The following is a 55985-nucleotide window of genomic DNA, read 5'->3' on the forward strand; positions in this document are numbered from 1 at the left end:
CTTACCCGCCCAACTCACATCTTGGCAGGCGGCCTCAACCGTTCGGTTACCATCGGCGGCAAGCAAAAGCCATATGGAAAAATGTTCAAGGCCTTGCTGGACGGGAACCTGGAATATGCGCTCATGGGCGGAGTTCTGCTGACATCCCGCATACTCATCCGCCAGACCGATGCCGCCGCCCTCCTAGCCATGACAAACGGGGAGCGATTTTTCGTCGGATTTCCTGAGCCTACTGAATATACCCAGATGGACGCGTGCAATGTGCTGAACCTTCACACCCGCTCAAGGGATGCTGTTCTGGATATCCGGCACAGTGTGCGTGCAGGAAATGTCCGCATTCCGGTCGATGCCGTTCACGCCATCGGCCAGGCACGAGCATCGCTCGCCGAATTATCGGCACGGACGGGAGTCCACTGGAAGACGCTATCTCCGATTCTCGGGCCTCAGGATGATGTATTCGGCTGGGAACGAGAAAAGGCATGTGGTAAGCTGGGCCTGCCGCTGTTCGCCTAACGCATATGTACGAATAATCCGGAAGCTCACTCTTCGACAGAGATGAGTTATTCGGATTTTCTGGGGAATATCAGAGAAGAGTTAGTCGAACTCAACAAACTTCCATCGCGTTATTAATCGCTTATGCGGGTCAGTCCCTGCCGGAGCGGCGCTGTTTTCGCGTCGCTTCCAGTTGCGCAGCACCCCGGCGGCTTTCCTGGCTCCCCCGCCTTTCCATTGGCCCGATGCGACAGGGAAACACATGGAACAGGCGTCAGAAGGGCGATGGCGCGGGCTTCGGCGCGCTCAAATTTCGCCTCCAATGTTCCGCAACAGCCGCATCTACTCCATTCCCTCGGCCGCCCTTAACCCATAGCAATCTGGATTGTGCGCGTTGAGGTCCGGCAGAAATGTGGCCCGTGAAACGCCTGCTGCCTTCATCCCTGTCAGGGCCCGACGGATGTCAGCCTGGGAGATGGAGCGGCTATCTATTCCAAATCGTTCGCCGAAGCAGGATTTTGCCCTGCGCGCCCGCGCCGATCCGATGTGCGAAAGCTCCCAGATCGAAGCCGTCGCCTTGCAGGCTCGCTCCGTGCCGGTCTGGATGACCCGCGCTACTCCAGTGAAAGGTGAACTGCGATGAATGTCATGGCCGCGGCGCGCAGCAGGCGCATTTCGGAGTGTCCAACGGCGATATTGCGATCAACCGCTTGTAGAAGCTTGCCCAAGCCTCATGCACCGCGCGGATATTCGGACTGCCCGCATTTGATGCCAGGTCCTGATTATGTTGGGCCAGTTGCTCGAAGCGCGCCTGCTCATTTATGTTCATGGTTTACAGAAACTTCCCGTCTGCTTTGAAGCGCAGGAAAGTCGTGAGGCGCCGATAAGTTCAACGGAAAGAGGGTTAATGCGCGCGCTGCCCCGCTTTACGTGAACAGCATGGTTGAGCGCCTGACATCGAGCGAACCGGCACCGTTCGACCGGCTGTTCTGGAAAGCGATAGCTCACTTTTCGGCGGCGGTTCTGGTCGAGGGGCGGAGGCCGTTCAGCGGCCCCGCCCCCTTCCCGTCCGATCAACGGTCGGCCTTGTCCTTCGCCTGCCGCGCGGCGAGTTGACGGGCGGCCGTGGCGGCGGCATCCGTGGCGGTGACGATGCCGTTCCTGTCATCATCCTGCTCGGCAAAGGCACGGGCGCCCGATGCGTCATATTCCGCTTCTGTCATCTTGCTGTCCTTGTCCTTGTCGAGAACGCCGAAGCGGACATGGGCCTGGCGGATCTGGCGCTGCCGCTCCTCTTCCTTCTTCTCTTCGCTTTGGCCGGAGGCGGCGAGTTGCTGTTCGAGGCGGGCACGATATTCGCCGACATATTCCTCTTCGGAAACCCAGCCATCCTTGTTGGCGTCCGTCGCCTGGAAACGGGCGGCGCGGGCGGCGTCGAATTCGGCGCGGGTGACTTGTCCGTCATGGTCGGCGTCATAGTCATGGATGAAGGCGGACCCTTCATGCGGCGCGGCGATCGCCGATGCGGGAAGGGCCAGCAGGGCGGCGGTCAAGGGAAGCAGGATTTTCATAAGGTCTCCGTCAGATGGAAAAGGCGCGGCGCTCATGCCGCATCGAAGGCAAGGGTGTAGGTGTAGCTGCGATAGGGTGTTTCCGCCCCGGCGGGCGCGGCGGCGCGATGGCGGACGAGGATGAGGTAGGTCCCGGCATCCTCCGGCTTCAGGCTGAACCGGCCGTCCGCGCCGCTCCTGACCTGCGCCGCCACCTTGCGGCCGTCATACAGGCCAGCGCTGCGGAACAGGGTGATGCCGGTCTGCGCCAGCGGCTTGCCGTCGAACAGCAGCAGGAAAGCCGCGTCCGATCCCGCCGTGATGCCGTTGGGATGCGTGACCGGCTGTATTTCCAGGCCCCGGCCGGTGGGTTTCAGTGCGGCGGCGCTGGGCTGGCCGCGCGTCACATAGGCTTCGGCCAGCGTCATGCTCTGCACATCGACCTGTTCGGCATTGGCGGGCGGTTCGGCGCCCTCCCCGCGCATCTGCCATTTGCCGTCCAGCCTGAACATCTTGCCCTTGCGCCCGGCGCGCTGGCCGCTGGTCACGCGATAGGTGCCATCGGCCGGGATCGCCGCTTCGAAGACGGACAGGTCGCGCAGATGCGTGACCGGCCCGGCGGGCAGATCCTTTCCATCCGGCCCCACCAGATGGAAGGTCGCGCCGCGCATCGCGACTTCGGGCAGGAAGGCGTCCTCCGCGAAGGCGGACTGGACGGTGACATGGTCGCCTTTCCCCAGATCGAACTGTGTGGGCAGCACATAGGGCATGTGCGCCTGCGCGGCGGAAGCGCCGGTCAGGACGAGCAAAAGCCCGGCGGAACGAAGTGATAATGATGGCATGAGTACCCCCTTTCTGCGGCGCTGCTAACTCTAATGCGACTCACTTGCAATATCAATTCTATCTGCTAGGTGGCTGGCCTCGGGCGCATTCCTGTCCTGTCCATTGCTGCAAAGGGGGCCGCAAATATGATGAAGATGAAATCGATGCTGCTGTTGGGAAGCGCGCTGATCGCCGCGCCGGTAGCCGCCTGGGCGCAGGAGGAGAATGCGCCGGAAACGACGCGCATGACGCTGGACCGCATGGTCATTTCCGCTGGCACGGAAAAGGTCGCGATCGACACGCCGCAAGCGGTCAGCACGCTGGATCAGGACGATATCGACCAGGTGCAGGCGACCACTATCGGCGATCTGCTGGAAGGCATGCCGGGGGTCAATGTGCAGGGCGGCGTCGGCCAGCTTGGCCAGGGCTTCAACATTCGCGGCATGGGCACGGCGATCGGCGATTCGGACAACCGCATCCTGATGACCGTCGATGGCGTCACCAAATTCTACGAACAATATCGCATGGGCGCCTTTTTCAGCGAGCCGGAACTGTACAAGCGGGTGGAGGTGCTGCGCGGCCCCGCTTCATCGACCCTCTATGGTGCGGGCGCGCTGGCGGGCGTCATCAATTTCACGACCAAAGATGCGTCGGACTTCCTGAGCAGCGGCGATCCGCTGGCGGTGAGGCTGAAGGCGGCGACGGAAACCAATGCCGCCGCCCATACATTGTCGGGCATCGTCGCGGCGCAGCCGGTCGAGGGCGTCGAACTTCTGGGCAGCTATAATTACCGCCGCAGCGACGATTACAAGAGCGGCAATGGGCAGACCGTCGCGGCGTCCGCCACGGAATCCGACAGCTGGCTGGTCAAGGGCCGCGTATCGATCGGCGGCAACAGGAAGCATGCCATCTGGGCCAGCTATCAGGATTGGATCAGCGACGCGCCGCAGGTCTATGATCAGGTTTCCGCCGCCACCGGCAACAGCCTGATGCGCCGCCGCGTTCACGACAAGACCGCCGTGCTGGGCTATGTGAACGACTTCAACGGCAGCAAGCTGCTGAACATCGACGCGCAGATCGCCTATTCGCTGTCGAAGGTGCACCAGACCGAAACCAGCTTCCTCGGCCCGCTCGCCTATTCGGATTTCTCCTATGAAAGCTGGCAGGCGAAGGTCCAGAACACCAGCGAGTTCGACCTGGGCGGCGACTGGACGACGTTCCTGATCGTCGGCGGCCAGTGGAGCGAGCAGAAGCGGCGCAATCCGCGCGTTTCCACCAGCGGCACGGTGACGCCGGGCGCGGGCACTCATCCCGAAGGCGACATGACCCGTTATGGCCTGTTCGGCCAGTTGGAGATCATCTGGTCCGACAAGCTGACTATCATGCCGGGCGTGCGGGTCGACTGGAACGACCTGAAGCCCGGCGACACGGTGGTCGGCGGCACCGTCCTGACCAAAAAAGCGCGGGGCAGCGGCGTGTCGCCCAAGCTGGCCGCGCTTTATAACATCACTCCATGGTTCGGCCTGTTCGGATCGGTCGCGCGCACCGTGCGCATGCCCAATATCGACGAAATCTTCACCCGCTCCACGGCCCGGCCCAACAATCCCGATCTGCGCCCGGAGAAGTCGGACAATATCGAAGCCGGTTTCACCCTGTCGTTCGATGATGCGCTGGGCAAGGGCGACAGGTTCCGCGCCAAGACGACGCTGTTCCAGAATGACGTCAAGGACCTGATCGTCAATGTTTCGGCGCCCGCTGGCACGCCCTATTTCCAGAACATCAACCGTTCCCGCTTCAAGGGGCTGGAGATCGAGGCCGAATATGGCATTGGCGGCTTCTTCGCGCGCGGCAATGCGTCCTTCATCGACGGCAAGGACCGGCGGACCGGAGCTTATCTCAACACCATTCCCGCCAATGATTACCGGCTGACGCTGGGCTATGCCGACGCGGCGAGCGGCCTGTCGGGCGGATGGACCGGAGAGTTCGCGGAACGGCAGGACAAGGTCGCCACGGGGCCTTTCTCCTCCGCCGGATCGGGATTGCCGACGCCGGGATACAGCGTCCATAATCTCTTCTTCGCCTTCAAGCCGCAAAGCGGCCCGGCCAGGGGATTTGAATTCCGCATCGCGGCGGACAATATCTTCGACAAACAATATCGCCGCCACCTTTCCTCCCTCGCGGCGGAGGGGCAGAGCTTCAAATTCACCGTGGCCAGCACCTTCTGACGCCATGGCGGGTGCGGGGCATCCTTTCCGGGTGAGCGGGCCAGCGGCGGCATCGCTGCTGGTCAACGGGCTGCTGGTCGCGGCCCTGCTCAACCTGGGGATGGGGCATGCCGGCCGGCGCGCGGAATCTCCGGCGCTGACGGTCCTGTCCCTCGCCCTGCCCAAAGGCGCGGAGCAGGGGAAGGAAGAGGCGGAAGCGGACGCGCCCAGCGTTGCGGCAACTCCGCCCGCTTCCCCCGCCGATCCGCTGCCCGCGCAGCCCCCTGCCGCTGCCGCCATCGCCCCAGCGGCCGTGATGATCCCGTCCAGACTGGCCCTGCCCATGCCCGCTGCCCTCGCCGGAGCGGCGGTCAGCGCAGCGGCCGCGCCAGCGCAGCCGGTATCAGCGGCGGCGGCTTCCCCCTCTCCTCCCGCTGCCCCGGCGGCGCGGCGGGGCGCGGCTGACGGGCTGGACGCCAAGGCGCCCTCCGGCACGAGCCGCAGCTATGCCGCCAAGGTCCGCTCCTGGCTCTACGCCCATAAGATCTATCCCCGCCGCGCCCGGATGCGGCGGGAAGAAGGACGGGTTCAGGTCCGCTTCGTGATCGACCGCGCGGGCATGCTCCTGGAAGGCGCGGTGATCCGGGGATCGGGCGTCGCCGCGCTGGATGAAGAAGCCGAAGCGATGATGCGGCGCGCCTCCCCCTATCCGCGCGCGCCGAACGAACTGCCGGGCGAACGCATCGAATTCACCGTCCCGATCGAGTTCATCCTTCCGGTCTGAGGCCTATAACGGCCAAAAGGATCGGGCACGGATATGATGATGCCGGTCTTCAATTGCCCGGCTCCTACGCCCCCTGTCGCGGCAGCGCCGCCGCAGCAGCAGCGCTGGCCTCCCCATTGCCCCGCTTCCCAAGCGCAATAAGATAGGCGCAGAGCATGTCGGCCAGCGCATCGGCAAACACCTCGATCTCCGAAGCGGCGCGCGGCGTTTCGGAGAAATGCTTGCCCACCTCGCCCAAGGTCATCTTCAAAAGGTTCGCGGCCACATCCCGGCCGCTCGCCGGAAGGCCGGGCAGGGCTTCCGCCATGAAATGCTGCAAGGCGGCATCCACGCCGCCCTTCTTCTCCTTCGCGTCCGGCGCATCCCGATAGAGCGGCGCGGCATCGTTCAAGGCGCTGCGCACCGCCGCTTCCTCGCATTCCGACCGGACGAAGGCGCGCGTGAGGATGCGCACCCGTTCCATGGGCGGCTTTTCGCGGTCCTCCAGGATCGCCTGGAGCAGTTGGCTGGTTTCACGCCACTCGTCGCTCTGAAGGCGAAAGAGGATCGCGGCCTTGTTCGGGAAATATTGGTAGAGCGATCCCACGCTCACCCCGGCCCGCTTTGCAACTCGCGCCATGGTGAAACGCGCCGCGCCCTCCGTCACCAGAACCTGAACAGCGGCCTCCAGAACCGCTTCGACCAGTCCGGCCGAGCGGGCCTGCCTGGGCTGTTTCCGCAAGGAAAGCTGAACGTTCCGGGGACCGGCCAAGCATCGCCTCCGTAATGCGATTAGCGAATGCGACGAATTAGTCGTATTTTGCGGGCCGCACAAGAAAAGCTCATGTTCCACCGGAGTTGCTCATGTCCATTCTCACCACATCCCCGATCGCGCCGCTGCTCGACCACCTGTTCGACGAGGCGGAGGCGAACGCTCCATGGGCGAACCCGGCGTTCACCGGCATCCCGCAGGAAGAGATCATGCGCCTGATGCAGAGCCGCACCGAATATCTCCATTTCTACGGGGAAATGCGTGACTATGCCCTTCCCGTGTCGCGGGAGACGGGCAAGCTCCTCTACATGCTCGCCCGCAGCATGGGCGCGCGCGAGATTGTGGAGTTCGGAACATCCTTCGGCATATCGACCATCCATCTGGCGGCGGCGCTTCGTGAGAATGGCGGCGGCCGCCTGATCACCACCGAGTTCGAGCCGTCCAAACTGGCGCGGGCGCGAGACAATCTGGAAGCCGCCGGTCTGGCCGATCTGGTCGAGTTCCGCGCGGGCGACGCGCTGGAGACGCTGGGCGCCAACCTGCCGGACGCGGTGGACATGCTTCTGCTCGACGGCGCCAAGGCGCTCTATCCCGACGTCCTCGACCGGGTTGAACCGTGGCTGCGGCCGGGCGCGCTCATCATCGCCGACAATGCCGATCACTGCCCGGACTATCTGCAACGCGTGCGCGCGGCGGGAAGCGGCTATATGTCCGTGCCCTATGGCGATGACGTCGAACTGACGATGCGCCTGGGGTGAACATGAAAAAGGCGGCCTCGTGCCGCCTGCCGAATGCTCCCAGGCTCGAAACGAGCCGAGTGGCAATGGTGCCGCTTACGTGACTCGAACACGTGACCCTCGCATTACGAATGCGATGCTCTACCAACTGAGCTAAAGCGGCGTTGGTGGGGCAGATAACAGCGGTTGATGCGCAGGACAAGCGGGCAATGCAAATGGCCGCGTCATCTTCCGCGCCCGGCCGCTTAGCCGCGTCGCAGGACGCGCGCCTCCTCTTCACGGCATGTTTACCATCCGGTGGCAGTGTCGATTCTCAGGAGAAGCTTTTTCTGGGCTAAGGACGCACCCATGGACACTCTGCAAGGGTATGACATCGTCAGTGATCAGGACGATCTGGATCATGCCGGCGACGCAGCCATCGAAACGCCCGCGACCGTCGGGACGGACGAGCGGCGGATGCAGGTGCGTGCCTATAATTATTGGGCGTCGCTGCTGGGCGACCGGACGCTGCCGTCGATCGAGGATCTTTCGCCCGGCGAGCTGGAGGATTTCGGCCCCAACAGCGTGCTGCTGGATTTCAGCGCCGGGATCGAAAATCCCGCGATCGTCTATCTGGGCACCGGGTTGCGCCGGGAATGCGCCATCGAAGGACGCATAGAGCATATCAGCGACGTGCCGCCGCGGTCGCTGCTGTCGCGCCTTACCGACCATTATTTGCAGATCATCGCCAATGCCGCGCCGATCGGCTTCGAAGCGGGCTTCGTCAACCAGCGCGGGGCCGACATATTGTATCGCGGCATATTGATGCCCTTTTCCTCCGATGGCGAGACGATCGATTTCGTCTTCGGCGTGATCAGCTGGAAGGAATTGGCGAGCAACGACGTCAGCGAGGAAATCGGGCGCGAAGTCGACGCCGCGCTGCGTAGTTCCGCCATTGCCGGGGAGGTCACGCCGATCTGGGCGGATGGCCCCGCCGCCGATGAGGATGACGCAGGCACTCTGGACCTTGGCGGAATGGAGACGCTTGGGGAGGACGCGCCGCTCGCCGACTGGCTGGCGCTGGCCCGTGACGGGGTGGAGCAGGCCCGCACCAGCGAGGCGCGCAGCCATAACGCGCTGTATCGCGCCATCGGCCTTGCCTATGACTTTGCGCTGGCGTCCGAAGGCGCGCCCGGCGACTATGCCGAAATGCTGAGCGATGCGGGGATCAAGGTTCAGGCGCGCAGCCCGCTGACGGCAGTGGTCAAGCTGGTATTCGGCGCGACCTACGACAAGACCAGGCTGACCGAATATACGACGGCGCTGGAGCATGCGAAGGCCGCCGGAATGAAGATGGGGACCTTCGCCGATTATCTGGGCCGCTATGAAGGCGGGCTGAAGGCGCTTGTCCGTGACGCACGCACCCAGCGCCGCAGCAGCCTGCCCGCGCGTCCCGACCGCCGGGAAGCGGCGCGCAGCGCGATGAAGGCGGCGGCGCCCCTGGACCTGGGCACGATCACCACCGACCAGGACGGCCTGGCCGTGGTCGTGGCGCGGCGTGAGGCGGACGGGTCGCTGGCGATCGTGGGAGCGCTGCCCGGCGGGCTGGACCTTGGCCAGCGCGTGATCATGGCGGCGGCCGCCTGACCGGAAGCGCGGGCGCTCGCATCATTATTCTAGCTCAAGGCAACTTAATTACCAATCCGGGTTGAGCCCCGGTGATGGCTGACGCATATTGCCCCGATCCGAGGAGGCATGGCGGCCATCCGCGACCTCCTCCGTTACTGCACAGGCGGGACGAACCTGCCGGGAAGAGGTTGCAAATGACGTTACTGGCGGACTCGCAGTCCAAAGAGGTCGACCGTTCCATCCTTTCAGCATTGGAAGCGGCTCTGGCGAAGGGGAGCATCCCCGGCGAGAGCGAGGATTTCGACGATCAGGCCCTGTCCGCCGCCGCCACTTTCCTGGGACGCACCGCGCAGGTGCGCAAGCCTGGCCAGATCGCCATGGCGATCGAGACTTTGGGCGAGGGCGCGCACGGGCGCTATATGCGCATCGCGATCATCAATGACGACATGCCTTTCCTGGTGGATTCCATCGCTGGCACATTGGCGGCGGCGGATGTCACCATCTATCGCCTGCTTCACCCCGTCCTGTCGGTGAATCGCGACGGCAAGGATCAGTTGGCCGCCGTGCTGGACGATGACGAGCCGGGCGCGCGCCGCGAATCGGTGATCTATATCGAGGCGGACAGGGTCGATGCGAAGGGCCGCCGCGCGCTGGAAAAGCAGTTGCGCGAAACGCTGGCCGATGTCCGCGCCGCCGTCACCGACTGGCCCAGAATGCGCGAAGCGATGGCGCGCGATGCCGACACCGTGCCCGACAGCGAGGGCGCGGCGCTGCTGCGCTGGTTTCTGGCGCGGCATTTCACGCAGATCGGGCATGAACGGCGGATGCGCGATGGCACCGTGCAGGCGCCGCTGGGCGTATGCGCGCGGCAGGACACGCCCCTGCTGGCCGAAGCGACGCGCGAAGCCGCCTTTTCCTGGTTCGAGGAGGGCAAGCGCAACCCGCTGATCATCAAGTCGAACCATGTGTCGCGCGTGCACCGGCCCGTCCTGCTGGACCTGATCATCGTGCCCGTGCGCGAGGGCAAGCAGGTGGTGGCGCTGTCCATCCATGCGGGCATGTGGACCAGCGCGGCGCTGGCGGCGACGCCGGACAAGGTGCCGCTGCTGCGGTCGGCCCTGTCGGAACTGATGGAAAAGTTCGGCTTCGATCCGGCCGGTCATGCGGGCAAGGTGCTGGCCCATGCGCTGACGGCCCTGCCCCATGACATATTGATCGGGTTCGATCATGACACGCTGGAGCGGCTGGCGCTGACCTTCATGTCGCTGACCGACCGGCCGCGTCCCAAGCTGGCGCTGGGGACGAGCGCGCTGGCGCGGCACCTCTACGCCTTCGCCTGGCTGCCGCGTGAGGAGTTGACGACGGCGCGCCGCCTGGCGGTGCAGGACATGCTGGCGCAGGCGGCGAACGCGACGGTGCTCAGCTGGTCGATCGCGCTGGAGGAAAGCGGCCTTGCCTTGCTGCGCATCACGCTGGACCTGCGCGACGGCGGCGTGGTGCCCGACGAACAGCCGCTCGACCGGCAGTTGAAGCAGATGGTGCGGGGCTGGCTGCCCGCCGTCGAGGAAGCCCTGGCGGAGATGGAGGAGCCCGGCCGCGCCGCCGCCCTGGCGCAGCGTTTCGCCTCCGGCTTTCCGCTGGGCTACCGCAATGGCGCTGGCCCGGCCGAAGCGGCGATCGACATCCGCCTCCTGCACGGGCTTGCCGGATCTCACGACAAGTCGATCCGCATCTACCGCAACGGCGATGAAGGGGCGGAGCGGCTGCGGCTGAAACTCTACAGCCACGACGTCATCGCCCTTTCCGAAGTCGTGCCTGCCTTCGAGAATTTCGGCTTCCGCGTGATCGACGAGATGACGACCGCCGTTGACGGCGGCGCGCTGGGCCATGTGCAGCGGTTCGTGCTGGAACTGCCCGCTGGCAGCGACGCGGACGGGGTGATCGCCCGCGCGTCCATCGTCACCGAAGCGATCGCGCAGGTGCTGGAAGGCCGCGCCGAAAATGACCGCTTCAACGAACTGATCGTCACCGCGGGCTTGTCGCCGCAGGCGGTGGTCCTGTTCCGCGCGCTGTTCCGCTATCTGCGCCAGACGGGCATGGCCTATGGCCTCGCCACCTTCGCCGAAACGCTGCGGCGCGAGCAGGCGATCGCCCACAGCCTCGTCGCCCTGTTCGAAGCGCTGCACAATCCCGCCGCCACGGATGGAACGGAAAAGGCAGGCGCGGCGCAGGCCGCGATCGCCGCCGGGCTGGAGCAGGTGAAGGCGATCGACGAAGACCGGGTTCTGCGCCTGCTGCGCGCCGTGATCACCGCGACGCTGCGCACGAATTTCTTCAGCGACTTCGCTCAGGAAGCACTGGCGTTCAAGCTCGACAGCGCGCAGGTGCCGGGCCTGCCCGCGCCGCGCCCCTGGCGGGAGATCTGGGTCTATTCACCGCGCGTCGAGGGCATTCACCTGCGCGCCGGCCCGGTCGCGCGCGGCGGGCTGCGCTGGTCCGACCGGCGCGACGATTTCCGCACGGAGATATTGGGGCTGATGAAGGCGCAGCGGGTGAAGAACGCCGTGATCGTCCCGACCGGGGCGAAGGGCGGATTCTACCCCAAGCAGCTTCCCGACCCGCAGCGCGACCGCGAAGCATGGATGGCGGAGGGCACTGAAAGCTACCGCATCTTCATCCGCGCGCTGCTGTCGGTGACGGACAATATCGTGAGCGGGAAGGTCGAGCATCCGGCCAAGGTGCGCATCCTCGATGGCGACGACCCCTATTTCGTCGTCGCCGCCGACAAGGGCACGGCGACGTTCAGCGACGTCGCCAACGCCATCGCTTTGGAGCGCAATTTCTGGCTGGGCGACGCCTTCGCCAGCGGCGGATCGCATGGCTATGACCATAAGGCGATGGGCATCACCGCGCGCGGGGCGTGGATCAGCGTCAGGCGTCATTTCGCGGAACTGGGCATCGACGTGCAGAGCCAGCCCGTGAAGGTCATCGGCTGCGGCGATATGTCGGGCGACGTGTTCGGCAACGGAATGCTGCTGTCCAAGGCGATCAAGCTGGTCGCCGCCTTCGACCACCGCCACATCTTCCTGGACCCTGATCCCGATCCGGCGAAATCCTGGGAAGAACGGGCGCGTCTGTTCGCCCTGCCCCGGTCAAGCTGGGACGATTATGACAAGTCGCTGATCTCCAGGGGCGGCGGCGTGTTCCCGCGCTCGCTCAAGAGCATCAGGCTCACCCCTGAGGTGCAGGCCATGCTGGGCGTTGCCGATACGGAACTGGAGCCTGCCGCGCTGATTTCGGCTATCCTCAAAAGCCCCAACGACCTGCTGTGGTTCGGCGGCATCGGCACCTATGTGAAGGCGGCCGCGCAGAGCCAGGCGGATGTGGGCGACCCGGCCAATGACCGGCTGCGTGTCGATGCGGAGGAATTGCGCGTCAAGGTCGTCGGCGAAGGCGCGAACCTGGGTGTCACCCAGGCGGCGCGCATCGTCTTTTCCCTGCGCGGCGGGCGGATCAACACCGATTTCATCGACAACAGCGCCGGCGTCGACTGTTCGGATAATGAGGTGAATATCAAGATCGCGCTGAACAAGGAAATGGCCGAGGGCCGCCTTTCCTTCGACGCGCGCAACAAGCTGCTGGAAAGCATGACCGATGCGGTGGCGGACATCGTGCTGGAGGATAACCGCCTCCAGGCGCTGGGCCTTTCCATCGCCGAAGCGGGCGGCGCGGCGGAATTGGCCTCATATGTCCGGCTGATCGAGATGTTCGAGGAAAGCGGATGGCTCGACCGGCGGGTGGAAGGGCTCGCCCCCAATGACCAGTTGCTGCGGCGCGGGCAGGACGGGCTGGGCATGACGCGGCCGGAACTGGCGGTGCTGCTGTCCACCGCCAAGCTCGCCTTGCAGGAAGCGGTCGAACATGGCGGCCTGGACGCTGATCCCAGCATGGGCGCCGAACTCGCCGCAGCATTCCCGCCCGCCATGCAGAAGAAGGAAGCGGACGCGATCGCGGCCCATGCGCTGCGCAAGGAGATCATCGCGACGAAGGTCGCCAACCGCATCGTCAACCGGCTGGGCCTGATCCACCCCTTCGAACTGGCGGAGGAGGAAGGCTGTTCGCTTGGCGACCTGGCCAACGCCTTCCTGATCGCGGAGCGGCTCTACGACATTCGCCAGCTATGGGCGGACATCGACGGGGCGGAGATGGCCGAAGGCGCGCGCCTTGGCCTGTTCGCCGACGTCGCCAGCGGCATGCGCGCGCAGATCGCCGATATCCTGCGCGCCCTGCCGCCCGGCACGCTGCCCGGCGAAGGCCATGCGATGCTGGCCAAGGGCGTCGGCAAGCTCGCGTCCCAGGTGGATGAACTGCTGACCAGCGAAGCCATGCGCCGGGTCAATGCCGTGACCGATCACCTGCTGGGCCGGGGCGCGCCCGAAGCGCTGGTCCGGCGCACGGTGGGGCTGTTCAAGCTGGACGGGGCCGTGGGCATAGCGGCACTGGCGGACCGGCTGAAGGTGGATGAAGTCGACCTGACGCGCGCCTTCACGCATCTGGGCGAGGCGCTGGGCGTCGATTGGGTGCAGTCCACCGCCGCGCGAATGGCGCCGTCCGACCCGTGGGAACGGCTGCTGATATCCGGCGTCGCGCGGGACATGCAGCAGGTGCGGCTGGAGTTTCTGGCGCAGGCAGGCGGCAAGGATGTCGCCGGGCATGTGGAACGCTGGCTCACGGACAAGGCGGCGCGGGTGGCGCAGTTCAGGGGACTGGTGCAGCGCGCCCGTTCCGCCCCGCTGCCCAATGTCGCGATGCTGGCCGAAGTCGCGGGACAGGCGCGCGGGCTGCTGGGGCGGTGATGCTGCCGGGGCGGGCGGATTTTCGTTCGTCCGCCTGTTTGCAGCAGGCTACCCGCCCGCAAGGGGACAAGTATCAGCTACATTTTGATACAATTCCTCAGGCATGACAGGTTTGCAATTGCGAGTCGTTCGCGTTATGAAGCGGCCACTTTTCGTCAGGATCGCATCTCATTCCATGCACGCCCCCGTCAGCGCCGCACAGAAGAAAAAGAAAAGCCGTAAGGCCTTCTGGCTCAAGCAGCTGCACAGCTGGCATTGGATCAGCTCGGCCATCAGCCTGATCGGCCTGCTGCTGTTCGCCTTCACCGGCATCACCCTCAACCACGCCGCCGATGTGGAAGGCGCACCGCAGACGGTGGAAAAGTCTGCGAGCTTGCCGCCCGCGCTGTTGAAGCAGGTCGCGCCGGACGATGCGCCCGACGCCAAGAAGCCGTTGCCGCCCGGCATCGCGGCCTGGGTGCAAAAGGAAGTCGGGCAGCGCGGCGATGGCGAGGCCGAATGGTCGGCCGACGAAATCTACCTGCCCCTGCCCCGCCCCGGCGGCGACGGCTGGGTATCGATCGACCGGCATAGCGGCGCGGTGACGAGCGAGGCGACGAGCCGCGGCTGGATCAGCTACCTCAACGACCTGCACAAGGGGCGCAATACCGGCACGGTCTGGAAATGGTTCATCGACATTTTCGCCGTGGCCTGCTTCCTGTTCGCGCTGACCGGGCTGCTGCTGCTCCAGCTTCATGCGGCGAAGCGGCCGAGCACCTGGCCGCTGGTCGCGATCGGGCTCGCCATTCCGGCGATGCTCGCCATCATCTTCATTCATTAAGGGGACCCGACGTCATGCAGAGCGGCTACAAACTCATCCTTGGCGGCGGCGCTGCCCTTGGCGCGGCGGCGGCGGGCGGCACGGCGCAGGCGCAGACGATGAACGTCAGCGTCACCATCCCCCGCCTGACGGTCGCCGAATATCACCGGCCCTATGTCGCCATCTGGCTGGAAAAGGAAGGCGCTGCGCCCCGTACCCTGTCGGTCTGGTATGATGTGGACAAGGCGAAGGGCGAAGGTACGAAATGGCTGCGCGACATTCGCCAGTGGTGGCGCGTGTCGGGCCGGACGATGAGCTTCCCCGCCGATGGCGTGAGTGGAGCGACCCGCGCGCCGGGCGAACAGAAGATCGCCTTCACCGCTGGCAAGGGGCCGCTGCCCCGGCTTGGCGCGGGCAATTACACGCTGGTCGTGGAAGCGGCCCGCGAAGTGGGCGGGCGCGAACTCGTCCGCCTGCCGTTCAGCTGGCCGCCCAAAGCGGGCGCTGCCGTGCGGGCAAAGGGCAATAGCGAATTGGGCGCGGTCAGCGTCTCCTTCAGCAAATAAGGGGAAATGTCATGAAGGCCAGATATCTCATCGCGGGCGCGATCGGCGCGCTGCTTCTTTCGGGCGCGGCGCAGGCGCACCGCCAATGGATGCTGCCCTCCTCCACCAGCCTTTCGGGCAATGAAAGCTGGGTGACGGTGGATGCGGCCGTGTCCAACGACCTCTTCTATTTCGATCATGTTCCAATGCGGACCGACAATATCCAGGTGACGCAGCCTGACGGTACGGAGGGCAAGATCGAAAACAGCGCGACCGGCAAATACCGCTCGACCTTCGACGTGCACCTGACGAAGCCGGGCACCTATCGCATCGCCAGCGTTTCGACCGGCATCATGGGCGGCTATACGCTGGACGGCGAGCAGAAGCGCCTGCCGCGCGGCACCACCAAGGATAATCTGGCGGCGGCCATCCCGGCCGGAGCCACCAACGTCCAGACGATTGAGGCGTCCAACCGCAACGAGATTTACGTGACGCTGGGCGCGCCGACCTCCACCATCTTCAAGCCCACCGGCAACGGCATCGAACTGGTGCCGGTCACCCACCCCAATGATCTGGTGGCGGGCGAGGCGGCGACCTTCCAGTTCCTGCTCGACGGCAAGCCCGCCGCTGGCCTCAAGGTAACGGCGATTCCCGGCGGCAGCCGCTATCGTGACTCGTCCGGCCAGATCGATCTTGTCACCGGCGCCGACGGCAAGCTGACGATCACCTGGCCGCAGCCGGGCATGTATTGGCTGAACGCCAGCACCGGCGGCGGGCGTGAAGGCGGCGAAGGCATGGGCGCGCCGGGCGCCGGATCGCCTGCCCAGCAGCCGCAGCGTCCCGCCGGGCCGCCGCAGCGCCGCGCTTCCTATGTAACGACGCTGGAAGTGCTTGCGCCCTGACCGGCATCCGCATCGCCATCCCTGCCAACCTGCTGCCCGATCAACTGGCCGGGCGGCAGCGGCAAGGCCGCATTACCGATCTGTCGGGCCCCACCATGGGCACAAGCTGGTCGGCCCGCATCGTCGACGCGCCCTCCGGCTGCGGAGCGGCGATCGCGGACGTGCTCGCCAGCGTCATCGGCGAGATGAGCAATTGGGAAGCCGGGTCCGACATCAGCCGGTTCAACGGGTCTGCGATCGGGGCCTGGGTTCCCCTGCCGCCCGGCATGATGACGGTGTTGCAGGCGGGACTCGCCATGGCGCGGCTGTCGGGCGGAGCGTTCGATCCTGCGGTGGGCAGGCTGGTCGATAGCTGGGGGTTCGGCCCCTCGGGTGCTTCCGCGCCAGCCACGCGGCCGAACCATCCCTCCCCCTGGACGGCCATAGAAATTGAGCATGGGCGGGCGCGCCGCCTTGCCGATGTGACGCTTGATTTTTCCGGCATTGCCAAGGGATTCGCCGTCGACGCCCTTGCGCGGCGGCTGCGCGATCTGGGCGCGCGGCACTTCCTTGTCGAGATCGGCGGAGAGCTGCGCGGCGATGGCGTCAAGCCTGACGGCCAGCCCTGGTGGGTCGATGTGGAATCGCCGCCCGGCCTGGCTGTGCCGACGCTCCGCGTGGCGCTGTGCGGTCTTTCCGTCGCGACATCGGGGGATTATCGCCGCTTTCGCCTGGAGGGCGGCGCGCGCCTGTCGCACAGCATCGATCCCGCGAGCGGCATGCCGGTGGCCAATGACGTGGCGTCAGTGACCGTGCTGCATGACAGCGCCATGATGGCCGACGCCTGGGCGACCGCCATCACCGTGATGGGGCATGAACGCGGCATGGCGCTCGCCACCCGCCACGGCATTGCCGCGCGGCTGATCCGCAGGGAAGGCGGGGGCGGTCAGGAATATATGACCCCTGCGCTGGCGGCGATGCTCGACTGATCGCGCTGCTACGATCTCAAGCGGATGTGGTTTGAAGGACGAAGGGGATTTCGACCACGCCCTTCACCCGCACCGCTTGCCCCTGCTGCATCAGCGGCCGCCAGCGCCATTTGCGCACCGCATCCCGCGCCGCATCGTCCAGGCGGGAAAAGCCGCTGCTGCGGGCGATGGAGATTGCTTCCACGGTCCCGTCCGTTCCCACGGTCAGGGCGAGGACGACCGTTCCCTGCTCGCGCTTGCGGCGGCTCTCGATCGGGTAGCGGGGCGGCTTGCCCGAAACCATCTGCGCGCTGAGATCGCCTCCCTGGACCGTGCTGGGCGGCGAGGGAGCGGCGAAGACGGCTGGCGGCGCTGGCGCGTTCACGGCGGGCGCGTTGATCGCGACTGGCGGCGGAACGGGCGTGGTCGCGACCTGCGGCGCTGGCGCGGGCAGCTTGACGACAGGCGCGGGCGCCACGATCTGCGGCTTGGAAGGCGGCGGCGGAGGCGTGTCCTCGGCAGGTGGCGGGGGCGCGGGCGGCGTCAGGTTGACGACGGCAAGATGCGCTTCCTCGCGCCTCTGCACCTGATGCCGCACATGCATGATCGCCATGATCGCCACGGCATGGATGGCAAGAATGAACGCGATGACCGGCCAGTTGGGCGATCGGCTCTGACCATAGCGCGACGCCGGTGCGGAAGCTGTGGCCGGGGTCGGGGTAGATGTTGGGATGGGGGACGCAGGCGGCGGAGAGAGCAGGCCCTCTTCTTCCGCATCAATGACCCTGTTCGCTACACTCAACATGCACCGATCCCCTTTCTGGCAGCAGCCATGGCCGGACTCATGACGCAATTCATAATGAGATACAATTGCAATCTTTGGTTCACAGATGCGAACGCCGGAAAAAGGGTGGGCGAGCGGCAGCCCGAGGAGGAGGAAACACTGCCGCTCGCCCGTTCACCCCGGCATGGGACGAATGCCGGGGATCAGCGCATGAGATACGTCAGAATTTATAGCCCAGCGTGAGCGTCCAGGAACGCCCCTCGCCCGGATTGGCCCAGCCATTGTTGCGGATGCTGGTATAATATTTCTTGTTGGTAAAGTTCTGTACGTTGAGCTGAGCTGTCAGCTTTTCGAAGAAAGTATAGGACAGCATGGCCCGATGCACCGTGTAGGCATCCGACTTGTAAAATATGGTCGTCGGCGTTGTTTGCGCATTGTTCAGGTAAAAGCTGCCCTGATAGGTGACGCCGTAACCGACCTGTAGCCCGAAGGGCAGAGTGTAGGTGGTGAACAGGCTGCCCGAATGCTTGGGGGTGTTCGTCATCGGATTACCCGCCTGCGGATCATAAGCAGGGCAGGTAAGCGCTGTCGTCGTTCCCGGAGGCGTGAAGCTGCTATTCGGGTTGGCAAGGCAATAGTTGGAGATGGACTGCTTCACCAGGCTGTCGAGATAGGTGTAGTTGGCGAAGATGGTCCAGTCCTTGGTGATGTTGCCAGACGCGCCCAGCGTGATGCCGTCCACGCGGTTGCGGCCGTCGCCCACCGGCAGGTTACCCACGAACGGATCGTTGGAGGCGACGCGGTAGTTGGTGCGCTCGTTGCGGAACAAGGCGGCGGTCAACTGAAGACGGGCGTCGAACAGATCGATCTTGCCGCCGATTTCATAGTTGCGCGCTTCTTCCGGCGACAGGTCGCATGGATCGATATTCAGGTTCGCGGCCGCCGCCAGACCGCAGCCGGAACGCACAGTCGTCGAGGTCGGATTCTTGGAATTGCCATAAGCGATGTAAAGGCTGGCATTCTCCACCGGCTTGTAGACCAGGCCGACACGATAGGAGAATAGGTCATCGACGCCAACCTGACGGCCCCCGGTCAGATAACGGCTCGTCTGCCCAGCCGGAATGGGCAATGCGGGCGGGGTGATCGTATCGGACCGGAAGGTCGCCTTGTTGTGCTCGTAGCGGATGCCGCCATTCAGCTCCAGCCCCTCGACAATCTTCACGGCGGCAAAGGCATAAGCCGCAATGTTGAACGTATCGCTGCGCTGGCGGCTGATCGGCGTCACGTTGACCGGACCGGTATAGTCGGTGGGCACGCCAATGACGATCGGGTTCAGGGCGGGGTTCGGCGCGGCGCCGCCGGGATTGCGCAAGACATTACCGCTGGTGAGCTTATAATCTTCCTGCATCGCCGACGTGCCCAGCACCAATGTGTGGCCGCCGGGGATATTGAAGGTGAAGTCGAGCTGGTTATAGAGCGCCTGGTTTTCCGAAAAGCGGAAGTTGCCGCGCGGTCCACCCGGATAATAGACACCCGGCACCTGACCGGCCGCGCATGCCACGCCGGCCTGGGTCAGGCCGCTTGAAAGGCAATAAGTGCCGCCCTGCGGGGGATCGACCACCAGATCCTGCTCGACGCGCTGCCAGCGCGACAGATTGCGGACCGACAACAGATCGCTGAACTGATGTTCGAAGATGGCGGTCGCCTGATCGATGGTCTGATCCTGGCGGTCGATATTCTTGTAACCGAAATAGCCGCCGTAGGGCACGCCGGGCAGCAGGCCGTCATAAACGCCATTCTTGTAATAGGGCACGCCGTAGAGGGGGACGTTATTATCCTCCTGATGCACGTAGAGCAGCGTCAGCGACGTTGGGCCGCCTACGCCCAGCTTGACGGAAGGCGCAACACCCCAGCGCTTGTAATGATCGACCTGACGCGCAGGCACGTCATTTTCATGATACATGGCGTTGAGGCGCACTGCGATCTGGTCCGACAGGCGCATATTGCTGTCGATCGTCGCGCGGTAATAATCGGACGTGCCGACGCCCGCCTGGATCAGTGTTTCATCATCCGCCTTGGGCCGCTTGGTGACAAGATTGATATTGCCGCCGATCGCGCCCGATCCGCCAAAGACCGAATTGGCGCCGTTGGTGACTTCGATCTGTTCCAGGTTGAACGGATCGGTACGGCTATATTGCGCGCTATCGCGCACGCCATCGATCGAGATGTCCGTATTGGCGCTCTGCCCGCGCAGGTTGATGTTGTCGCCATATCCGCCGCCGCCTTCGCCCGCGCCGAAGGTGATGCCCGGCACGGTGGACAGCACGTCGCGCAGCGTCAGCAGATTCTGCTTCGAAATCGTCTGGTTGCCGATCACCGTGATCGTCTGCGGCGTGTCCAGCAGCGGGCGGACATATTTGGGCGACTCCGCGCGTTCGACCTTTACCTCCGACTCGTCGATCGCGGTGTCGGTTACTGTCATGCCGCCCAGCTTCGGGCTTTGCGCCGTTTCCTGACCGTGCGCGGCCGACGCGAAGGCGAGAGCGCCCACGCAGCTTAGCGCCAGAAATGACGGCGCGGACTTCATATTGGACATGAGCAGATTCCCCTTTCTGATTTAGTTGAGGGGTCTGCTATTGATAGTAGATCGCAGAGTCAACGCTATTGCGAACTATTCTTATCTTCTCCCAGGCTGAACAGCCAGCATCGCACCGCGCTGGCGAGGTTGGGCGGGTCCGGCGCGGCCAGACGCTCGACATCGATGCGGGCGATCAGCGCATTGATGGGCAAGCCCTCCAGCGCCGCGCGGGCGCGAAGCGCGTTCCAGAAAATCGGCTCAAGGCTGATCGCCGTCTGGTGGCCTGCAATCGTGATGCTGCGCTTGACCGGGGCCGCGAATGGCGGCGCTGGCGAAGGCGGGCCGCCGCCCCTGTCACCATTCGCGGCCATGGCGTCAGTACATATGCTGGCCGCCGTTGATCGACAGGGTGCTGCCGGTCACGAAGCCTGCATCCTCGCTGCACAGGAAGGCGACGCCCCGCGCGATTTCCTGTGCATGGCCAAGGCGGCCGACGGGGATTTTGGCGACGATCTTTTCCAGCACCTGCGCGGGCACGGCCGCCACCATGTCAGTGTCGATATAGCCGGGCGCGATGGCGTTGACGGTGATGCCATAGCGCGCGCCCTCCTGCGCTAACGCCTTGGTGAAGCCGTGAATCCCGGATTTGGCGGCGGCGTAGTTCACTTGCCCATATTGCCCGGCCTGGCCGTTGATCGACCCGATATTGACGATCCGCCCCCAGCCGCGCTCGCGCATGCCGCCGAAGGTCGCCTTGGCCATGTTGAAGCAGCCGCCAAGGTTGATGCGCATGACTTCATTCCAGTCATCGAAGCTCATCTTGGCCAGAACGCCGTCACGGGTGATGCCCGCATTGTTCACGACGATGTCCACCGGCCCCAGCTTTTCCGCCACCGCCGCGCAGCCGTCCAGGCACGCCTGATGATCGCCCACGTCCCACCGGAACGCCTCGATCCCGGTCCGGCCGGTAAAGGCGCGGGCCTTTTCCTCATTGCCCGCATAGTTGGCGGCCACGGTGCAGCCCATCTCCTTCAAGGCCAAACTGATCGCTTCACCAATGCCGCGCGTTCCGCCCGTGACGATTGCAACTTTGGTCATAACAGCCTCTCCTTGATTGAAACGGACAGAATCTACCTCCCCAGCCACCCGGCAAGTTCGCGATCGATCAGATGGCGATACAGGACCATGGCATCCGGCGAAGCGTTCAGACAGCTTAAATGAGCGAAATGATTACCGCCTGATGACAGGAAGTCCTCCGCCCCGCGCATGGCGATTTCTTCGAGCGTTTCCAGGCAGTCGGCGGAAAATCCGGGCGTCAGCACCGCGACGTCCCTGATGCCCTCCCCCGGCAGGGAGCGCAGCACTTCGTCGGTCGCTGGGCCAAGCCACTTGGCCGCCCCGAAACGCGACTGGAATGTCACGCGCACCTCCCGGCCCAGGGCCTGCGCCAGCAGGTCCGCTGTGACGAGGCATTGGGCATGGTAAGGATCGCCCAGTTCCCGCGTCCGCTCCGGCATGCCGTGGAAGCTGGCGAGCAGCAGGGCAGGCGTGAAATCCAGCGCCGCCAGCTGCCGCTCGGTCGAAGCGCGCAGCGCCTCGATATAGGCGGGGTCGGCATAATAAGGCGGCAAGGTGCGGATCGCTGGCTGCGACCGCAATTTGGCGAGCGCGGCATAGGCGGCGTCGAGAGCGGTCGCGGTCGTCGCCGCGCAATATTGGGGATAGAGCGGGGCGAGCAGGATGCGCCCGCAGCCCTGCGCGATCATGGCGCGCAGCCTGGTCTCGATCGACGGATTGCCATAGCGCATCGCCCAGTCGACCAGCACGTCTCCGCCCACTTCGCCCTGAAGCCGCACCGCCGTTTCGCGTGTGTAGACGGCGAGCGGAGACCCCTCCTCCATCCACACTTCCTTATAGGCGCGGGCCGATTTGCGCGGGCGCGTCAGCAGCACGGGGCCGCGCAATATCGGCTGCCACAGCAGCTTCGGCAGTTCCACCACGCGCCGGTCGGACAGGAATTCGCCAAGATAGCGCCGCACCGAAGCCGGGTCCGGCGCATCCGGCGTGCCGAGATTGATGAGGAGAACCCCGATCCTGTCCACGAGCGTCGTCATGTCCTTGGCAAGAGCGGCAGCTTGCGGAAACGCTGGCCGGTCACGGTGAAAAGAGCGTTGGCGATCGCCGGAGCCACCAGCGGCGCGCCGGCTTCGGTGAGTTCGGCTGGCGGCGCGCTGCTGCGCACCAGTTCGACGGAGATTTCGCCTATATCGGCAAGGCGGGGCAATCCCATGCGTCCCATGATCGCGCGGCGCGGCATGGCTTTCGCATAGGGCACGGACGCGCCCATGGCGAGCGCCAGCCCGTAGACGAGGCCGCTTTCCACCTGCTGCCGGGCGATGTCGGGGTTGATCTGGTCGCCGCCGTCGACGGCCGCTATGATGCGGCTGACGCTCAGCTTGCCGCCGCTGATCGCCGCATCGACCATGACCGCCGCGTAGGCGCCGTCCATCTGGTGCGCGGCCAGCCCCTGCCCGCTGCCTTCGATCCCGCCCTGCCAGCCGCCCATCGCCCCTACGGTGGTGAGGCAATGGGCAAGGCGGGGATTGCCGCCCAGCATCTGGATGCGGAAGGAAACGGGTTCGATCCCCGCCTGATGCGCCAGTTCATCGACAAAGCTTTCGGTGAAGAAAGCGCCGTGCAGCCGCGCATTGGCGGGCGCGAAGCCGATCGGCAGGCCGGGGTCCACCGGAAAATGATCGACCGCCCAATTGGGCAGAGCATAGGGCAGTTCCATCCCCGCCACGGCCAGACGCGTGGAGCTTTCGGCGCTCTCGCGCGCCGCTTCGTGCGGCGGCTTGCGACGGGCGATTCTGTCCCAGGTCTGGCTCATGCCGCAGGGGGCCGCGACCTTCGCCAGCCAGCCGTCGATCATGCCGTTGCGGCCCAGCTTTGCCGCCATGCGCGCATGGGCGGGTGCGCTGGGGCGGTCCTGAATCACATCTTCCAGCCGCGACCAGAGCAGTTGCACCGGCCGTCCCATGTCCCTTGCGATCAGCGCCGCCTGAACCCCCGCCTCTACATCCATGCGCCGCCCGAAGGAGCCGCCCGCATGCAGCGGATAGACGGTCACCGCACTCTCCCCCAAGCCCAGCGCATCGGCGATCGCCGCGCGGGCAAGGCCCGGCGCCTGCGTCGCCATCCATATCTCCGCCGCGTCGTCTGTCACCCGCGCGGTCGCGCACATGGGCTCCAACGCAAGGTGCAGGCCCGGATCGACGCTGAATTCGCTGGCGACGATGGTCGCATTGTCGAACAGCGGCGCAAGGTCGCCCTGCGAATAGAGCCGCTGGCCCGACGAACTGGAAAAGCCCTGCTCCAGCGCCGCTTCGATCCTTTCGCTGCTCAGCTGCGCGCCGCTGAGTTCGAACAGCGGGTCGGCGAGATCAAGCGCCTTGTTCGCCGCCCACCAGTTGGCCGCCACCGCCGCGACCCAGCGGTCGTTGCGCACCAGTCTCAGAAATCCCGTGACGCGGCGCGCGGCGGCTTCATCGGCGCTCTTGAACACCGCATCGCCGACCGGCCCCTGACGGATCGAGGCGAAGACCATGTCGGGCAGGCGGATATCGGCGGCGAAATTATGGCTGCCGTCGATCTTGGACGGGGTATCCAGACGGGGAAGGTCCTGCCCGGCGAGCCGATCGGCCTGACCCTGACGGAAGGGCAGGATTTCCGGCAGGCCGAAGGCGGCGGCTTCCTCCGCCACCTCGCCGATCCTGAGCTTTCTCTGGCCGCCATCGGAAATGATGCCGTTCTGGATGTCGCAGCTTTCCCAGGCCACGTCCCAGCGGGCGGCGGCGGCCTGGCACAGCAGCACGCGCGCGGCCGCGCCCGCCTCCCGGTAGCTTTTGTGGAACATCGGCACCGACGTGCCCCCGCCCGTCAGCATCAGCGCCTTGCGGGTCGCATATTGATCGATCGCCCAATCGCCCGCGTCCCCGGCGATGCGGGTCCAGTCATTGGCCAGCCACTGCCGCGCGAGCAGGCTGTTGGCGTAAAGCGGGCTGACGGGCGCGCTTTGCACCCCGACCGTCCGCCAGTCCGCGCCCAGTTCATCGGCCAAAATCTGGGGCAGCAATGTGGTGATCCCCTGCCCCATTTCCGTCTGCGGCACGATGACGACGATCTGCCCCGAACGGTCGATTTTCAGAAAGGCGTTGAAGACCGTCTCGCCGGCTGCGGCATTCAGGTTCGGGCGATAGCTGCGCGGCCAGGCCGCCCAGGCGAGCAGCAGTCCCGCCGATGCCCCGGCGCCCACCAGCAACGTGCGCCGGTCGATGCCCCTGCTCTGGTCCTTCCGCTGTGCAGCTTTCCGCGGTGCGCGCCCCATGAGGCTGGTGATAGAGAGGCTTGGAACGGCTGGAAAGCACTAATCTGCGCTGACCGGGGCAATGTTGAAGCGGCGGATGTCGATCGCCGGGCACCGGTCCATCACGACTTTCAGGCCAGCGGCCTCGGCGCGGGCGGCGGCGGCTTCGTTGATCACGCCCAGCTGCATCCATACCGACTTCGCGCCTGCCGCGATCGCTTCATCCACCGCCTCGCCAGCCGCTTCGCTGCGGCGGAAGATATCGACCATGTCGATGGGCACGCCGATATCGGCCAGCCGCGCCCAGACGAATTCGCCATGCACATGCTCGCCCGCTATCTGCGGATTGACCGGCAGCACGCGATAGCCATGGTCCTGGAGCACCTTCATCACGCCATAGCTTGGGCGGTCCGGCCGGTCGGAAATGCCGACCAGCGCGATGGTGCGTGTTTCGTTCAACAGATCGGTGATCTGCCGGGCGTCGTTCAAGGGCATGCGCTGTTCCTTCCTGCCTGCACCGGGAAAGACGCGGCAGGCGGCCGATCCGTTCCCTTGCCCTGCCGCCCCCTTGCTCCGCCATCGCTGCCCGCCGCCGGTCAGGCGCGCAGCCAGTCCGCGACCTTCTGCGCGACGGCGTGGAAAGCCTGCCCGGCGGCCCCTTCGCCAGCGGCAGGCGGGTCGCCCGCGTCGGACCGCACGCGAATGTCGATGGCCAGCGGAATGCGGCCAAGGAAATCCATGCCAAGCTGCGCGGCCGCCGCCTCCGCGCCGCCAGCGCCGAAGGGATCGGAAATCCCGCCGCAATGCGGGCAGCTGTAACCGGCCATATTCTCCACCAGGCCGATCAGCTGCACCTGCGTCTGTTCGAACAGGCTGACGGCGCGGCGGGCATCGATCAGCGCCAGGTCCTGCGGCGTCGACACGATCACGGCCCCCGCGGGCTTGTGCTTCTGCACCATCGACAACTGGATGTCGCCGGTGCCGGGGGGCATGTCGACGATCAGCACTTCCGCGCTGCCCCATTCGGCATCGATCAGTTGCGACAGGGCATTGCCCGCCATCGGCCCGCGCCAGGCGAGCGCCTTGCCCGGATCGACCAGATGCGCCATCGACAGCATGGGAATGCCCAGCGGGCTGTCCACGGGGATCAGGCGCTTGTCCCTGGCTTCGGGCTTCCTGTCCTCGCTGTTCATCAGCCGCGCCTGCGACGGCCCGTAGATATCCGCATCGACCAGCCCGACGGAAAAGCCCATCCGCTTCAAGGCGACGGCAAGGTTCGCCGACAAGGTGGACTTGCCCACCCCGCCCTTGCCGGACGCGACGGCGATGATCCGCATCGCCTTGCGCTCCGCCGTCATCGCGATGCGGACATCGGTGACGCCGGGGACCGTCAGCCCGCCCTCCCGGATCGCGGCCGCCACCGCATCGCGCTGCCCGGCGGAAAGGCCGCCGACGTCAAGCGCCAGGGTCATCACGCCATCCTTGACGCGCGGGGTGCTGGCGCGTCCGTCCGACAGCGTCTTCAAGCGGGCGGCGAAACTCTCAAGATCGGTCATGACTGCGCCCTCTAGGCAATATTCGTTGCGAAGGGCACTGTTTTTCACCAGCCAGCCTTCCTATAGAGACGGAATGAGAAGATTTTTCGGGTGGATGCCGGGCATCAGGAGCGCCATGGCCCAGGGTCCCTGGGGCAACAAGGGCGGGGGTTCGGATGGAAATGACGGACCGGGCAAGGGCAATGACGGCGGTCCGCGCAATCCCTGGACGCAACCGGGACGGCCTTCGGGGCCGAAGGGGCCTTCCGCGATCGAGGAGCTTCTGCGCCGCAGCCGGGAAAGCTTCGGCCAGGGCGGCGGCGGCTTCGGCAACATGCCGCCCCGGCCCAGCGGCAGGGCATTGTGGCCCGCGGCGGTCGGCATACTCGTCCTGCTGTGGCTGGTCCTGACCTGTTTCCACCGCGTCGGCCCGCAGGAGCGCGGCGTCGTCACGCTGCTGGGCAAATATAGCCGCACGCTCTCGCCGGGGATCAGCCTCACTTTGCCCGCGCCGCTGGAAAATGTGACCACCGTCGATGTGGAGGAAATCCGCGCGATCGACATCGGGTCGGCCAGCGCGCAGAGCGAAAATCTGGTGCTGACGGGCGATCAGAACATCATCGACCTCGCCTATTCGGTGCGCTGGAACATCCGCAACCCGGAACTCTACCTGTTCCAGTTGTCCGATCCCGACGCCACCGTGCGGGAAGTCGCCGAAAGCGCCATGCGCTCTGTCGTCGCCAGCGTCAGCCTGGACGATGCGCTGGGCGCCGGCCGCACGGAGATAGAGCAGCAGGTCGAGCAGCGGATGCAGGAGATACTCGACAGCTACAGGTCGGGCATCCGCGTGCAGGGCGTCGCCATCAAGCAGGCCGACCCGCCGACCGCCGTCAACGACGCGTTCAAGGCCGTGTCCGCCGCGCAGCAGACCGCGCAGACCTATCTCAACGAAGCCCGCGCCGCCGCGCAGCAGGTGACGGCCAAGGCGCAGGGCGAGGCCGCTGCGTTCGACAAGGTCTATGAACAATATAGGCTGTCGCCGGACGTCACGCGCCGCCGCATGTATTATGAAACCATGGAGGGCGTCCTGTCCAACGTCGACAAGACGATCGTCGAAAGCGGCAATGTCACGCCGTTCCTGCCGCTTCCCGAATTGAAGCGCCGGGCGCAGCAGGCCGCGCCCAATGCCGCCGCCGCAGCCGGGGAGGAACAATAATGCCCGCCCTGTTGCGTCACCCGGTCGCGCTTGCCCTGTCCGCCATCGCCCTGCTGCTGCTGATCGGCAGCACCGTGGCGATCGTGCCTGAAACCAAGCAGGGCGTGATCGTCCGCTTCGGCGATCCCAAGAAGATCATCAACCGCTACCGCCCGAACGAGGATTTCGGCAAGACGGGCGCGGGCGTCATCCTGCGCTGGCCGTTCATCGACCAGATCGTCTGGATCGACAAGCGCGTGCTGTCGGTGGAGATGGAACGGCAGCAGGTGCTCTCCACCGATCAGCTGCGGCTCCAGGTGGACGCCTTCGCCCGCTACCGCATCGTCGATCCGCTGCGCATGTATATCGCGGCGGGCAACGAGGATCGCGTGTCCGACGCGCTGCGCCCGATCCTGGGCTCGGCCCTGCGCAACGAGCTGGGCAAGCGGCCCTTCGCCGCGCTGCTCTCGCCCGAACGCGGGCAGGTCATGGACAATATCGAGGCCGGGCTGAACCGCGTCGCTCGCCAATATGGCGCGCAGATCGTTGACGTGCGGATCAAGCGCGCCGACCTTCCCGATGGCGCGCCGCTGGAAAGCGCGTTCACCCGCATGCGCACCGCGCGCGAGCAGGAGGCCCTGACCATCCGGGCGCAGGGCGCGAAGCAGGCGCAGATCATCCGGGCGGAAGCGGACGCCAACGCCGCGCGCATCTATGCCGAAAGCTTTGGCAAGGACCCGCAATTCTATGATTTCTACCGCGCGATGCAGGCCTATCGCTACACCTTCGCCACGGACCGGCAGGGGTCGACAAGCATGGTGCTTTCACGCGACAATGAGTTCCTGAAACAGTTTCAGGGCCGCTAGAATCATTACGGAACCAGCGTCATTCAATGAGGGTTAAGGCAGGGCGGCGCATCCCCATTCTCGCGGAGTCCGCCCTTCCTTCCGCAAGTTCATGAGAGGACCGTTACGAGTGCGTTACGCTTATGCCATCACCGGCGCCCTGCTGCTCGGCGGCACCGCCATCGCCGTAACCTCCAGCCCGAATGTCGGCGCGCAGACCGCGCAGAATGAAGGCATGCAGGCCGCCGCGCCAGCAGGCGCGCCCGCCAGCCTCGCCGACATGGTGGAAAAGCTGCAACCGGCCGTCGTCAACATTTCGACCAAGCAGCGCGTGCAAGTGCAGAACCCCTTCGCAGGCACGCCCTTTGGCGAACTGTTCGGCATGGGCGGCAACCAGCCGCAGACGCGGCAGGCGCAGTCGCTGGGTTCGGGCTTCATCATCTCGTCTGACGGATATATCGTCACCAACAACCATGTCGTGTCCGCGGGCGCGGAGGGCGCGTCGGTCGATTCCATCACGGTGACGCTCACCAATCGCGAGGAATATAGCGCGCGGCTGGTGGGGCGCGACCCGGCGACCGACATCGCCGTGCTCAAGATCGATGCGAAGAAGCCCCTGCCCTTCGTCAAGTTCGGCGACAGCACCAAGGCGCGCGTGGGCGACTGGGTCATCGCCATCGGCAACCCCTTCGCCCTGTCGGGCACGGTGACGGCGGGCATCATTTCGGCGGTGCATCGCGGCACCGGCGGCACCTACGACAAGTTCATCCAGACCGACGCGTCGATCAACCAGGGCAATAGCGGCGGCCCGATGTTCGACATGCGCGGCAATGTGATCGGCATCAACAGCCAGATCCTGTCCCCTTCCGGCGGCAATGTCGGCATCGGCTTCGCCATCCCGTCCGAACAGGCCGCTCCGATCGTGGAGACGCTGCGCAAGGGGCAGAGCGTCAAGCGCGGCTATCTGGGCATCCAGATCAGCCCGCTGGGCGAAGACTTGGCGGATTCGCTGGGCCTTGCCAAGAACCGGGGCGAATTCGTGCAGGGCGTCGAGCCGGGCAAGGGCGCGGATCGTGCGGGCATCAAGGCGGGCGACGTGATCGTCAGCGTCGCTGGCCAGGAAGTGACGCCGGACCAGAATCTCTCGTCCATCGTTGCCAACCAGCCGATCGGCGCGCGCGTGCCGATCGTCATCATCCGCAACGGCCAGCGCCAGACCGTCACCGCCGTGGTGGGCGAGCGGCCTTCGGAAGACGAGCTGAACAGCTTCGTGCAACAGCAGGATGACGATTTCAGCCAGCAGCAGCCGCCTTCCTCCAGCCCGCAGGCGAGCCAGCAGTCGCTCGGCATCTCCGCCATCCCGCTGACGCCCGGCATCACGCGCCAGCTTGGCATCGCGGCCGACACGCGCGGCATCGTGATCACCGCCGTGGACGGATCGACCGACGCGGGCGCCAAGGGGCTGCGCCGGGGCGACGTGATCATCACGGCGAACAACCGCCCGGTCGCCAGCCAGGCGGACCTCGACGCCCAGGTCAAGCAGGTGGCGGCGCAGGGCCGCAACGCCATCCTGTTGCAGGTGCTGCGGCGCGGCCAGCCGCCCGTGTTCCTGCCGGTGCGCCTGCGCGACAAATAAGGACTGCTTGACGCCAGACGGATCATGACGAGCCGCGCTTGCCGCGATGACGCGCTTCCCTATAGTGTGGAAGCCGTCACCGGCAGGCGCGGCTCGAACCACATGAGGGGGACGAGGGGGAAATGAGCGAGGGCATCTTCATCGGTCTTGGCGCGCCGGAAAAGGACGGCGGCGTCCCGCAGATACTGAACCTGCGCCGCGCCAACCGGCACGGGCTGATCACCGGCGCGACCGGCACGGGCAAGACCGTCACCTTGCAGGGCATCGCCGAAAGCTTCTCCGCGCGCGGCGTCCCTGTGTTCCTGGCCGATGTGAAGGGCGACCTGTCGGGCATCGCCATGGCGGGATCGCCGACCGCGAAGAATGCGGACAAGCTGGTCGCCCGCGCGCAGGAAATCGGCATCGAAAATTACAGCTATGCCGATAATCCCGCCATCTTCTGGGACCTTTATGGCGAGCAGGGCCATCCGATCCGCACCACCGTCAGCGAAATGGGGCCGCTGCTGCTGTCCCGGCTGATGGGCCTTAACGAAACGCAGGAAGGCGTGCTGTCGATCGCCTTCAAATATGCCGACGAGGAAGGCCTGCTGCTGCTCGACCTGGGCGATCTTCAGGCGATGCTCGCTTATTGCGCGGAGAATGCCGACACATTGTCCGCCCGGTACGGCAATGTCACCAAGGCCAGCGTCGGCGCGATCCAGCGGCAGTTGTTGCAGCTTGAAAGCCAGGGCGGCGATCATTTTTTCGGCGAACCCGCGCTCGACATCCATGATTTCCTGAAAGTGGACGATCAGGGCCGCGGCTATGTGAACATCCTCGCGGCCGACAAGCTGATGCAGAGCCCCAGGCTCTACGCCACCTTCCTGCTGTGGCTGCTGTCCGAACTGTTCGAAACGCTGCCCGAAGCTGGCGACCCGGACAAGCCGGTGCTCGTCTTCTTCTTCGATGAAGCCCATCTGCTGTTCGACGACGCGCCCAAGGCGCTGACCGACAAGATCGAGCAGGTGGTCCGCCTGATCCGGTCGAAGGGCGTGGGCGTCTATTTCGTGACGCAGAACCCGATCGACATTCCCCAGGAGGTGGCGGGCCAGCTTGGCAACCGCATCCAGCATGCCCTGCGCGCCTTCACCCCCCGCGACCAGCGGGCGATCAAGGCGGCGGCGGAAACATTCCGGATCAATCCGGATCTGGACGTCGCGACCGCGATCACCGAACTCAAGGTCGGCGAGGCGCTGGTCTCGCTGCTACAGGAGGATGGCTCGCCCGGCATCGTGCAGCGGACGCTGATCGCCCCGCCACGATCGCGCCTGGGGCCGGTGGACGCCAAGGAACGGGCCATCATCCAGTCCATCTCTCCCTGCGCGGACAAATATGACGCGGCGGTCGATCGCGAATCGGCCGAGGAGATATTGGCGGCACGGGGCGAGGCGGCCGCCGCAGCGGCGCAGGCCGCCAAGGCGCAGGCGGAGAGCGAAAAGGCCGCCGCCGCGCAAGCCAGGGTCGAGGCGAAGCAGCGCGCCGCCGAACTCAAGGAGCAGGCGCGCCGCGACGCCGCCGCCGCGCGGGAAGCCGCCAAGCCGTCGGCATTCGACAAGGCGGTCCAGTCCGCCACCCGCTCCGCCGCATCGTCGGTCGGACGGCAGGTCGCGAACGAGATCGGCCGCGCCGTATTCGGCGGATCGTCGCGGCGCTCGTCATCATCGGGCGGTCTGGCCGGACGGCTGGTTCGCGGCATATTGGGCGGGCTGTTCCGCTAAGGCATGTCTAAAATGGGGGAGAAGACCGATGCGCATGACGATGATGATGGCGGGCGGCGTGGTGATGCTGGGCTTTGCCCTGCCCGCCATGGCTCAGTCGGGCCGCGAACTGCGCCGCGCCGCGGACGCCGCGATCGTCAGCGAGATCGCGAGGGACCGTCAGGCGGAGCGCGACGCGAAGAGGCAGCCTTACGCCTCCCCCGGCTATGGCCCGATCGGCACGGCCGGGGCGGCGAGCAGCGCCTGCGCCGCCAAGGCGCGCGAGCAGGCCGGACCGGGGGCCGCCATTCTGGGCAAGCCAAGGGCCAGTTCCATGTCGACCGGATGGGAGGTCGAGGGCGAGGTCGGCCCCTATGGCGGCTTGCGTTCCGTGCCTTTCATCTGCTCGGTCCGCAATGGATCGGTGAGCGGCATCCTGGTCGACCCGGAAAGATGAGCGGGCGCGAAGCAGCGCCTTCCCTTTGAAAAGAAACGCTGCGCGCCTTCTCTACCAGGCGAGTTGCTTATCGGGTGGAGCAAGGGCAAAGGATAGCGCATGACGGCTCACGCCCATCCGCGCCATCCGCTGCGCTTCGGCAATTTCCGCGCTTATCTGCTCAGCCGCTTTGCTGCCGTGCTGGCGCAATATGCGATGATGATCATCCTGGGCTGGCAGGCCTATAATATCGCGCGCGGCACGATGAGCACATCGGGCGCCGCCGCGCAGCTTGGCCTCATCGGCCTCGCGCAGTTCCTTCCGCTCTTTTTCCTGACGCCGCTGACCGGCTGGGTCGCGGATCATTTCGACAGGCGCTATATTTCGCGCATCACCCTGCTCGTCCTGATCGCGGCGTCAGGCGTGCTGGCGATCGCCACCTATGAAGGGTGGGTCAGCCTGCCGCTGATCTTCGGCATCGCCGCTATCGTTGGCATCACCCGCGCGTTCAACGGGCCAGCCTATTCCGCGCTCGCCCCCAATCTCGTGCCGCGCGAAGTGCTGCCCAACGCCATAGCGATTTCCAGCGTGGCGTGGCAGACCGGCATGATCGCCGGCCCTGCCCTGGGCGGCTATGCCTATGCGATAGAGCCGTGGGGCGCTTATGCCGTCGCATCGGGGCTGTTCGTTCTGGCCCTGAGCGGCATGATGCTGATCGGCCCGGTGCCGCAGCCGCCGCGCGACACCAGCCGCCATCCCATCCGGCAGATGATAGACGGCTTCGCCTATGTCCGCTCCAACCGGCTGGTGCTCGCCACCATCACCCTGGATCTGTTCGCGGTGCTGCTGGCAGGGGCGACGGCGCTGCTGCCCGTCTATGCGCGCGACATCCTGCATGTGGGGTCCAGGGGTCTTGGCCATCTCGCCGCATCCCCCGCCATCGGCGCGGGGGTGACGGCGCTGTTCTTCTCCATCCGGCCCATGCAGCGGGAGGTCGGCCTGAAAATGCTGGCGGCCGTGGTCATCTTCGGCCTGTCCACCATCCTGTTCGGCTGCACCGCCTTCATGCCGTCCAGCATTTCCATGGAGGTCGGCATCGCCGCGCTGGTGATGCTGGGCGCGGCGGACATGGTATCGGTCTATGTGCGCCAGTCGCTGATCCAGCTTCATACGCCCGACGCCATGCGCGGCCGCGTGTCCAGCCTGTCGCAGCTCACCATATCGGCCTCCAACGAACTGGGGGAAGCGGAATCGGGCTTCCTCGCCGCGCTGGTCGGCCCCATCGCCGCAGTGATCGGCGGGGGCGTTGGCGCTATCATCATCACGCTCTTATGGGCGCGACTCTTTCCAGAGCTGCGCCTTGCACGTACCTTCGACCCACCCGACATGAGGGAGGCCGACATCAGCCAGGAGAAGGCCACATGAAAGCTGCCAACATTCTCGAAACCATCGGCAACACGCCGCATATCCGCGTAAGCCGCCTGTTCGGCGATGCGCCGGACGGCACCGAAGTCTGGATCAAGTCGGAACGCTCCAATCCGGGCGGGTCGATCAAGGACCGCATCGCCCTGTCCATGATCGAAGCGGCCGAAGCATCGGGCGACCTGAAGCCCGGCGGCACCATCATCGAACCCACGTCCGGCAATACCGGCGTCGGTCTGGCCATGGTCGCGGCGGTCAAGGGGTACAAGCTGGTGCTGGTCATGCCCGAAAGCATGTCGGTCGAACGCCGCCGCCTGATGCTGGCCTATGGCGCGACCTTCGACCTGACGCCGCGCGAAAAGGGGATGAAGGGCGCGATCGAACGGGCGCTGGAACTGGTGGAGCAGACGCCCGGTTCCTGGATGCCGCAACAGTTTGAAAATGCCGCCAATATCGACGTGCATGTCCGCACCACGGCGCAGGAGATCGCGGCCGACTTCGCCGACAGCCCGATCGACGTGCTGATCACCGGCGTCGGCACCGGCGGCCACATCACCGGCGTGGCGGAAGTGCTCAAGAAGCTGTGGCCGAACGTCAAGGTCTATGCGGTGGAGCCGACCCTGTCCCCCGTCATCAGCGGCGGGCAGCCGGGGCCGCACCCCATACAGGGCATCGGCGCCGGCTTCATTCCGGCGAACCTGCATACCCAGCTTCTGGACGGCGTCATTCAGGTCGATCCGGCCGACGCCAAGGAATATGCGCGCCGCGCCGCCCGCGAAGAAGGCATGCTGGTGGGCATATCGTCCGGCGCGACGCTGGCGGCGATCGCGCAGAAGCTCAAGGAACTGCCCGCGGGCAGCCGCGTTCTGGGCTTCAACTATGATACCGGCGAACGCTATTTGTCGGTGCCTGACTTCCTGCCCGAATAGGATCGCGCCGGAGCGGGCATGATCGACGCTTCACCCATGGCCCGGCCGCATCCCGCGATGTGGCTGATATGGTTCATGCTGTTCGCCGGTCTGCCCCTTGCGGTCGCCGGGTGGGAGGCGCGCAGCCCTGCCGTCCGCGCCTCCGGCCTGACCCTGGTGGAAAAGGTGCGGGTCCGCCGTCCGGCAACACCGCCGCCTGCGGTGCAGCCCGTCGAGCTTTACGAGTTGAACCGCGATCAGGCCCGCGCCTTCAACGCCGCCATCCCCTTTTCCCGCCTGCCCAACCCTGCGGCGCGGCCCTTCATCTTTTCCGGAACGCCGGTGGATCAGGCGCGCGCGGTCGATTGTCTGGCGGCGGCGCAGCTTTATGAAGCCGGTGACGACGCCATCGGCGAGCGCGCCGTCGCTCAGGTGGTGCTGAACCGGGTGCGGCATCCGGCCTTTCCGAAAACCGTGTGCGGCGTGGTGTTCCAGGGTCAGGAAAGGTCCACCGGCTGCCAGTTCACCTTCACCTGCGACGGCGCGCTGGCCCGCTCGCCCAGCCAGGCGGCATGGGACCGCGCGCGGGAGATTGCGCGGGCGGCGCTGGCGGGCAAGGTGTTCAAGCCGGTCGGCTATGCCACCCATTATCATACCGACTGGGTCGTTCCCTATTGGAGCAGCAGCCTGGACAAGATCACGGCGGTCGGCACCCATCTCTTCTTCCGCTGGCGCGGCTGGTGGGGAACCCCGCCCGCCTTCCGTCTGGGCAAGGCGGCGGGCGAGCCGGTCATCCCCCGCATCGCCCGCTTCTCCTCCGCGCATCAGGCCGATGGCGTGATGATCGCTGGCCTGCCGCCTACGCTGCTGCCGGGCGGAGGCTTGGCCGAACTGGCGGCCAAGCCCCAGCAGGCGATCGGCGCGGACTCAGTCGGGCGGATGATGGCGGGCGCGCGGCTGATCACGATCGCGCCGGGGGCGAAAAGCTTTCTGGTCGAACTGAGCCGCGACAGCCTGCCCGCCAACTGGCCTGCCATGGCGCAGACCTTCTGCGCCGGGCGACCCGAATGCCGGATCATGGCATGGCGTGCGGGCGGCGCGCCCTCCGGCCTTCCGCTGACCGGCGACCAGATGGAAAGCATGACCTTCGCCTATATCCACAATGCCGCCACCGGATTGCAACGCGCGCTATGGAACTGCACGCAAACCCCGCGCGAGAACAAGGCGGAATGCATGCGCCAGCGGGTGCCGGTGGAACAGGCAACCGCCCCGCCCCCGCTCACCGGCGTAAGGCGCAAGGAGCGGTTCGAAACCGTGACGATCGTTCCGCCGATGGTGGGACTGGCTGGAAAAACCAGCGAGTGAATTGGACGCGGATGTTGACTTACGGCTCACACGGGCTTCGATAGGCTCAACCCGGCCATGGCAGGTGCAGGCTGTAATGACTTCCAGGACTGACCGGCATGGAGTTCTGGGCGGCCTGCAAATGGCGATTCTTCGCTTACGGTGCCCGCATATCCTGAGCGCGCTGCGCGCCGGGTCACGAAAACCCGATTTTAGCTACGCTTGCCTTCGACTCGTCACATCATCTCCTGAATGCCGATCGATCCCAGGCATTCATGGGTTTGTTTCTGATTTCACCTCTGGCCTTTGGAGGCTGTCGGGGAAAGCGAGCCGCTTCTGGAGCAGGTCTTTGCCAAGCTAAAGCTGCTCCTGCGCAAGGCCGCGGAACGCACGGTCGAGGCCAATTGGCAGCGCGTCGGCCAACTGCTCGATGCTTTCCCCCCTCGACGAATCCGCAAACTACCTCAGGAACAGCGGCTATGCCTCAATCCGATCAAGACAGACTCCAGATGATCGATTGGAGCGGCTTTGCGAGTTTGTACCCAGCGGCCGCATGGGCAAGGGCAGCCTACGCACCACAGCCCCGCAATTCGCCTTGATCAGATCACAACCAACTGCTCCTGCGAAGCATTAGAATAAAACAAGCGGATCTTGATAAGCTGGTCAAGCTGCGAAACCGGGCTCTTGTCCCTGCCGGAAAGGGCTTAGCCTGACGGGACAGGCTCTCCTTGAAAAACCCGCTTCAAAGCTTCTACTTCACTCAATAAAAAAGGGGCCGCCGGGCAGGCGACCCCTTCTATCCTCTCCGCGAAAGCGGGCGGGTGGTTTATCAGTCGGCCTTCGACTGGAGATTGACGGCCGCATATTTGCCGCGGCGGTCGACTTCCAGTTCGAAGTCCAGGCGATCGCCTTCATTGAGGGCGGACATGCCTGCGCGTTCGACGGCGCTGATGTGGACGAATGCGTCGGGCTGTCCATCGTCGCGCTGGATGAAGCCGAAGCCCTTCATGGCGTTGAAGAACTTGACCGTGCCGCTGGCGCGCTCGCCGGTCAGCTGGCGCTGCGGGGCGCGATCGCCGCCGCCGAAGCCGCCACGATCACCGCCAAAGCCGCCTGCTCGGGGCTCGCGCGGGGCGCGTTCCTGAACGGGGAGCGGCTCGCCTTCGATCTTGAGGTCGGTCGCCGACACCTTGCCGCCGCGATCCACCAGGGTGAAGCCCAGCGGCTGGCCTTCCGCCAGACCCGTCAGGCCAGCCTGTTCGACAGCGCTGATGTGAACGAACACGTCTTCGCCGCCATCGTCACGGACGATGAAGCCAAAGCCTTTTTGACCATTGAAGAATTTGACAACGCCGGTGCCTTCGCCAACGACTTGGGCCGGCATGCCGCCGCCACGGCCGCCGCCGAAGCCGCCGCCACCACCGCCGAAGCCGCCACCGCCGCTGCGGAAGCCGCCTCCGCCGCCACCGCCGCCGAAGCCACCGCGGTCGCCGCCACCGAACCCGCCACGATCACCGCCGAAACCGCCGCGATCGAAACCACCACCGAAACCGCCGCGATCGCCGCCATAGAAATTGTCGTCGCCGAAACCGTCGCGCTTGTCCTTGCCGCGCCCGCCGCGGCGACCTCTATCAAAACTCATGCCCTGTTGGTCACTTTCGCTTCGCCCAAGACTAAATCGGACAAACATGCCGGGCGAAATGACATGCAGAATCCACCGCAAGGATGCGGGTTTGAGAATCACTATATCAACTTTTCTCCGGGGCGCGAATGATTTTAGCCCGATTGCCGCCACAATTGCGTGGGCGGCGGGCGCGTTACAGTTTCACTCGCGATCAAAAGGGTTGATTGAGTTGCAGCGGCTTTGGCCATAGAGGGGGTCCATGACCGTTCACTTTCATGAAGAGGACCTGCCCGAAGGCGTCCTCGCCCCCGGCCCCGTCGCCGTCGATACCGAAACCATGGGCCTTATCACCCCGCGCGACCGGCTATGCCTGGTGCAGATCAGCGACGGGCACGGTGACGAGCATCTGGTGCGCTTTGGCCCCGGCAGCGATTATGCCGCCCCCAATCTGCGCGCCGTGCTTGGCGATCCCGGCAGGCTGAAACTCTATCATTTCGGCCGCTTCGACATCGCTGCCATCCGCCATTATCTGGGCGTGGTGGCGGCGCCCGTCTATTGCACGAAGATCGCATCGCGCCTGATCCGCACCTATACCGACCGCCATGGCCTTAAGGAGCTGGTGCGCGAACTGCTGGGGCAGGAAATCAGCAAGCAGCAGCAGTCGAGCGATTGGGGCGCACCCGCCTTGTCGGACGCGCAGAAGGATTATGCGGCGTCGGACGTGCGCTACCTTCACCAGTTGAAGGCGGAACTGGACAAGCGGCTGATCCGCGAGGGCCGCATGGAACTGGCGCAGGCCTGTTTCGATTTCCTCCCTCACAGGGCCGAACTGGACCTGGCGGGCTGGCCGGAGATCGACATCTTCGCCCATATGTAAAAGGCAGGAAGCAAGCGCTCCATGTCCATCCAGGCGGAAAAGCAACGTCATGCGCGGCGGCATTGGGCCCTGCCGGGGGGTAGCCATGACCGGCTGGTGGGCATGCTCAAAAACTGGCTGCCGATCGCGGTCGGGGTGCTGGCCGCGCTGCTGGCGACCGCGCCGTTCCTGGGCGGCGACAAGGTGAGCTTCGTGCTCGACAAGAACAAGGTGGAGGTGGCGCAGGAACGCATGCGCGTCACCGAAGCGCTCTACCGGGGCGAGGACAGCAAGGGCCAGCCCTTCTCGCTGCGCGCCGGATCGGCGGTGCAGAAAAGCTCGCGCGAGCCTGTGGTCGACCTGAACGATATGTCCGCGCGCATCCTCCTGCCGGAAGGCCCCGCCGTGCTGAACGCGCGCAAGGGCCGTTACGACATGGACAGCGAACGCGTGGCGGTGGACGGCCCGGTGCAGTTCCAGGCAGCGGGCGGATACCGGCTGACAACGCGGGACGTTGGGATAGACCTCAAGACGCGGAAGATGCGCAGCGCGGGACGCGTCGATGGCCGCATCCCCATCGGCACGTTCAGCGGCGACCATCTGGAGGCCGACCTCAATGCGCGCACCGTGACGCTACAGGGCAGGGCGAGCTTGCGCATCGAACAAAATGGCCTCAAAGGGCGGTAGTGATGAAGAGATCGCTGATCCTGCTGTCGGCTGGCGCGCTGGGTGCGGCCGTTTTCTATGCTGGCGCGGGCGCGCAGGTGCTCAAGAATCACGACAGCAACGCCCCGGTAAACTTCACCGCCGACCGGATCGAGGTGCAGGATCGCGCCGATCGCGTCGTGGTTTCGGGCAATGTCGAAGTCACGCAGGCGGGCATGCGGCTCAATGCGGCGCGCATGACGGTGGCGTACCGGAACAATGGATCGAACGGCAGCGGGGTGGAGGTCGATCGGATTGACGCGACGGGCAATGTCGTCGTGACGAAGGGCAATGAAACCGCGCGCGGCAATGTCGCCATTTACGACCTCAACCGGCGGCTGATCACCATGATCGGCAATGTGAGCCTGACGCAGGGAGCGAACCGGCTGACCGGCGGGCGGCTGGTGATCGACCTGACCAGCGGGCGTTCGACCGTGGACGGACGCTCATCGGGCGGCTCGCCGGGCGTGTCGAGCGGATCGGGCGGGCGCGTGTCCGGCACCTTCACCGTGCCTCAGCGTAGCAACTAAGCGCATTCGCGCGCCGCTGCTGCTTGCGGCGACGTGGCGTTAAGGACGTTCGTCCCAGCGAATCAGCCGCACCTTGCCATCTGGCTCCGCCGCAAGCTCGCCAAAGGCCCCGGTGCGCAGCTTGAGCGAGGCGGAAGGCAAGCCCAGAGCGAGCAGGGCGAAGCGCGCCGCGCCGTTGCTGGTCACCAGCAGCTCCATGCCGTCACCGTCCTTCTCAAACCACCTCTTCCAGGCGGCAATCCGGGCAGGAGCATCCACGACCCAGCCATCAGGCGCGATGCCGCGCTCATCCCAATCGGCGAGCGCCTCCCGCCCAATCCGGGCAAGCACCTGCGCTTCGGACAGCCCTTCGTCGGGACCATGGTTGATTTCATTGAGCCATGGCAGCGCGCCGTCCAGCGCATGGCCTGTCGCCGACGCGATCCGGGCGGCCGTTTCCGTTGCCCGTTGAAGCGGGCCGCTATGGATGCAGCGGATGGGTAACTGCCGCGCCGCGAACCAGGACCCAAGACGATCCGCCTGCGCGCGTCCGCTTTCGACCAGCGGAATGTCCGTAAGCGCGCCGATCCGGCGGGCTTCGGCGCTGCTGTCGAACGTGTTGCCATGGCGGATGATGAAGATGCGCCGCGTCATGGCAGCGGCGGGGTGGGGTCGCCATGGATGGCTATCAACGCCTCTACCCGGTCGATATCGGCGGGCGTATCGATGCCGGAACTGTCGAACAGCGGCGGGTCGACGGGTACGGTCGTGATGGGAATGCCAAGTTCCAGCAGGCGAAGCTGCTCCAGCCCTTCCAGTGTTTCCAGCGCGGTCGCCGGAGCATTTTCAAAGCGCGTCAGGGCGTCAAGCGTGTAGCCATAAAGGCCGACATGCCGCCAGACCGGCGACATGGTATCGCTGGTGCGCAGGGCCTCCTCCCCCCGAATAGCGGGGATGATGGCCTTGGAAAACCACAGCGCACGGCCATCAACGGCGCGGGCGCAGGTCGTCCCGCTGAAGGGCGAGCGGCGTTTGTGGTCGCGCAAGGCGTCGAGCGCTGCCCAATCCAGCGCGATCACCGGCGTTGCCACTTCCGCGCCGGATTTCAGGGCCGCGATGACCGATCGCAGGGCGGCTTGCGGCTGAAAGGGGGAATCGCCCTGAAGGTTTACGACGAAGCGCGGCGGAACGGGCCTTTGCAGCGCCGCCGCCAGCGCCCGCCCGGAGCCAGTGGCGATGGCGCTTTCCGTCATCACCGCATCGCAGCCAGCGGCGCGTGCATGGTCCGCAATCTCCCGGTCGTCCGTTGCGACCAGCAATTCCGCATCTTCCAGACCGCCGATCGCGGCGCGCGCCATGGCGATGGTCCGGTGCAGCAGCGTGCGGCCCGCGATCAGTCGCAGGGGCTTGCGGGGAAGACGCGAGGAGCCTGCCCGCGCCGGAATGACGACGATGATGCTCAGGCTACCCCGGCGTTCAGCAGGTCGTGCATGTGGATCGCGCCGACCAATTGCCCGCCTTCGCAGACGAACAGCAGGGTGATGTTGTGCAAATGCATGAGCCGCAGCGCTTCGGACGCGAGTTCTTCCGGCCCGACGCTCAAGGGCGTGGGCGTCATGTAGCGGCCCACCGCCTCGGTCAGATGCTGCGTGCCGGTTACGGTGCGGCGCAGGTCGCCGTCAGTGAACGCGCCGATCAGTTCGCCGCTCTGATCAACCACAGCCGTGCCGCCCAGCCGTCCACGCGTCATTTCGATTGTGGCGTCCAGCAGCGACGCGTCTTCGCGCACACGAGGCACACCCTCCCCTTTCGTCATCAGTTCCCGCACCTTGAGGAGCTGCGCGCCAAGGCTGCCATTGGGGTGGAATTTATAGAAGTCGTCCGCCGAAAAGCCCCGCATCTCCATGAGAGCAATCGCCAGGGCATCGCCGAAGGCCATCTGCACCGTTGTCGACGTGGTCGGCGCCAGTTCATTGGGGCAGGCTTCGCGGACGGCGGGAAGGAGCACGCACACATCAGACGCCGTAGCCACCGTGCTTCCCGCCCGCGCCGTCAGGCCGAGCAGCGGAATGCCGAAGCGCTTGCAATAGTGAATGATGGGTCCAAGCTCGTTCGACTCGCCCGAATGGGACAGCATCAGCACGACATCGTCCGGCGTCACCATGCCCAGATCGCCATGTCCCGCATCGGCCGGATGCATGAAGATGGCGGGCGTCCCGGTCGACGTCAATGTCGCCGTCATCTTGCGGGCGACGATGCCGCTCTTGCCCATGCCGGTCACGATCACGCGGCCGCGCACATTCATGATCACGCCGACCAGCCGAAGGAAGATCGCCGCAAAATCGCGATCGGAAAATTTCGCTTCCAGCGCGTTGATGCCCTGGGACGCAGTGGACAAGGTCCGGCTGGCGGTTTCAACGATCCGGCTGCCGGAGCCAAAAGGCACGATCTTAGATACTGTAGACACGCAAACGCCCTTTTTTCCCCGCAACGCCGCCGGTTATCCTGCTGACGCTACGTGGCGGCGGATCGCCCATCGGCAAACCGCCCTTACCTCATATTCCGCGACCGTCCCGGCTCTAAGCCGGCACCTTGAAGCGGGAATAGGACTGTTCGGACGGTGATGGCAATTCAATTTGTAAACAGGGCGAAAAATTGCGCGGCTAAACTGTCACACATTTAACAAAGAAGCAGATAGCGGGCCGTCGCCGGAACTTTCTGGAATGAACGGCGTAGTGCCGCGCTTTTGGCAGTCACTCGCGATGATAATCGCGATACCACGCCACGAAGCGGGGCACGCCTGTTTCAATTGCGGTGGCGGGTGCGAAGCCGATGTCCTGAGCAATGGCGCTGATGTCGGCGAAGGTCGCCGGGACATCGCCCGGCTGCATCGGCTGGAAATCGATTTCCGCCTTGCGGCCGCACGCATCCTCCAGGACGGAGATGAGGTGCATCAACTCTTCCGGGCGATTATTGCCGATATTGTAAAGCCGGTGGGGTGAACGGCTGCCGCCCGCCTTGATCGATCCGTCATCGGCCGGGGCATGATCGAGACAGCCGATCACGCCGCTGACGATATCGTCGATATAGGTGAAGTCGCGCTGCATCCGGCCGTGGTTGAAAACCGGAATGGGATCACCCGCCAATATCTTCCTGGTGAAGATCCACATCGCCATGTCGGGCCGCCCCCATGGGCCGTAGACCGTGAAGAAGCGCAGGCCTGTCATCGGGATTCGGAAAAGATGCGCATAGGTTTCGCTCATCAGCTCGTCGGACCGCTTGGTCGCGGCATAGAGCGAGACGGGATGGTCGGCGCGGTCCTCCACCCGGAAAGGCAGGCTGTCATTGCCGCCATAAACCGAGGAGGATGAGGCGTAGACGAGGTGGCGCACCCGCCGCTCCCGCGCCAGTTCCAGCATATTGACGTGCCCGGCCAAATTCGACCGCACATAGGCGTGGGGATTGATGAGCGAATAGCGGACGCCCGCCTGCGCGCCCAGATGGATGATGGCCTCCACCGTCTGGCCCGCCAGCGCCGCCTGTAGCGCATCCATATCGGCAAAGTCAGCCTCGGCGAAGGTAAAGAGCTTTCCATGCCGCTCGGCCAGCGTGGCGATGCGGTCGCGCTTGAGCGAGACGGCATAATAGTCGTTCATATTGTCGATGCCGGTCACCGCCCGCCCTGCGGCGAGCAGCCGGTCAGCAACCGCCATGCCGATGAACCCGGCCGCGCCTGTCACGAGGATAGTCATGCGGCAGCCCGCTTGAAGGGCAGGATGGAAGTCTTCACCGTCAAAATTCCCTTTCCATCAGGCGTCATGGCCGTTCACAAACAATCCTGCGGCCGATGTAAAGGCCTTTCCCCAAAAGCGCTGTGCGATTGGCCGATTTAGACAATTTAGTCTTTCCCTAAGCATTGCCGCCTAAGGGAGGAGCCATGGATATGGCTTCGCATCCGGTTCCGATCAGCGGCCGCGCTCACGGCCCGGCGCAACGCGCGCGCTGGGCGTCGCTGGCCAATGACGCGGCGGAGGCGAACGCTTTCTATGCGCCGGACATGCTGTGCGCGGCGCTTGATCATCTGGCGCAGGTCCCGGCCGTGCGCCTGATCGAATCGTGCAACGGCAGCGACCTTATCGGGCTGCTTCCGGTGGTCGTTCTGCCGAGTCATGGCCGCCTGCCCCTGCCCTGCGCCGCCAACTGGATGCACGATCATTGCTTCTTCGGCGCGCCGCTGATTCGCAAGGGACAGGAGATGGCGGCGTGGCGCGGCCTTCTGGCGCAACTGGACGCGGCGGAATGGGCTCCGGGCTTCCTGCATCTGCAAGGGCTGGACGCAGCGGGAGCCAATGCCGCCGCGCTCGAAGCGCTGTGCGTGGAGCAGCGGCGCGGCCGCCGTGAAGTGCACCGCTATGACCGGGCGATGCTGCGATCCGAACTGGATGCGGAGCGCTATTGGGAAACCCATGTGCGCGCGAAGAAGCGCAAGGAAATCCGCCGCCTGCAAAAGCGGCTGGCAGACATGGGCGCGGTCGAGCAACGGATGCTGACGGATCGGGCCGAACTGCCGCACTGGTGCGCGGACTTTCTGGCGCTGGAAGCGTCGGGCTGGAAGGGACGCGAGGGCACCGCTCTGGCATGCCGGGCAGGCGACGCCGCCTTCTTCCGCGCCGCCTGCGCCGCCGCCTTCGACGCAGGGCGGCTGCACATGCTGCGCATCGACCTTGACGGACGGGCGATCGCCATGCTGGCCAATTTCCGCCACGGCAGCGGGGCGTTTTCTTTCAAGATCGCCTTTGATGAAGAGTTGGGCCGCTTTTCGCCCGGCGTCCTCATCGAACTCGCCAACCTCCACGCCGTTCAGGGCGACCCGGCCATCGAGTGGATGGACAGTTGCGCCGCCGCCGATCACCCGATGATCGACAGCCTGTGGGGCGAACGGCGGACCATCGTCCAATATCGAATCGCGTTGCACGGGCGAGGCCTCGCCCGGCTGGGCCGGGGCCTTGCCTTCGCGCTGGCCAATGGCGCGGAAGCCCTTGCCGCCCGAATGAAGGGACAATCATGACCGCCTACAAGCCGATTACCGCCGCCCGGACATTTCCCGGCAGCGCCCGTGACGATTTCGCGCGCGCCTATCCCGATCAGCCCGCAAAGCTGCATCACGCACTGACAGGGCATGAACTGCTGACGATCCCGGCGATTGCCGAACTGGCGGAGAGAATGCCTGCGTCCAGGGTCGAATATAATCTGGGCAAGCTGCCACTGGGCATCCGCGCCGAAGACACGCCGTCGAACGGCCTGACACTGGACGAGACGATCCGCACGATCGAAACCAATGGCAGCTGGGCGGTGCTGAAGAATGTAGAGCGCGATCCCGCCTATGGCGCGCTGCTGGACCAGGCGCTGGAAGAACTGGCCCCGCTGGTCGCGCGCGCGACCGGGCCGATGCTGAACCGGGAAGCCTTCCTGTTCCTTACGTCGCCGGGCAGCGTCACGCCGTTCCACATGGACCCGGAGCATAATATCCTGCTCCAGATCATGGGGGAGAAGGTGATGAACGTCTTCCCTGCCGGAGACGAGGAACTGGTGCCCGCGATCAAGAGCGAGTCCTTCCACGCTGGCGGGCACCGCAACCTTGAATGGCGCGAGCATTTCAGGGGCCGTGGAACAGCCTTCACCCTGAGGCCGGGCGAAGCCATCCATGTGCCGGTGAAAGCCCCGCATTTCGTCGAAAACGGGCCTGCGGTGTCGATCAGCCTGTCGGTGACATGGCGGTCCGAGCGCAGCGTAGCCGAGAGTGAACTACATGGCTTGAACGCGTTGTTGCGGCGGCGCGGGCTGCCGGTCACGCGGATCGGTACGCAACCGGAACGACAGCGGGCGCGGCGGCTGGCCTATCGCGTCATGCGGAAGCTGGGCGCCTGAACAGACGCCGCAGCAGCGCTTCACCCTCAAGCCGCGGCGAAAAGCGTTCGATCACCCACCATTCCAGCGCTTCTTCACGCGTGGCGAGGCTCTGCTTGTAACGGTCCTTGCCCGCGAGCAGGGAATAGAGGGAGAGGCCCTGCCCGGCATAATGCGCCACCGCCGCGGCGTGACAGAGCAGCCCCGGCTTGTCCCTGGACGAGCGGGGCGCCGCGAAGGCGGACTGGTAATTCATGGCCTGCCCGCGATAGACGAAGTTGACGAGCAGCCCCACCGTGCCGCCATCCGCAGCGGTGAAGCGCAGCAGTTCGACTTCCCCATTGTCGCGGCCACGATCGGCCAGCAGGGCGACGAAACGGCGGAAGGCCGGATCGGCCCAGGCATTGTCGCTGTGCCGCCCTTCGTTCAGGACGCGCATCTCCTCTATCCATGCGGCGGATTGCGCGGCGGAGGATGCAAGGGTGATGGAGGGCAGCGCGCCGCCATGATCCTTGATCGCGCGGCGGATCTGGCTGCGCGTATTGGAACTGAGCAGCGAGAGATAATCGCCCGAAGCATCGCGGACGGCGTCCAGATCGACCTGATAGACGGGCGAGCGGTCCAGGCGCAGAGAACGGCGGGCAGGCATCCCCAACAAGGGCGATGCGGGCACGATGCCACTCAGGCGAAGGGCGCGCCAGTCCATCCTGCGGGCAAGGGCGTCGTGAAAGGCGCTGACGGCTGCGCACTCATTGGGCTTCGCCACGAGCAGGCCATTATATTCGACATAGGGCCGGTCCGAGGCGGGATCGCCCGACTGGTTGAGCGACAATGTGGCGCAGCGGCCCAGCAGACGCGGCATCATCGCATGGCCGAGCAGCGCGAGGGCGACATCCCCGCCCTCCTGATCCGCGACGGTCAGCAGTTCGGGACGGACGCCATAGCTTTCCAGCCAGCAGCCGGTCCATGTCCAGCCAAGGAAGAAGCTGCTGGCGGACGCCGCCTCCAGCGCGCGCCAGCGGGTTTCCAGACTGACAAGGTCAGGGAGGGACGAAAATCGGGCGGTAAGGACCATCGCCCCCTTGTGGCAGAGCCGCGCACGGGGTCAAGCGACAGGGATGACCCTTGCCAGCGCCGCGCTAACGCGGCTGCTTGGCCGGATCGATCGACCCATCGGGGCGCACCCCCGCGATCGCAAGTTCATGCTTCATCCGCCCGGTGACGAATCGATACCACATGCGGAGGTCCGCGCGCAGGGACCAGAGCGGATGGCGGAAGGTCGCGGGCCGGTTGCGTTCGATCAGGCTGTGACTGATCCAGGCGAAGCCATAGCCCGCAAGGGGCAGCGCCGGGATCATCCACCAGCGCCCGGCCAGCGGAAGCATGCCCGCCAGCAACAGCGCCAGGCTGGTTCCGGCATAGTGCATCGCCCGCGTGCCCGGCCGCGCATGTTCCCGTAGATAATGAGGCCAGAAATCGCTGAAATCCGTATGTCCGCGCACCTTCTCTCTCCCGAAGAGAAGGCTATCGGCGATCGTCCCCGCGCCTAAGCGCAATGCGTCAGGACGTGCGGCTTTCGGGAGCGAAGAGGAAATAGTCATAGGCCGCCCGCGCGACTTCGGCCATGATCCGGTCGCGCAGCACATGGCCGCGATGATCCTTCATCACGAACACGGAAATGGCGAAGGTCCGGCCATCGGGCAGGGCGATGAGGCCAGCATCATTGCCAAGGCCGTTCAACGTGCCGGTTTTATGCGCGATCTGCGTGCCCGGCGGCAGCATGCCGGTTAGCCGCGCCTTGCCCGTCTTGCACCGGGCCATGATGGCGAGCAGCGCAGCGCTGCTGCCGGGCTTGAGCGCCTTGCCATGATGGATCGCGGCCAGCAGGTCGTTCATCGCGCGCGGCGTCGACGTGTCGCGCGGATCGGCGGCGAAGGCCATGTTGGGCAGGTCACGCGCGTCGCGCTGCTGGGGGGAAAGGCCCGCCTCCATCACGGCTTCGTCCCCGCCCGTCGACGCGGCCGCCTTGGCCCGCTCCAGAAGCTGGGCCGTGTTGCTGTCCACCCGCTGGCCATGAATGCCGATCGACTGGAGCCAGCTATTGATCGCCTGCGGGCCGCCCGCGCGCGCCACCAGCACATCGGTCGCCTCATTATCGCTGCGGGTGAGCATCAGTTCCAGCAGCGCGGTGACAGGCAGCGGCGTGCCAAGGCGCGGCAGCCGCTCGTCAAGGTTGAGCGCGCCAGCGTCGGCCATCGAGAAGATCTTGCCCGCGACCGCGACCTTGTAGGTGCTGGCCATCGGGAACAGCGTGTCATTGTTGATGCCGATCGACTGGCCGCTGTGCAGGTCGCTCACGGCGATGCCGACCGTTCCGTCCGTCAGCGCCGCGAAACGTTCGAATTCGCCCAGCAGGCGCGCCTCCGCCGTGCGCTGAACGATATTGGGCGTGGGGCCGAAAGCGTCGGCGGCGGGCAGCGGGGCGAGGAACAGGCCGAAAGCCGTCAGCAGGGCAGCAAGGGAGGAAGGGCGCGGCATGGCCCGATATTCTCCCATTTGCACCGCCGGGGCAAGCGCCAAGCGTTGTTGACAGGGCTTTGCCAGCGGGTTCATCAGCACTGGCCATGACCAGTACGATCAAGCTCGACGAAAGCTGGCGCACGCCGCTGAGCCAGGAGTTCCAGCAGCCCTATATGCAGGGGCTGAAACAGTTTCTGGAAAGCGAGAAGGCGCAGGGCAAGCGCATCTTCCCCAAGGGTTCGGAATATTTCCGCGCGCTCGACCTGACGCCGCTCGACACGGTGAAGGCCGTCATTCTTGGGCAGGACCCCTATCATGGCGAAGGACAGGCGCATGGCCTGTGCTTCAGCGTCCGGCCGGGGGTGCGCACGCCCCCTTCGCTGGTCAACATCTACAAGGAACTGAAAACCGACCTTGGCATCGATCCGCCACGCCACGGCTTTCTGGAACATTGGGCGCGTCAGGGCGTGCTGCTGCTCAACAGCGTCCTGACTGTGGAAATGGGGCGCGCCGCATCACACCAGAAACAGGGGTGGGAACAGTTCACCGACGCCGTCGTCCGGCTGGTGAACCAGAAGGACGAGCCGGTCGTCTTCCTGCTGTGGGGCGCGCATGCGCAGCGCAAGGCCGCCTTCGTTGACCAGTCGAAACATCTCGTGCTGAAGGCGGCGCATCCTTCCCCGCTGTCGGCGCATAACGGCTTTCTGGGCTGCCGCCATTTTTCGCGGGCCAACGCCTTTCTGGAAGCGAAGGGGCGCGGCGCGATCGACTGGTCTTTGCCCAACGCCTGAGGCGCCTGACTTTCAGCGCTTCGCCGCGAACCAGATGACATGGCGCGGCCCCTTGCCATTGTCGCGCGCCTTGACCGCCACTTCATCGACCAGGAATCCCGCGTCGCGCAGGCGGCGGGTGAAGGCGGCATCGGGCGCGGCCGACCAGATGGCAAGGATGCCGCCGGGCCTTAACGCGCTTTTGGCGGCGGCAAGCCCGGCCGCGGAATAGAGCCGGTCATTGGCGGGGGTGGTCAGCCCGTCCGGGCCATTGTCGACGTCCAGCAGAATGGCGTCATAGCTGCCCCGCGCCGACGCGATCACGGCGGCGACATCGCCCTCGACCAGGTGGACGCGCGCGTCGTCCAGGCATCCTTCCGCCAGATCGGCCATCGGCCCGCGCGCCCAGGCGATGATCTGCGGCACCAGTTCAACCAGCGTGATGCGACCGCCCGGCCCCATGTTCGCCAGCGCGGCGCGCAGGGTGAAGCCCATGCCATAGCCGCCGATGAGCAGATGGGGATCACTCACCCGCTTCAGCCGGTCCAGCGTCATCACCGCCAGCGCTTTCTCCGAACCGCTCATCCGGCTGCTCATCAGCTCGTTGCCGTCCAGCACGATCATATGATCGCGCCCGCGCCGGTAGAGCTTCAATGGCTGGCCGCCCGGAACGGGAGCCGTGTCGATCAGTTCGCGGGGCTGCATGAGGTTCCTTCCTGTCGGCGCGGCATGGCAGCTTGTCGCGGCGCACGCAAACTTTCGCGGCACTGGCGCTTGGCGTCTTTGCCGCCTATCTGCCGGGCAGCACTCTTCCCACCCCCTTCCCTTAGCAGGCAGATTGTTCCGATGCGTTATTTCCTCGACACCGAATTCAACGGATTTGCGGGGGCGCTGATCAGCGTCGCGCTGGTGCCGGAATTTGGCGACGATGAATTTTACGTGTCCCTGCCTCTGGCGGAGGAGCCCCATGGCTGGGTGCAGCGCAATGTGATGCCCTATCTGCGTCATGTGCCGCCGGGTATCGACATGGAACTGGACCGGGTGGAAGCGGCGCATCATCTGGCCGACTATCTGGCGGGCGATCCCGATCCGGTGATCGTCGCCGACTGGCCGGAGGATTTGGCCCATTTCTGCGCGCTGCTGGTCACCGGCCCCGGACAGATGATCGACCTTAACGGATTGAAGCTGCAACTGGTCAACGCCGCCGGGTTCAGCGCCGCCGCCAACAGCCGGATACCGCATAATGCCCTGCATGATGCACGGGCGTTGCGGGACTTTTGTCTGGGGAATTGAGGGCTTAACATCGTCCCTGCCGAAGATGGCGAGGGGGACTGCCGCAGGCTGATCCAACGGAAAAAGGCGCGGCCTTCGCGATTATCCCTCCACCATCGGCCTCGCCGACGGTTCCCCTCCCCATGCTCCGCATAGGGAGGATTGAGTTGCCCATAACGGTCGAGGCCCGGTCCTGCTTGCGCAGGCCGGGCCCCATTCCCTCTCCAAACCGTCAGGCGATCAGCCGTCGTAGTCGCCGCCGATATTCTGGTTGCGCGGCGGCGCGGCGGCGGTCAGGCGCAGCGCCTCCGCCGACTGGGCGATCGATCCGATTTCGTCCGGCGTATCGTCGTCATCGATCTGCACCTTTTGCAGAGACGCGACGAGCGAATCATGAAGATCCGCCGGAAGGATGGTTTCTTCGGCGATTTCACGCAAAGCGACGACCGGATTCTTGTCGCGGTCGCGGTCCAGCGTCAGCTCGGCGCCGCCGGAAATCTCCCGCGCGCGCTGGGCGGCGAGCAGAACAAGATCAAAGCGGTTGGTAACCTTGTCGACGCAATCCTCGACGGTAACACGGGCCAAAGGGCGCTCCTGAACATGCAAATTCGTGAAATCTGCGCCTAACAGCCGTGATCGCCAGAGTCAACGAAAAGGCCATAAAGCCTTGGCATGGCGCGGTGAAAGGGAGCATGAGTGCGGCATGTCGACGAACAGGCGGATCGAAACATGCCGGGATGACGCCACCATCAGCCTGCCAATCCAGGGCAACCGGCTGACGGTCATCGAAACCGGCCCTGCCCTGCGCCAGGCGCTCATTGACCTGATCGACGGGGCGGCGCGGAATTTGAAGCTCTATTACTATATCTTCGCCGATGACGAGAGCGGCCGCATGGTGCGCGACCGGCTGATCGCGGCGCGCGAGCGCGGCGTCGCCGTGACGCTGATGATCGATGCCTTTGGTTCGGCCGACACGCCGCAGTCCTTCTTCGATCCCCTGGTGGCGGCGGGCGGTCGGTTCGGCCGGTTCGGCACGCGCCGGTCCACCCGCTACCTGATCCGCAACCATCAGAAAATGGCGATCGCCGACGACAAAAGGCTGCTGCTGGGCGGCTTCAATGTCGAGGATGATTATTTCGGCCTGCCGGAGGATGATGCCTGGGCGGACCTTGGCCTGCTGATCGACGGGCCGCACGTCAAGGCGATGACCCGCTGGTATGCGCAGCTGTGGCGCTGGGTGTCGAGCAAGGGCCAAAGCTTCCGCAGGCTGCGGCGGATGGTGCGCCACTGGCATCCAAGCCCGCGCCACGATCCGCGCGACCCCATGCGCTGGCTGGTCGGCGGCCCTACCCGGCGCCTCAGCCCCTGGGCGCAGGTGGTGAAGCATGACCTGGAACATGCGCGGCGGCTGGACATGGTGGAGGCCTATTTCTCCCCCGGCCGGGGCATGTTGAAGCGGATCGCCAGGGCCGCCCGGCGCGATGGCGCACGCCTCATCCTGCCGTCGCGATCGGACAATGGCGCGACCGTGGCGGCGGCGCGGCTGCTCTACGGCCCGCTGTTGAAGCGCGGCGTCGAGATATGGGAATATCAGTCCTGCAAGCTGCACATGAAACTGATCGTCATCGACGATACGGTGTTCATCGGATCGGCCAATTTCGACATGCGCAGCCTGTTCCTGAACCTGGAGATCATGCTGCGGATCGAGGACAAGGCGCTGGCGGCCGAAATGCGCGATTTCATCGACCGCCGGGTGACGGAAAGCCGGCGGATAACGCTGGAAAGCTACAAGGCCCAGCGCGGGCTGCTGACCCTGATCAAGCAATGGATCAGCTATTTTCTGGTCGGCGTGCTTGACTATACCGTCACCCGCCGCCTCAATTTCCGCGATCCGGACCCGGACTGACGGGCGGGGGAGGCAGTGGCCTCCCCTTCTCCTCACATCAGCGCGCGGAATAGACGCGCACCTGGCCGGTGCGATAGCCCTTTTCCTTCATTTCCTTGACATAATCATGCCGCGCGTCGGCCAGTTCGGTGCGATATTCGTCCCATGCGTCGCGCTCATCCTCCGCATCGGTCGCGGCGCGCAGGTCCTTCTTCAATTCTGTGCGGGCTTCATCGATATCGGTCTGATAGTCGAACCAGGCATTGTTCTCGACGCCCGCGATCGGCATCGTCAGCGTACCCCGGCTTTCCGCGCGGGCAAGCTCCTCCTCATAGCTGGCGCGCGCGCCATAGGGCGCGGCCATGGCGGCGGCGGGCAGCAGCGCGGACAGCGCGATGGCGCTCATGAAGATCGGACGGTTCATCGATCGTCTCCTTTCCTTTGCAAGCTCATGCCGGGGAAACGCCCCGCCATCCGCTTTGTGCATGAACGGCTGTGCAGAATGGACGAACCGAGCGCCCTGACCGGCAGGAGGAGCCGCCGGAAAGGCCTTCCTCCCCCTTTTACATGCGGATCGCGTTGCGGAACATGACGAAGGCGATGATCACCAGATAGATGCCGAATATCCGCTTCAACAGGCCAGCGGGCAGGCTGTGCGCGGCGGCGACGCCGAGCGGCGCGGTGAGGATCGACATCGACGCGATCGCCAGCGTCGCGGGCAGGTTGACATAACCCAGCGAGCCCCAGGGCAGTCCGCTTTCCTTAAGGCCGATCAGCGCGAAGCCGATGGCGCTGGGGATGGCGATCAGCGTGCCGATGCCGGACGCGGTCGCAATGGCGCGATGGATCGACCGGCCGCACAGCGTCATCACCATGATGGCGATAGTACCGCCGCCAATGCCCAGCAGCGCGGAAAAGGTGCCAAGCCCGCCCGCTATGCCGACCCGCGCGATGCCGGATGGCATCTCATCGCTGATCACCTTGCCGCCGACCTTGGGCAGCAGGAAATTGAGCGACATCAGGAAAACGCCAGCGGCGAAGATCATCGTCAGCACCCGGCCGTCCACATGGCCCGCCAGCAGCACGCCCACGCCATCGCCCAGGATGATCCACGGCGCCCAGGCCTTGAGCACCTCAAACTCCACAGCGCCGCGCTTTGCATGGGCCAGCAGGGAACGGATGGAGGTGACGATGATCGTCGCGGCCGACGTGCCGATCGCGACATGGGCGATGGCCTCATGCGTTCCACCCAGCAGCGGCAGGACGACGAACAGCGCAGGCACCACCACGAAGCCGCCGCCGATCCCGAAAATGCCCGCCGCAAAGCCCGCAAAGAGGCCAGCGCCCATCATCGCCACGACCGGCACCAGCCAGCTTGCAACATCCCCGTGCATCAGCGCCCCCCGCTGCGGACGGAGCGTGTGGAAGCGGGGCCGGCCAGGCCGTTCCCCCGGTAAGCGAAAGAAAATATGCGATCGTCCATGACCTGTTACCCGAACCCCTCTTCGGCGGATGCGCAGCTTGCAAAGGCAGGGGAATCGACCGTCCCCTGTCAGGCAAGACGAAGCAGGGCGGGGAACCCGCAAGGCGGACCGGCAATGTTTGGAAAGGCTGTCTCGCTCAGGCGATCGCCTGCTCCGCGGGGGTGTGGGGCAGGTCCAGCGCTTCGGCTACGGCGCGGTAGGTCACCTTGCCGTCCCAGACGTTGAGGCCATCAAGCAGCTGCGGATCGGCGCGCAAGGCTTCCTTCCAGCCCAGATCGGCGATCCGCAGCGCGTGGGGGAGCGTGACGTTGTTCAGCGCATAAGTGCTGGTGCGGGCCACCGCGCCCGGCATGTTGGCGACGCAATAATGGACGATGCCATCGACCACATAGGTGGGATCGGCATGGGTGGTGGGATGGCTGGTTTCGAAGCAGCCGCCCTGGTCGATGGCGACGTCGACCAGCACCGCGCCCTTCTTCATCGTCTTCAGCATCTCCGCCGATACGAGCTTTGGCGCGGCCGCTCCGGGGATCAGCACCGCGCCGATGACCAGATCCGCTTCGGCGACGCATTCGGCCAGGTTCGCGCGATTGGAAAAGCGCGTCTTCGCCCGCGCTTCGAAATAGATGCCGAGCCGTTCCAGCACTTCCGGGCTCCGGTCAAGAATGGTGACGTCCGCGCCCAGGCCAGCCGCCATCTGGGCCGCGTTGAAGCCCACCACGCCGCCGCCGATGACGCAGACTTTGGCCGGAAGAACGCCTGGCACCCCGCCCAGCAGGACGCCGCGCCCGCCATTGGCCTTTTCCAGCGCGGTCGCGCCCGCCTGGATCGACATGCGGCCTGCCACCTGGCTCATCGGCTTGAGCAGCGGCAGGCCGCCATGGCCATCCGTCACCGTCTCATAGGCGATGCAGGTCGCGCCCGAAGCGATAAGGTCGCGCGTCTGGCCGGGGTCGGGCGCGAGGTGAAGATAGGTATAAAGGATCTGGCCCGGCCGCAGCATCGCGCGCTCCTCAGGCTGCGGCTCCTTCACCTTGACGATCATCCCGGCGGCGGCGAACACCTCCCGCGCATCGGCGACGATCTCGCCCCCAGCGCGGGTATAGAGCGCATCATGCGCCCCGATCCCCTCGCCCGCCCCGCTTTCCACCAGCACGCGGTGACCATGGGCCGTCAGCTCATGCACGCTCTCCGGCGTCAAGCCGACACGATATTCGTGATTCTTGATCTCCCTGACGGTTCCTACGATCATGACGGTCCTTCCATCCTCGCGGTGTTGATGGCTTTGCCGAAGCGCGCTCAGCGGGCGCGGCGATCGCTCCGGCTCAACCCTGCGTACAGCATATTTGCCGTAACATAGTTGCTCCCGCCCGCAATTTCATCATCACTCGCCGCGAGATCGCGAGCGCTGTCAAAGAAACACAAGCATCCCCTTGCCTCCCGCCACCGCACAGGATAGGGAGCCGCCTTCCAGCGCATGCGGAGCGGTGGCCGAGTGGTCGAAGGCGCTCGCCTGGAAAGTGAGTATACGTCAAAAGCGTATCGAGGGTTCGAATCCCTCCCGCTCCGCCATTTCGGTATAAAACCGGGAACGTCGATTCCCGCCGATTTCCCTCCCTTGGCGGCTACCAGCGTCCTCAACAGGACGTTTTTGCTTCCTTTGATATAGATCGCGTCGTCTGCGACCTCGACGTGTTGGGCGAAGGCCCGGACGTGTTCCCGCCGATAGCCACCCTTTCCAAGCCGCAATCGGGTGCGTGCTTCGCTCGCCAGTTCCCGCACGGCTGCCCCGGTGAGGCGCTGATGGGTCGAGCTTGCGAGCATGGCTTCGATCCGCGTGGCATCGGCCCGCGCCTGATCCCGAAGCGCCGTGAGGCCCGCAATGCGCTCGCCAAGGGAGGACTCGGCTGGGTCGAGCGAACCGGCTTCAATGGCGTCGTAGAGGCGCTTGAGGCGGTTGTCGGCCTCGGCCGCGCGATGGTTTAACTCGGCGATATGCTGGCTGCGCCGCTCGACGCCTTCCTGCCGGCGATCCAGAAGCGAGGCGAGAATGTCTTCGATCCGCTCGGGGTCGAGTAGCCTTTCCTCGATATGCGTCACCACCATGCGGTCGAGCTTAGTCCCTGTCGTATCGGCCGAGCACCACGCCATCCGGGCCGAGCAAGCCGGCGCTGCGGATTTCCTTGTCCTCGGCCCATCGCGCCGATCCGTATGTGGCGACGTTGCGCGCTTCCCGCGCCCGGATGATCGACATGAAGATGGCGGCCGCGATGGCGAGGAAGCCGCCCGATACCGCGATGATGCCGCCCTCGACGAAGATCGCGGGCGCATAGGCGTCGAACGAAAACCACCACCAGAAGAAGGCGGGCGGATAATAAACCGGCAGTCCCGCCAGCTCGAACCATGGCGCTCCAAGCCGCGGCTGGAAGCCAAGGCGGAACGCCGTCCATTGCGTCGCTGCCCACACCATCACCAGAACGATGGTGAAGACGACAGCGATTTGACCCCAAAGGATTCGGCCTCCGCGCAATGCAGGCTCCAGTCGGCAAAAGAGACGGAGCCGATCAGAGAATAGGCGAAAGCGGGATGGGCAATAGGAAACAGGATGTGGGAGGGCTGCCGGATACTATCGGCGGCAAATAGGACGGATTCCCTTCACGCTATCCGGCCG

52 protein-coding genes, 2 tRNA genes and 2 pseudogenes (1 of these 56 running past the window's edge) are annotated in these 55985 nt (G+C 65.3%); 29 read left to right on the forward strand and 27 right to left on the reverse strand.

Annotated elements, in window-relative coordinates:
• The coding region (locus tag ET21_RS28020; RefSeq protein ID WP_037470363.1) for a hypothetical protein at window positions 1–513 on the forward strand (513 nt) is incomplete at its 5' end.
• Between the two features lie 1052 nt (window positions 514–1565).
• On the opposite strand, the gene ET21_RS0105825 is transcribed toward ET21_RS28020, so the two are convergent.
• Both ET21_RS0105825 and ET21_RS0105830 read right to left on the reverse strand, forming a co-directional pair.
• Window positions 1566–2063: a hypothetical protein gene (locus tag ET21_RS0105825; protein WP_030538916.1), complete on the reverse strand. Its 498-nt coding sequence runs from the start codon at window positions 2061–2063 to the stop codon at window positions 1566–1568.
• A 32-nt stretch (window positions 2064–2095) separates the two neighbouring features.
• Complete coding sequence (locus ET21_RS0105830; RefSeq protein WP_030538917.1) at window positions 2096–2884, reverse strand: DUF4198 domain-containing protein; 789 nt, start codon at window positions 2882–2884, stop codon at window positions 2096–2098.
• A 126-nt stretch (window positions 2885–3010) separates the two neighbouring features.
• On the opposite strand from ET21_RS0105830, the gene ET21_RS0105835 reads away from it, so the two are divergent.
• Together ET21_RS0105835 and ET21_RS0105840 are read left to right on the forward strand one after the other, a co-directional pair.
• A complete protein-coding gene (locus ET21_RS0105835; RefSeq protein ID WP_030538918.1) occupies window positions 3011–5089 on the forward strand; it encodes a TonB-dependent receptor in 2079 nt (692 codons plus the stop codon).
• Window positions 5090–5093: 4 nt separating this feature from the next.
• Window positions 5094–5852: an energy transducer TonB gene (locus ET21_RS0105840; RefSeq protein WP_030538919.1), complete on the forward strand. Its 759-nt coding sequence runs from the start codon at window positions 5094–5096 to the stop codon at window positions 5850–5852.
• Between the two features lie 64 nt (window positions 5853–5916).
• On the opposite strand, the gene ET21_RS0105845 is transcribed toward ET21_RS0105840, so the two are convergent.
• Window positions 5917–6603: a TetR family transcriptional regulator gene (locus tag ET21_RS0105845; RefSeq protein WP_030538920.1), complete on the reverse strand. Its 687-nt coding sequence runs from the start codon at window positions 6601–6603 to the stop codon at window positions 5917–5919.
• A gap of 92 nt (window positions 6604–6695) precedes the next feature.
• On the opposite strand from ET21_RS0105845, the gene ET21_RS0105850 reads away from it, so the two are divergent.
• Window positions 6696–7361, forward strand: coding sequence for an O-methyltransferase (locus ET21_RS0105850; RefSeq protein ID WP_030538921.1), 666 nt, complete (start codon window positions 6696–6698; stop codon window positions 7359–7361).
• A gap of 66 nt (window positions 7362–7427) precedes the next feature.
• On the opposite strand, the gene ET21_RS0105855 is transcribed toward ET21_RS0105850, so the two are convergent.
• Window positions 7428–7503: transfer RNA gene (locus ET21_RS0105855), tRNA-Thr, on the reverse strand.
• A gap of 185 nt (window positions 7504–7688) precedes the next feature.
• Between ET21_RS0105855 and ET21_RS0105860 the strand changes: the two genes are divergently transcribed.
• From ET21_RS0105860 to ET21_RS0105885, 6 genes are all read left to right on the forward strand, one after another.
• Window positions 7689–8966, forward strand: coding sequence for a hypothetical protein (locus ET21_RS0105860; protein ID WP_030538922.1), 1278 nt, complete (start codon window positions 7689–7691; stop codon window positions 8964–8966).
• Between the two features lie 176 nt (window positions 8967–9142).
• Window positions 9143–13804 carry an NAD-glutamate dehydrogenase domain-containing protein gene (locus ET21_RS0105865; protein ID WP_030538923.1) on the forward strand — a complete coding sequence of 1554 codons (4662 nt, stop codon included), beginning with the start codon at window positions 9143–9145 and terminating at the stop codon, window positions 13802–13804.
• A gap of 175 nt (window positions 13805–13979) precedes the next feature.
• Window positions 13980–14624, forward strand: coding sequence for a PepSY-associated TM helix domain-containing protein (locus tag ET21_RS0105870; protein ID WP_030538924.1), 645 nt, complete (start codon window positions 13980–13982; stop codon window positions 14622–14624).
• A 14-nt stretch (window positions 14625–14638) separates the two neighbouring features.
• Window positions 14639–15169 carry a DUF2271 domain-containing protein gene (locus ET21_RS0105875; protein ID WP_030538925.1) on the forward strand — a complete coding sequence of 177 codons (531 nt, stop codon included), beginning with the start codon at window positions 14639–14641 and terminating at the stop codon, window positions 15167–15169.
• An 11-nt stretch (window positions 15170–15180) separates the two neighbouring features.
• Window positions 15181–16050: a DUF4198 domain-containing protein gene (locus tag ET21_RS0105880; RefSeq protein ID WP_030538926.1), complete on the forward strand. Its 870-nt coding sequence runs from the start codon at window positions 15181–15183 to the stop codon at window positions 16048–16050.
• 95 nt (window positions 16051–16145) lie between these two features.
• Window positions 16146–17018 carry an FAD:protein FMN transferase gene (locus ET21_RS0105885; RefSeq protein ID WP_030538927.1) on the forward strand — a complete coding sequence of 291 codons (873 nt, stop codon included), beginning with the start codon at window positions 16146–16148 and terminating at the stop codon, window positions 17016–17018.
• Window positions 17019–17034: 16 nt separating this feature from the next.
• On the opposite strand, the gene ET21_RS0105890 is transcribed toward ET21_RS0105885, so the two are convergent.
• The 8 genes from ET21_RS0105890 to ET21_RS0105925 all read right to left on the reverse strand — a co-directional run bounded on the left by ET21_RS0105890 (window position 17035) and on the right by ET21_RS0105925 (window position 26281).
• Window positions 17035–17802, reverse strand: a complete 768-nt coding sequence (locus ET21_RS0105890) for an energy transducer TonB (RefSeq protein WP_030538928.1) — start codon at window positions 17800–17802, stop codon at window positions 17035–17037.
• A gap of 199 nt (window positions 17803–18001) precedes the next feature.
• The gene (locus ET21_RS0105895) at window positions 18002–20377 is read right to left on the reverse strand and encodes a TonB-dependent siderophore receptor (protein WP_030538929.1); all 2376 of its coding nucleotides are present in this window, start codon (window positions 20375–20377) and stop codon (window positions 18002–18004) included.
• A 65-nt stretch (window positions 20378–20442) separates the two neighbouring features.
• The gene (locus ET21_RS0105900; RefSeq protein ID WP_030538930.1) at window positions 20443–20730 is read right to left on the reverse strand and encodes a ribbon-helix-helix domain-containing protein; all 288 of its coding nucleotides are present in this window, start codon (window positions 20728–20730) and stop codon (window positions 20443–20445) included.
• Between the two features lie 4 nt (window positions 20731–20734).
• Window positions 20735–21457, reverse strand: coding sequence for an acetoacetyl-CoA reductase (phbB, locus tag ET21_RS0105905; RefSeq protein WP_021237009.1), 723 nt, complete (start codon window positions 21455–21457; stop codon window positions 20735–20737).
• A gap of 32 nt (window positions 21458–21489) precedes the next feature.
• The gene (hemH, locus tag ET21_RS0105910; protein ID WP_030538931.1) at window positions 21490–22473 is read right to left on the reverse strand and encodes a ferrochelatase; all 984 of its coding nucleotides are present in this window, start codon (window positions 22471–22473) and stop codon (window positions 21490–21492) included.
• A complete protein-coding gene (locus ET21_RS0105915) occupies window positions 22470–24746 on the reverse strand; it encodes a molybdopterin cofactor-binding domain-containing protein (protein ID WP_030538932.1) in 2277 nt (758 codons plus the stop codon). Before ET21_RS0105915 ends, hemH begins: the two co-directional genes overlap by 4 nt.
• A 39-nt stretch (window positions 24747–24785) precedes the next feature.
• Entirely contained in the window at window positions 24786–25220 is a 435-nt protein-coding gene (locus tag ET21_RS0105920) for a CoA-binding protein (RefSeq protein WP_021237012.1), read from the reverse strand.
• A gap of 101 nt (window positions 25221–25321) precedes the next feature.
• Entirely contained in the window at window positions 25322–26281 is a 960-nt protein-coding gene (locus ET21_RS0105925) for an Mrp/NBP35 family ATP-binding protein (protein ID WP_030538933.1), read from the reverse strand.
• A 73-nt stretch (window positions 26282–26354) separates the two neighbouring features.
• Here ET21_RS0105925 and hflK point away from each other — a divergent pair, with 73 nt between their 5' ends.
• The 9 genes and pseudogenes from hflK to ET21_RS28375 form a co-directional block, all read left to right on the forward strand.
• Window positions 26355–27476 (forward strand): FtsH protease activity modulator HflK, encoded by a 1122-nt coding sequence (gene hflK / locus ET21_RS0105930; protein ID WP_030538934.1) that lies wholly within the window; start codon window positions 26355–26357, stop codon window positions 27474–27476.
• Entirely contained in the window at window positions 27476–28321 is an 846-nt protein-coding gene (gene hflC / locus ET21_RS0105935) for a protease modulator HflC (RefSeq protein ID WP_021237015.1), read from the forward strand. The genes hflK and hflC overlap by 1 nt, the downstream gene beginning before the upstream one ends.
• Window positions 28322–28430: 109 nt before the next feature.
• Window positions 28431–29936: a Do family serine endopeptidase gene (locus ET21_RS0105940; protein WP_030538935.1), complete on the forward strand. Its 1506-nt coding sequence runs from the start codon at window positions 28431–28433 to the stop codon at window positions 29934–29936.
• A 122-nt stretch (window positions 29937–30058) separates the two neighbouring features.
• Window positions 30059–31693, forward strand: a complete 1635-nt coding sequence (locus ET21_RS0105945) for a helicase HerA-like domain-containing protein (protein WP_030538936.1) — start codon at window positions 30059–30061, stop codon at window positions 31691–31693.
• Window positions 31694–31721: 28 nt separating this feature from the next.
• The gene (locus ET21_RS0105950; protein WP_030538937.1) at window positions 31722–32129 is read left to right on the forward strand and encodes a hypothetical protein; all 408 of its coding nucleotides are present in this window, start codon (window positions 31722–31724) and stop codon (window positions 32127–32129) included.
• 99 nt (window positions 32130–32228) lie between these two features.
• Entirely contained in the window at window positions 32229–33533 is a 1305-nt protein-coding gene (locus ET21_RS0105955) for an MFS transporter (protein WP_030538938.1), read from the forward strand.
• Complete coding sequence (gene cysK / locus ET21_RS0105960; RefSeq protein WP_021237020.1) at window positions 33530–34459, forward strand: cysteine synthase A; 930 nt, start codon at window positions 33530–33532, stop codon at window positions 34457–34459. The genes ET21_RS0105955 and cysK overlap by 4 nt, the downstream gene beginning before the upstream one ends.
• An 18-nt stretch (window positions 34460–34477) precedes the next feature.
• Entirely contained in the window at window positions 34478–35803 is a 1326-nt protein-coding gene (locus tag ET21_RS0105965; RefSeq protein WP_030538939.1) for a cell wall hydrolase, read from the forward strand.
• 309 nt (window positions 35804–36112) lie between these two features.
• A pseudogene (locus ET21_RS28375) lies at window positions 36113–36214 on the forward strand (IS630 family transposase); the annotation flags it as partial.
• Between the two features lie 397 nt (window positions 36215–36611).
• Here the strand turns inward: ET21_RS28375 and ET21_RS28735 are convergent.
• Window positions 36612–37424, reverse strand: a complete 813-nt coding sequence (locus tag ET21_RS28735; RefSeq protein WP_030538941.1) for a cold-shock protein — start codon at window positions 37422–37424, stop codon at window positions 36612–36614.
• A gap of 241 nt (window positions 37425–37665) precedes the next feature.
• Here ET21_RS28735 and ET21_RS0105980 point away from each other — a divergent pair, with 241 nt between their 5' ends.
• The 3 genes from ET21_RS0105980 to ET21_RS0105990 are packed head-to-tail and all read left to right on the forward strand — an operon-like array spanning window position 37666 to window position 39497.
• Window positions 37666–38283, forward strand: coding sequence for a ribonuclease D (locus tag ET21_RS0105980; RefSeq protein ID WP_030538942.1), 618 nt, complete (start codon window positions 37666–37668; stop codon window positions 38281–38283).
• A 21-nt stretch (window positions 38284–38304) separates the two neighbouring features.
• Window positions 38305–38949: a hypothetical protein gene (locus tag ET21_RS0105985; protein ID WP_021238163.1), complete on the forward strand. Its 645-nt coding sequence runs from the start codon at window positions 38305–38307 to the stop codon at window positions 38947–38949.
• A 2-nt stretch (window positions 38950–38951) separates the two neighbouring features.
• Window positions 38952–39497, forward strand: coding sequence for an LptA/OstA family protein (locus ET21_RS0105990; protein ID WP_030538943.1), 546 nt, complete (start codon window positions 38952–38954; stop codon window positions 39495–39497).
• Between the two features lie 39 nt (window positions 39498–39536).
• Here the strand turns inward: ET21_RS0105990 and ET21_RS0105995 are convergent, their stop codons facing one another.
• From ET21_RS0105995 to ET21_RS0106010, 4 genes are all read right to left on the reverse strand, one after another.
• Window positions 39537–40130: a histidine phosphatase family protein gene (locus ET21_RS0105995; RefSeq protein ID WP_030538944.1), complete on the reverse strand. Its 594-nt coding sequence runs from the start codon at window positions 40128–40130 to the stop codon at window positions 39537–39539.
• The gene (locus tag ET21_RS0106000; protein ID WP_030538945.1) at window positions 40127–40930 is read right to left on the reverse strand and encodes a 3-deoxy-manno-octulosonate cytidylyltransferase; all 804 of its coding nucleotides are present in this window, start codon (window positions 40928–40930) and stop codon (window positions 40127–40129) included. Before ET21_RS0106000 ends, ET21_RS0105995 begins: the two co-directional genes overlap by 4 nt.
• A gap of 5 nt (window positions 40931–40935) precedes the next feature.
• Window positions 40936–41943, reverse strand: a complete 1008-nt coding sequence (locus tag ET21_RS0106005) for an SIS domain-containing protein (protein WP_030538946.1) — start codon at window positions 41941–41943, stop codon at window positions 40936–40938.
• 286 nt (window positions 41944–42229) lie between these two features.
• A complete protein-coding gene (locus tag ET21_RS0106010) occupies window positions 42230–43228 on the reverse strand; it encodes an NAD-dependent epimerase/dehydratase family protein (RefSeq protein WP_021238158.1) in 999 nt (332 codons plus the stop codon).
• A gap of 185 nt (window positions 43229–43413) precedes the next feature.
• On the opposite strand from ET21_RS0106010, the gene ET21_RS0106015 reads away from it, so the two are divergent.
• Complete coding sequence (locus ET21_RS0106015; RefSeq protein ID WP_030538947.1) at window positions 43414–44544, forward strand: GNAT family N-acetyltransferase; 1131 nt, start codon at window positions 43414–43416, stop codon at window positions 44542–44544.
• Window positions 44541–45404, forward strand: coding sequence for a cupin-like domain-containing protein (locus ET21_RS0106020; protein ID WP_030538948.1), 864 nt, complete (start codon window positions 44541–44543; stop codon window positions 45402–45404). The genes ET21_RS0106015 and ET21_RS0106020 overlap by 4 nt, the downstream gene beginning before the upstream one ends.
• Here the strand turns inward: ET21_RS0106020 and ET21_RS0106025 are convergent.
• The 3 genes from ET21_RS0106025 to ET21_RS0106035 all read right to left on the reverse strand — a co-directional run bounded on the left by ET21_RS0106025 (window position 45382) and on the right by ET21_RS0106035 (window position 47921).
• A complete protein-coding gene (locus tag ET21_RS0106025; protein WP_030538949.1) occupies window positions 45382–46458 on the reverse strand; it encodes a GNAT family N-acetyltransferase in 1077 nt (358 codons plus the stop codon). The genes ET21_RS0106020 and ET21_RS0106025 overlap by 23 nt on opposite strands.
• Before the next feature lie 64 nt (window positions 46459–46522).
• Window positions 46523–46885, reverse strand: a complete 363-nt coding sequence (locus ET21_RS0106030) for a DUF962 domain-containing protein (protein WP_030538950.1) — start codon at window positions 46883–46885, stop codon at window positions 46523–46525.
• A 58-nt stretch (window positions 46886–46943) separates the two neighbouring features.
• On the reverse strand, window positions 46944–47921 hold the full coding sequence (locus tag ET21_RS0106035; protein ID WP_030538951.1) for a serine hydrolase: 978 nt from the start codon (window positions 47919–47921) through the stop codon (window positions 46944–46946).
• Window positions 47922–48007: 86 nt separating this feature from the next.
• On the opposite strand from ET21_RS0106035, the gene ung reads away from it, so the two are divergent.
• Window positions 48008–48694 carry a uracil-DNA glycosylase gene (gene ung / locus ET21_RS0106040; protein WP_030538952.1) on the forward strand — a complete coding sequence of 229 codons (687 nt, stop codon included), beginning with the start codon at window positions 48008–48010 and terminating at the stop codon, window positions 48692–48694.
• A 12-nt stretch (window positions 48695–48706) separates the two neighbouring features.
• Here ung and ET21_RS0106045 read toward each other — a convergent pair whose 3' ends face one another.
• Window positions 48707–49378, reverse strand: a complete 672-nt coding sequence (locus ET21_RS0106045) for a spermidine synthase (protein WP_030538953.1) — start codon at window positions 49376–49378, stop codon at window positions 48707–48709.
• 141 nt (window positions 49379–49519) lie between these two features.
• On the opposite strand from ET21_RS0106045, the gene ET21_RS0106050 reads away from it, so the two are divergent.
• Complete coding sequence (locus ET21_RS0106050) at window positions 49520–49966, forward strand: hypothetical protein (protein WP_021238150.1); 447 nt, start codon at window positions 49520–49522, stop codon at window positions 49964–49966.
• 219 nt (window positions 49967–50185) lie between these two features.
• Here the strand turns inward: ET21_RS0106050 and rpoZ are convergent, their stop codons facing one another.
• Window positions 50186–50530, reverse strand: a complete 345-nt coding sequence (rpoZ, locus tag ET21_RS0106055) for a DNA-directed RNA polymerase subunit omega (RefSeq protein WP_021238149.1) — start codon at window positions 50528–50530, stop codon at window positions 50186–50188.
• A gap of 118 nt (window positions 50531–50648) precedes the next feature.
• Here rpoZ and ET21_RS0106060 point away from each other — a divergent pair, with 118 nt between their 5' ends.
• The gene (locus ET21_RS0106060) at window positions 50649–51851 is read left to right on the forward strand and encodes a phosphatidylserine/phosphatidylglycerophosphate/cardiolipin synthase family protein (RefSeq protein ID WP_156029026.1); all 1203 of its coding nucleotides are present in this window, start codon (window positions 50649–50651) and stop codon (window positions 51849–51851) included.
• Window positions 51852–51888: 37 nt separating this feature from the next.
• Here the strand turns inward: ET21_RS0106060 and ET21_RS0106065 are convergent, their stop codons facing one another.
• The 3 genes from ET21_RS0106065 to ald form a co-directional block, all read right to left on the reverse strand.
• Entirely contained in the window at window positions 51889–52254 is a 366-nt protein-coding gene (locus ET21_RS0106065; RefSeq protein ID WP_021238147.1) for a hypothetical protein, read from the reverse strand.
• 139 nt (window positions 52255–52393) lie between these two features.
• On the reverse strand, window positions 52394–53224 hold the full coding sequence (locus ET21_RS0106070) for a sulfite exporter TauE/SafE family protein (protein WP_030538955.1): 831 nt from the start codon (window positions 53222–53224) through the stop codon (window positions 52394–52396).
• A gap of 226 nt (window positions 53225–53450) precedes the next feature.
• On the reverse strand, window positions 53451–54566 hold the full coding sequence (gene ald, locus ET21_RS0106075; protein ID WP_030538956.1) for an alanine dehydrogenase: 1116 nt from the start codon (window positions 54564–54566) through the stop codon (window positions 53451–53453).
• A 229-nt stretch (window positions 54567–54795) separates the two neighbouring features.
• On the opposite strand from ald, the gene ET21_RS0106080 reads away from it, so the two are divergent.
• Window positions 54796–54886, forward strand: a tRNA-Ser gene (locus ET21_RS0106080).
• 141 nt (window positions 54887–55027) lie between these two features.
• Window positions 55028–55300 (forward strand): hypothetical protein, encoded by a 273-nt coding sequence (locus ET21_RS28095; RefSeq protein WP_162604105.1) that lies wholly within the window; start codon window positions 55028–55030, stop codon window positions 55298–55300.
• Between the two features lie 133 nt (window positions 55301–55433).
• Here ET21_RS28095 and ET21_RS0106095 read toward each other — a convergent pair.
• Both ET21_RS0106095 and ET21_RS0106100 read right to left on the reverse strand, forming a co-directional pair.
• A pseudogene (locus ET21_RS0106095) lies at window positions 55434–55844 on the reverse strand (conjugal transfer protein TraG); the annotation flags it as partial.
• A 130-nt stretch (window positions 55845–55974) separates the two neighbouring features.
• On the reverse strand, window positions 55975–55985 hold the final stretch of the coding sequence (locus ET21_RS0106100) for a LysR family transcriptional regulator (protein ID WP_030538959.1). The gene runs 943 nt beyond the window's last position; 11 of the gene's 954 nt are visible here — the last part of the coding sequence; its start codon lies beyond the right edge, outside the window — the gene reads right to left on this strand; it ends in the stop codon at window positions 55975–55977.

Origin of the sequence: Sphingobium sp. DC-2 (genome assembly GCF_000722555.1) — a bacterium.
GTDB lineage: Bacteria > Pseudomonadota > Alphaproteobacteria > Sphingomonadales > Sphingomonadaceae > Sphingobium > Sphingobium quisquiliarum.

What these genes read in the sequence shown, in the direction of transcription:
- ald (WP_030538956.1), bottom strand. Translation starts at nt 54,566, where the DNA reads ATGATCGTAGGAACCGTCAGGGAGATCAAGAATCACGAATATCGTGTC.
- ET21_RS0105955 (WP_030538938.1), top strand. Translation starts at nt 32,229, where the DNA reads ATGACGGCTCACGCCCATCCGCGCCATCCGCTGCGCTTCGGCAATTTC.
- hemH (WP_030538931.1), bottom strand. Translation starts at nt 22,473, where the DNA reads ATGACGACGCTCGTGGACAGGATCGGGGTTCTCCTCATCAATCTCGGC.
- ET21_RS0106010 (WP_021238158.1), bottom strand. Translation starts at nt 43,228, where the DNA reads ATGACTATCCTCGTGACAGGCGCGGCCGGGTTCATCGGCATGGCGGTT.
- ET21_RS0105865 (WP_030538923.1), top strand. Translation starts at nt 9,143, where the DNA reads ATGACGTTACTGGCGGACTCGCAGTCCAAAGAGGTCGACCGTTCCATC.
- ET21_RS0105885 (WP_030538927.1), top strand. Translation starts at nt 16,146, where the DNA reads ATGGGCACAAGCTGGTCGGCCCGCATCGTCGACGCGCCCTCCGGCTGC.
- ET21_RS0105860 (WP_030538922.1), top strand. Translation starts at nt 7,689, where the DNA reads ATGGACACTCTGCAAGGGTATGACATCGTCAGTGATCAGGACGATCTG.
- ET21_RS0105945 (WP_030538936.1), top strand. Translation starts at nt 30,059, where the DNA reads ATGAGCGAGGGCATCTTCATCGGTCTTGGCGCGCCGGAAAAGGACGGC.
- ET21_RS0106070 (WP_030538955.1), bottom strand. Translation starts at nt 53,224, where the DNA reads ATGCACGGGGATGTTGCAAGCTGGCTGGTGCCGGTCGTGGCGATGATG.
- ET21_RS0105890 (WP_030538928.1), bottom strand. Translation starts at nt 17,802, where the DNA reads ATGTTGAGTGTAGCGAACAGGGTCATTGATGCGGAAGAAGAGGGCCTG.
- ET21_RS0105870 (WP_030538924.1), top strand. Translation starts at nt 13,980, where the DNA reads ATGCACGCCCCCGTCAGCGCCGCACAGAAGAAAAAGAAAAGCCGTAAG.
- ET21_RS0105920 (WP_021237012.1), bottom strand. Translation starts at nt 25,220, where the DNA reads ATGCCCTTGAACGACGCCCGGCAGATCACCGATCTGTTGAACGAAACA.
- ET21_RS0105835 (WP_030538918.1), top strand. Translation starts at nt 3,011, where the DNA reads ATGATGAAGATGAAATCGATGCTGCTGTTGGGAAGCGCGCTGATCGCC.
- hflC (WP_021237015.1), top strand. Translation starts at nt 27,476, where the DNA reads ATGCCCGCCCTGTTGCGTCACCCGGTCGCGCTTGCCCTGTCCGCCATC.
- ET21_RS0105950 (WP_030538937.1), top strand. Translation starts at nt 31,722, where the DNA reads ATGCGCATGACGATGATGATGGCGGGCGGCGTGGTGATGCTGGGCTTT.
- ET21_RS0105990 (WP_030538943.1), top strand. Translation starts at nt 38,952, where the DNA reads ATGAAGAGATCGCTGATCCTGCTGTCGGCTGGCGCGCTGGGTGCGGCC.
- ET21_RS0105825 (WP_030538916.1), bottom strand. Translation starts at nt 2,063, where the DNA reads ATGAAAATCCTGCTTCCCTTGACCGCCGCCCTGCTGGCCCTTCCCGCA.
- ET21_RS0105915 (WP_030538932.1), bottom strand. Translation starts at nt 24,746, where the DNA reads ATGGGGCGCGCACCGCGGAAAGCTGCACAGCGGAAGGACCAGAGCAGG.
- ET21_RS0105980 (WP_030538942.1), top strand. Translation starts at nt 37,666, where the DNA reads ATGACCGTTCACTTTCATGAAGAGGACCTGCCCGAAGGCGTCCTCGCC.
- ET21_RS0106025 (WP_030538949.1), bottom strand. Translation starts at nt 46,458, where the DNA reads ATGGTCCTTACCGCCCGATTTTCGTCCCTCCCTGACCTTGTCAGTCTG.
- ET21_RS0105900 (WP_030538930.1), bottom strand. Translation starts at nt 20,730, where the DNA reads ATGGCCGCGAATGGTGACAGGGGCGGCGGCCCGCCTTCGCCAGCGCCG.
- ET21_RS0106015 (WP_030538947.1), top strand. Translation starts at nt 43,414, where the DNA reads ATGGATATGGCTTCGCATCCGGTTCCGATCAGCGGCCGCGCTCACGGC.
- ET21_RS0105995 (WP_030538944.1), bottom strand. Translation starts at nt 40,130, where the DNA reads ATGACGCGGCGCATCTTCATCATCCGCCATGGCAACACGTTCGACAGC.
- ET21_RS0105840 (WP_030538919.1), top strand. Translation starts at nt 5,094, where the DNA reads ATGGCGGGTGCGGGGCATCCTTTCCGGGTGAGCGGGCCAGCGGCGGCA.
- hflK (WP_030538934.1), top strand. Translation starts at nt 26,355, where the DNA reads ATGAGAAGATTTTTCGGGTGGATGCCGGGCATCAGGAGCGCCATGGCC.
- ung (WP_030538952.1), top strand. Translation starts at nt 48,008, where the DNA reads ATGACCAGTACGATCAAGCTCGACGAAAGCTGGCGCACGCCGCTGAGC.
- ET21_RS0105850 (WP_030538921.1), top strand. Translation starts at nt 6,696, where the DNA reads ATGTCCATTCTCACCACATCCCCGATCGCGCCGCTGCTCGACCACCTG.
- phbB (WP_021237009.1), bottom strand. Translation starts at nt 21,457, where the DNA reads ATGACCAAAGTTGCAATCGTCACGGGCGGAACGCGCGGCATTGGTGAA.
- ET21_RS0105895 (WP_030538929.1), bottom strand. Translation starts at nt 20,377, where the DNA reads ATGTCCAATATGAAGTCCGCGCCGTCATTTCTGGCGCTAAGCTGCGTG.
- ET21_RS0106045 (WP_030538953.1), bottom strand. Translation starts at nt 49,378, where the DNA reads ATGCAGCCCCGCGAACTGATCGACACGGCTCCCGTTCCGGGCGGCCAG.
- ET21_RS0105830 (WP_030538917.1), bottom strand. Translation starts at nt 2,884, where the DNA reads ATGCCATCATTATCACTTCGTTCCGCCGGGCTTTTGCTCGTCCTGACC.
- ET21_RS0105985 (WP_021238163.1), top strand. Translation starts at nt 38,305, where the DNA reads ATGTCCATCCAGGCGGAAAAGCAACGTCATGCGCGGCGGCATTGGGCC.
- ET21_RS0106035 (WP_030538951.1), bottom strand. Translation starts at nt 47,921, where the DNA reads ATGCCGCGCCCTTCCTCCCTTGCTGCCCTGCTGACGGCTTTCGGCCTG.
- ET21_RS0105965 (WP_030538939.1), top strand. Translation starts at nt 34,478, where the DNA reads ATGATCGACGCTTCACCCATGGCCCGGCCGCATCCCGCGATGTGGCTG.
- cysK (WP_021237020.1), top strand. Translation starts at nt 33,530, where the DNA reads ATGAAAGCTGCCAACATTCTCGAAACCATCGGCAACACGCCGCATATC.
- ET21_RS0105925 (WP_030538933.1), bottom strand. Translation starts at nt 26,281, where the DNA reads ATGACCGATCTTGAGAGTTTCGCCGCCCGCTTGAAGACGCTGTCGGAC.
- ET21_RS0106020 (WP_030538948.1), top strand. Translation starts at nt 44,541, where the DNA reads ATGACCGCCTACAAGCCGATTACCGCCGCCCGGACATTTCCCGGCAGC.
- ET21_RS28735 (WP_030538941.1), bottom strand. Translation starts at nt 37,424, where the DNA reads ATGAGTTTTGATAGAGGTCGCCGCGGCGGGCGCGGCAAGGACAAGCGC.
- ET21_RS0105880 (WP_030538926.1), top strand. Translation starts at nt 15,181, where the DNA reads ATGAAGGCCAGATATCTCATCGCGGGCGCGATCGGCGCGCTGCTTCTT.
- ET21_RS0106065 (WP_021238147.1), bottom strand. Translation starts at nt 52,254, where the DNA reads ATGAACCGTCCGATCTTCATGAGCGCCATCGCGCTGTCCGCGCTGCTG.
- ET21_RS0106050 (WP_021238150.1), top strand. Translation starts at nt 49,520, where the DNA reads ATGCGTTATTTCCTCGACACCGAATTCAACGGATTTGCGGGGGCGCTG.
- ET21_RS0105875 (WP_030538925.1), top strand. Translation starts at nt 14,639, where the DNA reads ATGCAGAGCGGCTACAAACTCATCCTTGGCGGCGGCGCTGCCCTTGGC.
- ET21_RS0106060 (WP_156029026.1), top strand. Translation starts at nt 50,649, where the DNA reads ATGTCGACGAACAGGCGGATCGAAACATGCCGGGATGACGCCACCATC.